This is a genomic window from Sporomusaceae bacterium (genome assembly GCA_031460455.1).
Classification (GTDB): Bacteria; Bacillota; Negativicutes; order Sporomusales; family UBA7701; genus Anaeroselena.
In genome coordinates this window covers 1-57,671 of sequence record JAVKTQ010000011.1, presented here as the reverse complement: position 1 = coordinate 57,671, position 57,671 = coordinate 1, and the positions used below count along the sequence as shown (strand labels likewise).

Sequence of the window (57,671 nt, the reverse complement as noted above, 5' to 3'; positions counted from 1 at the left end):
CGCCGCCGGCGAGCGGCCGCTCAAAATCGTCGGCAAAGTCGACCGCATCGACGCCGTCGGCGGCAAACTGGCGGTCATGGACTATAAACGCAAATACGCGCCCCGCTTCCGCGACCTCGCGGCCGGCACCGACCTGCAGGCAGCCCTCTATATCATGGCGGCCGAGCGGTTCCTGTGCCCCGAAGGCGGCGAAGTGGCCGGCGGGGGCTACTATTCGGTCGAGAACGCCAGGAAGGACGGCGGCATGTGGCGCGCCGAGCTTGCCGGCGACATCGGCCATCGCGCCGCCAAGGAGGCCGGCAACCTCACCGCCGCCGAATGGGCGGCCCTGCAGGCGGATATACGCCGCCTGGCGTGCGAATACGTCGCCGGCATCCGCAGCGGGGAATTTCCGGTGCGACCGGCGGCCGAGTGCCCGTCCTACTGCGCCGCCCGCGCCGTATGCCGCTACCGGCCCGATGACGGACGCCCGCAGGGAGGTGAAAGCGATGGCTGAATTCACCCTCGCCCAGAAGACCGCTATCGCCACCCTGGACGCCAACGTCGCCGTATCTGCCGGCGCAGGGGCCGGCAAAACCCGCGTCCTCGTCGAACGCTACCTCAACATCCTCGCCAGCGACAAGTCCGCTTGCGACGGGATACTGGCCATCACCTTCACCAACAAAGCGGCCAAGGAAATGAAGGAACGCATCCGCAAACGGGCCGCCGAGCTTGCCGCGACCGCCGAAGACGAAGAAGGCCGCAGGTGGCGGGCAGCGCTCGGCGAGCTTGAGTACGCCCCCATCGGCACCTTCCATAGTTTTTGTGCCCGCGTGCTGCGCGAAAATCCCGTCGAAGCGGCGCTCGACCCCAACTTCGCGGTCCTTGACGAAGCGGAGGCCGACCTCCTCACCGAAAAAGCGCTGGCGGAAGTATTCGCCGCCGGCCTGACCGACGGCGCCCCGTGGCTTGACAATCTCCTCCTCGCCTACGACAAGGCGCTGCTCACCACCGTCGTCCCCGACCTCTACGATAAAATCGCCGCCGCCGGCCTGCTCGACGCCAGCCTGCCCGAACGACTGGCCGAGCCCTACGGCCGGGCGGCCGCCGCCGCGGCGCGCCTCAAACGCGACCTCACCGCATTGTGCGGCGAGCTCATCGCCTACAAAGACAACCTCAAAAAGACGGGAGCCCAATACGCCCGCGTCGACAGGCTGGCCCGCGACTGGCCGCAGGTCGCCGCCGCCATCGCCGCCGCCGACGAAGACGCCGTCGCCGACGCCGTGCTGCGCGACTATCTCGACCCCCTCGACCGCCGTTCCGGGGACCGGGAGATCGTCGCCGCCGTCCGGGAGACGCACAGACGCCTGCGTCAGGTGCGCGGCGACCGGGCCGCCCTCGGCCTCATCCCCGACCTCTGCCGCCTGCTGGCCGAGCTCGACGCCGCGCTGGCCGCCCGCAAACGCGAGCAGCGGGTGCTCACATTCACCGACCTGGAAGTCCGCACCGCCCGCCTGTTGAGAGAGTTTCCGGCTGTCAGGCAAAGATACCGCAGCCGCATCCGCTACATCATGGTGGATGAATTTCAGGACACCAACGACCTGCAGCGCCAGATCGTCTACCTTCTGGCCGGCGGCGACGCCGAAAAACTGCGGGGCCGCAAACTGTTCGTCGTCGGCGACCCCAAACAATCCATCTACCGTTTCCGCGGCGCCGACGTGGCCGTCTTCGCCCGCGTCCGCGACGACATCGCGGCAAGCGGCGGCGAAATCATCGACCTCGACGTCAACTTCCGCTCCCTCGACAGCCTGCTGACCCTTTTCAACGAATGCTTTGCCACCGTCATGGGCACCGCCGAGGACGCCATTCCCTTCCAGCCCTTGGGGGCCTTCCGGCGCGACGACCAGGCGGACGGAATCTGTGCCGAGTTTATGGCCATCGCCGCGAGCGGGGAAGGGGAGGGCGGCGACCCGCGAGCAGCGGAAGCTGTGGCCGTCGCCCGGCGGATCGGCGCGATGGTGGCCGGTCGCGAACAGCTTATCGACAGAGACACTGCACCCAGGCCGGTAAATTACGGCGACATCGCCGTCCTCTTCCGCACCGTCACCGACCTCGACACCTACGCCGCCGCGCTGCAGACCGCCGGCATACCCTATTACGTGGTTGGCGGCCGGGGTTTCTATCACCGCCAGGAAATCATCGACATCCTCAACCTTCTGCAGGTGGTCGACAACCGCGGCAACGAAACGGCCCTCGCCGGAGCGCTGCGCTCGCCCCCCTTCCTGCTCTCCGACGCCGCCCTGCTGACGCTGAAAAAGGGCGGGTCGAGCCTGTGGGAGGGGCTGGAACGCCCCGCCGCCGTCGCCGGGCTGCCCGCAGAGCAGCGCCAGGCGGCGGCGAGGGCCTGGCGGGTGATCGCCGGCCTCCGCGACCTGCGCGGGTCGGTCGGCGTTTCCCGCCTCATCCGCCTCGCCCTCGACGAAACAGGCTATCTGAATTTTGTCCTCACCCAGTTCATGGGGCAGCAGAAATACGCCAACCTCCTCAAACTGTCGGCGGTGGCCGACGCCTTCGAAAGCAAAGGGGCCGCCACCCTCGGCGACTTCCTGCGCTATGTCGCCAAACTTGTCGCCGGCGAGGTCCGCGAAAGCGAAGCCCAGGTTGAGAGCGAGGGCGGCGACACCGTCAAGCTGATGACCATCCATAAGGCCAAAGGCCTGGAGTTTCCCGTCGTCTTCATCCCCGACCTTCACCGCCGCTTCCGCGACGAAACCGGGCCCGTCCTGTTCAGCGCCGGGCAGGGGATAGGGTTGAAAGTCCCCGGAGTCGGCGGCGAACTCGTCGCAACCTCAGTGCACGAAGCGGTCGCATCACGGGAGAAAAGGCTTTCCCTGCTCGAACTAAAGCGGGTGCTCTACGTCGCCCTCACCCGCGCCAAAGACTATCTCGTCCTGTCGGCCGCCGGCGGCAAGGTCACCACAGGCAAAGACTTCACCGCGCTCGGCACGTGGCTGGGCTGGCTGGGGAAGGTCTACAACTTCGGCGATCTCGCCGCCCTCCCCGAACGCCTGGCGGTCGACAAAGCCGCCATCCTGGTCTGCGCCGGACCTTCGCTGCCGCTGCCGCCGGCCTGCGCCGTACCGGACAGGGCTGCAGACAGTCATGTCGCCGCAGGCTGGCTCGAAGGGCTTGCCGGGCGCATCGCCCCCCTTCCGCCCGTGCATCCCGAGACCGTCTTCACCGTAAGCGCCTTCGGCAAATTCCGGCTCTGTCCCCGCGCCTTCTATTACAGCTTCGTCGCCGCCCTGCCCGAACCGACGGTTGAGGCTGCTTACCGCGCCGATCCCGCCAAGCCACCCGGCCGAATCATCGGCGACATCCTCCACCGCTCTTTGGAACTGGCCGACCCGCGCCTGCCGGCCGACGAATGGCTGGCCAGGGCGGCGGCGGAAAAAGCTCCCCCCCACTGGCGCCGGGCGGCGATGGCCGAAGTGCGGCCGCTGCTCGCCCGCTACACGGGCAGCGACCTTTTCCGGGAAACGGCCGCTTACCCCATAAAGCGTGAGTGGCAATTCGCCTTCCACCTCCCCGACCCCGACGGGCGGGAAACCTATGCCTTCGCCGGCCGCGTCGACTGCCTGCTGGACTACCGGGACGGCAGCTTCGGCATTGTCGACTACAAGACCGACAAAGTCACCGCCCGCGAGGCGGCAGGCAAAGCGGACGAATACGCTCTTCAGCTTGTGCTGTATGCCATGGCGGCCGAAGCGGCAGGGCAGGGGACGGCGAAAGACGCCCGGCTCCACTTCCTGCGGCCCGGCGTCACCGTAACCGTGCCTGTTGGCCAAGCGGCGCGGGCCGCGACCACGGCCGAACTAGTGGCGGTATGCCGCCGCGTTCGCGGCAGCGAACGCGAGGAAGACTATCCCGTCAGCACCGCCTGGTGCCCGCGCTGCGGCTACCGCGTGCTGTGCAGCGGCTACAGGCCCGAATAGGGCGGAGAAACAGTTAAACCCCGCCGATTTCCGGCGGGGTTTAACTGTTGGAAACATATTCCTGTTTATAACGATCCACTATTCAGTCGGCGTTTGCGGGCAAGCGGTGTTTTTGTCGTGGCATTTCTCGCAAGCGAGCCAGTTTTCGCAGCCGGGGCCGAGACAGAAGGCATTGCAGTCGTACATAATGAACACCCTCCTTTGTTTCTTGATTAAATTATAGCAACGAAAATTAACAAAATCAATAAAAAACAGCAAGTTAAATTAATAACTTACGAAATGTTACGCATGTAACTTAATAAAAATGAATAAGTTACGTTATTAACTTACTTAACTGCTGAAGTATGATATTATTTTAACACATGAAGAGCCAGTAAAAAGTGAAATTCGTACGGCTGACAATAAAATGGTAGGCATATCCTATACACGTGAATGAATAAAGATCCTTGAATTATCTGGAGTCATAACTGTTTGTGATTGTTTTACCGAACTTATAATGATTTCACATACAAAAAGGCGAGGGTTCGACCTCCCATCGCCTCCACCACCAATATCTCCTATTACAGAACTCTTTATAAATTCTAACGGCGACAGCGAAAAGTATTGCAAAATGTTAGCAAAAAAGGTAACTTAATGGTTGATACTTATTTATTTATGCAAAATCTTCCTGGGAGGGGGCGAGCCCCAAAACATGATCTCAACCAAATCGGGAAACTTGACGTACGGTCTTAACGACAGCGTTCCCTTTCGTTCACTCGTGCCGCTTGTTCTCCAGCAGGTTGCCTTGCTTTCGGTAGAACTGGCTTTCCCGGTGATTATCGTCAACTTGGCCGGCGGCTCGACCGAACAGGCCCAGAGCGTGGTCAGCCTGATGATGATTGCCATGGGTGTCGGGACAATATTACAAGCCTTGGGCAAAGGCCCCATCGGCTCGGGCTACTTTTGTGCCCACGAGACGGGAACTGCTTACTTTCCGGCGGCGATCATGGCGATAAAGGCGGGTGGGTTCCCCCTGCTATGCGGCATGACGGTGGTGGCCGGAGTGTTTCAGATGCTGCTCAGCCGGCTGGTAAAGAAGATGCGCATCCTGTTTCCGCCGGAAATTATCGGTCTCATTATTACCATGATGGCGTTCATGTATATCGGCTATAGCGTGCCGTACTTTTTTGGTTTGCATGAGTCGCCGGTCGAACGCCGGGATGATTATATCACTTCCGGCGTTACGCTGGTACTTGTTATTGCCATGTATATATGGGGAAATCAAAGGCTGCGCGAATATGCGCTGCTGATCGGCATAGCTGTGGGGTATGTCGTCTCCTTTCTGTCCGGCGGCTTAGACGGCAGCCATTTTAATAAAGTGTACGATGCGCCTTTGTTTGCCCTGCCGACGGTCAGTCACGGCGGCTGGTCTTTCGACGGCACTATACTGCTGGCCTTCTTGCTGGCCGCATTTTGTTCAAGTATCATTACAGTGGGCAATATAACGACAAGTCAAAAAATAAACGATAGCAACTGGAAACGGATGGACATGCCTTCTGTCGGCAACGGGCTTTTGGCGGAGGGGCTGAGTACAGTGACCAGTGGGCTGCTGGGCGCACTCCCCCAGACGACCAGTCCCGGCAGTGTGGGTCTTACGGTGGCGACCGGCGCGACAAGCCGTCACATCGCATATGGCCTTGGCGGTTTCTTTATTCTGCTGGCCTTTTTTCCGAAAGTGGCGGCTGCTTTTGCGATAATGCCCAAAGCGGTCATGGGCACGATAATTCTTGTCGAAATAGCCTTCATCCTTCCGGCCGGGATGCAGATCTGTGTATCAAGGATGCTTGATTACCGCCGGTTGTTTATGCTCGGCATTTCTTTCGCTTTCGGTTTTGCGATCGACATTGTTCCTCAGTTTACCTCGGTTTTTCCTGAAGTGCTCAGGCCCTTGTTTCAAACGCCGCTGGCTTTGGCTGCGGTTACCGCGATTGTTTTGCACCTCATATTCCGAGTGGGTATCGCTTCCCGGGAGTCGCTGGAACTTGATTTGAGCACGCCAACCGACAGCTATGCTATACTGAACAATTTCATGCAGGGGGCCGGCGGGGAATGGGGTGCCCGGACAGATGTTATAAGTCGGGCGACGGCGGCGATCAACGAGCTTATCGAAACCACCGTAGCTCACCGCTTTTGTACAGGTAAAATGAAGATCGACGCAGCTTTCGAGGAATTTAATCTTTCGGTCGATATATACTATGAGGGAACCGCCATGGACTTCCCGAAAGAAAAGCCCAATCAGCACGACATACTGCACGATGACTTGGCTGTGGCCAAGCTGTCAGGCTATCTTATCAATAATTATGCCGATAAGATAGCGGTCAAAAACGTCAATGAAACCTGTCATATCCACATGAATTTCGAACATTGATTGAAATGCGAACCCGCTTCCTTGCCTGGCGGCACGAAAGCGGGTTTGTTTTTGCCCGGTGGTCCTGGACGGGAGTAATCCGGAAGAAATACGGGTGAAAGGCCGCAGCCAGCCTGGCGGCCATGTTATAGTTACATTTTTCACATGTCCCTAAAAAAACATCCCGGCGGTTAAGCCGGGATATTTGCCTTGCCTTATTCGAGATTAAGCGTTTCTCCCGGCTTGACGACCAGCACCGGGGTGCCGAGACGTTTTTCCACATCCCGCTTGAATTCCTGCGGGTCCTGAGCGATAACCGGCCAGGTGTTATAATGCATCGGCACGACGAAGCGCGGTTTGAGCATGGCTACCGCCTCGACGGCGTCCGCCGGCCCCATGGTGAAATTGTCGCCGATCGGCAGCAGGGCGTAGTCGATCTTCTCCAACCGGCCGAGCAGGGCCATGTCGCCGAAGAGAGCGGTATCGCCGGCGTGGTACACCGTCGTGCCGCCCATATTGACCACAAAGCCACAGGCGTGCCCTCCCGGCACCCCTGCGCCATGGAACGCGAGGGTCAGGCGGACATAACCGAAGTCGAAGGCATGCTTGCCGCCGAGATGCATGGCGTGCGCCTTGCAGCCCTGCCCGCCGCACAATCCGGCCATTTCGGCGGTCGACACGACAGTGGCCCCCGTGCGCTTGGCGATCTTCACCGTATCGCCGAGGTGGTCGGCGTGACCGTGAGAGGGCAGGACGTACTGACAGTCGATATCGGCCGCCTGGGCGGCCGCGCAGGGGCTGTCGGTGAGAAACGGGTCGAAGATAAGCGACGTCCGGCCGTCGGAAAAAAGAAAACAGGAGTGGCCGAGATATTTGAGGGTCTTCATGACAATACCTCCTCATCAATAGTTTTTCCCGTCGGTACTGCAAATAATATCCAGTAATATTATTATTTGCTCCGGCGGAAAAAACCTCTCAAATTCGGGCAGGTTTTCCAATGTTTCGTTTTCCGTCTGAGCCGGGCAGGTTATCGGGCCGGGGCGGCGAATATTCTACCTACGGCCCTAGTCGGTGGGGGAAGACGAAAGGAGGCGTAGCAATGTACGATAGCCATGACCGTGCCATCCATTACCTCAGAGTCTCAGTCACCGACCGCTGTAATTTTCGCTGCGCCTATTGCCTGCCGCCACGGGGCGTAAAATGGCTGCCTCATGCCGAAATACTCACCTACGAGGAACTGCTGCGCCTTATCGGCGTTTTCAGCCGCGAAGGCATCAGCAAAGTACGGCTGACAGGGGGCGAGCCTCTGGTGCGCAAGGGTATAGTCGATTTCGTTGCCGCCGTCAAAAAACTGGGGACAATCGAGGACCTATCGCTGACGACCAATGGCAGCCTGCTGCCGCAGTATGCCGCCGCGCTGAAAGCCGCCGGTCTCGACCGGGTCAATATCAGCCTCGACACCATAGACCCGGCCGGCTTCGCGAAAGTCACCCACTGCGGCCGCGTCGAGGACACCCTCCAGGGAGTAAGGAGCGCCCTCGAGGCAGGCCTTACGCCCGTCAAACTCAACGTCGTGCTCACCGAAGCTTTGAGCCCCGCCGACCTGACTTTCTTCGTCGACCAGGTCCAACGCTACCCAATCGCCGTGCGCTTCATCGAGCGCATGCCGCTGGGCGGCCGGGGCGGGCTGGCGTCAGGTCCCGACATCGCCGCCGTAAAACGGCTGTTGGAAGAAACCGGGCACGGGCGGCTGGAACCGGCGGCCACTAAGGGCAACGGGCCGGCCCGCTACTGGCGGCTGCCCGAGTCGCGCGGAACCTTCGGTTTCATCACACCGATCTCCGAGCATTTCTGCAACGCCTGCAACCGCATCAGGCTGACTGCGGACGGCCGGCTGCGCCCCTGTCTGCTGAGCGACCGGGAAATCGATGTCAGGACACCGCTCAGAGCCGGCGCCAGCGACGCCGACCTGGCCGAGCTTTTCGCCGCCGCCATCAGTGACAAGCCCAAGGGGCATTCCCTCTGCCGCACCAGCGGCTATCCCGGCTTCGGACGTCGTATGTCGCAGATCGGCGGGTGAAATTACTGGCAATTATTGGAAATTATTTGGCAGGAGATTAACCGAACTGCCCGAATATTATACGTAACCTTGTAAAGACTGAACGCATACAGGGAAGGTGTTGGGCAAGTTTGGTTATCGAAGTGCGCTTATACGCGTCGCTCAGACGCTACCGGCCGGCGGGCTCAGATACCGGTATGGTGGCCGTCGACGTTCCTGACGGTATTTCATTGGGCGAACTTCTCTCCGAATTGGAGATCGATACCGACGAGATAAAACTGGCGGCAGTTAACGGCAACGACAGCAATCCGGCGCGGGTGCTGTTCGACGGCGACCGGGTCGAACTGTTCCCCCGCGATTTCGCCGCCAAGGCGTAAGCCGCCGCAGGAAGGAGCCAGGGAGTGGAACTAACTCATTTTAATCAATCCGGCCGGGCGCGCATGGTGGACGTTTCGGTTAAAAACGACACCCAGCGCGAAGCGGTTGCCGAAGGCCGGGTAACCATGCTGCCCGCCACGCTCGCTCTCATCAAGGCGGGGGGAGTCGGTAAAGGCGACGTCCTCGGAGTGGCCCAGGTAGCCGGAATAATGGCGGCCAAACAAACCTGGCAGCTTATCCCGATGTGTCATCCCCTGCTGCTGACCGGGGTCGACATCGGTTTCAGCATCGACGAAGCGGCCAGCGCTATCGATATCGTCGCCACGGTAAGGACCACCGGCAAAACCGGTGTGGAAATGGAGGCTTTAACGGCCGTATCCGTCGCCGCCCTGACCATTTACGACATGGCCAAGGCCGTCGACAAAGGCATGGTCGTCGAATACGTCCGCCTGGCCGCCAAATCGGGCGGCAAGAGCGGCAATTACGTGCGGAGCGATCGCGACTAGGAGGATAAAAGTGCCAGGAACAATCATCGCAGTATGCACAAGCGCCAGCAAAGGCGAGCGCAAGACCAACGTCGGCCGCGGCACACTGGTGCCGGGGCTGGGGCTGGAAGGCGACGCCCACGCCGGCTTCGCCCACCGCCAGATAAGCCTGCTGGCCATGGAAAGCATCGACAAAATGCGCCAGGCGGGGCTCGACGTCGGACCGGGCGACTTCGCCGAAAATATCACCACCCAGGGCATATCCCTCGTGTCGCTGCCGGTCGGCACCCGCCTGAAGATCGGCGACGCGCTCCTGGAAGTCAGCCAGATAGGCAAGGAATGCCATAACCGCTGCGCCATCTACTACCAGGCCGGCGACTGCGTAATGCCCAAAGAAGGCATCTTCGCGACCGTAGTTACCGGCGGGCCGGTAGCGGTCGGCAATACGCTTGAGGTGGTGACCGACAATGTTTAGCATCGGCATAATAACCGCCAGCGACAAGGGCTCCCGCGGCGAACGCGAGGACGTCAGCGGGCGGACCATAGCCACCATGCTGGCAGGCATCGGCGAAGTGCGCCATTATGTCGTCGTGCCCGACGAGCGCGAAGCACTCAGTAAGGAAATGGTCAATATGGCCGACACGCTCGCCGTCGACCTTATCCTGACCACCGGCGGCACCGGCCTCAGCCCGCGGGACGTCACCCCCGAGGCCACCCTCGCCGTGATCGACCGCCACGTGCCGGGCATCCCCGAAGCCATGCGGGCCAAATCGCTGGAAGTAACCTCCCGGGCCATGCTGTCGCGGGCGGTAGCCGGCGTCCGCGGTCGCACGCTCATCATCAACCTTCCCGGCAGCCCCAAAGGAGTCAAAGAATGCCTGGAAGTCGTCCTGCCCGCCCTGGAGCACGGGCTGGCGATCATGAAGGGCGAGGCCGGCGAATGCGGCGGACCGGCGACGGCAGGCAAGTAGCGCCGTAACCCATAAAATTAACTTGACATGGCCAAACTACTTTTGCTATAGTAACTATCAACAACACATTTAAATGCGATGAGCGGGAGAAGTAAGCCAGAAGCGTTTCCCAGAGAGCCGGGGGGTGGTGCGACCCGGCAAACGCACTGACCGAAATACACCCGCGAGCAGCAGGTTGAAAGCTTCATGCGAGTAGACCGGGCCGGAGCGCCACCGTTAACACAGGCTAGGGTATCGGACATTTGTCCCGTACCTGAACAGAGCGGCTTGCCACAAGCAAGCAGGGTGGTACCACGGGTATAATATCCCGTCCCTGATTTCAGGGGCGGGATTTATTTATTTTCCCAAGGGAGGCTGCCTACAAAGTCCATCTGCTGTGTCGCTCCTCCGACGTACTTCCAGTACGCCTCCGGTCGCGTCCTCGTCGCTCCTTGCATCTGGAGCTTTCTAGACAGCCTCGCACAGTCCAATAAAACTACAGGAGGGTTTATCATGATCATCGTAATGCAGCCTCATGCCAGCGAAACCGACATCAACCGTGTCGTCGAGAAAATAACCGGCCTAGGCCTCAAAGTCCACCTCTCGGAGGGACGATACCGCACCATCATCGGCGTCATCGGCGACAAGAAAATCATCAACGGTCTCCCGGTCGAAGTAATGCCGGGGGTCGAGAAAGTCGTCTCCGTGACCGAAAGCTACAAACTCGTCGGCCGCGAATTCAAGCACGAGGACAGCGTCATCGACGTCGGCGGCGTGCCGGTCGGCGGCGAGGGCCTCGTCGTCATGGCCGGGCCGTGCGCGGTCGAAAGCCGCGAGCAGCTCCTGGAATCGGCGCTGGCCGTCAAAGCGGGCGGGGCGCAGTTCCTGCGGGGCGGAGCCTACAAACCGCGGACCTCGCCCTACTCCTTCCAGGGCCTGGAGGAAAAGGGCCTGGAAATGCTGGCCGAGGCCCGCGAGAAAACCGGCCTGAAAATCGTCACCGAAGTCGTCGACATCCAATCGGTGCCGGTGGTGTGCACCTACGTCGATATACTACAGGTCGGCGCCCGCAACATGCAGAACTTCCAGCTCCTCAAAGCGGTGGGCAAAGCAGGCAAACCCGTCCTCCTCAAGCGCGGCATAGCGGCCACCATCAACGAATGGCTCAACGCCGCCGAATACATCATGAACGAGGGCAACTACAGCGTCATCATGTGCGAACGGGGCATCCGCACCTTCGAAGACTTCACCCGCAACACCCTCGACCTCAGCGCCGTAGCCGCCGTCAAAAGCGTCAGCCACCTGCCGGTGATCGTCGACCCCAGCCACGGCACCGGGGTGTGGAAGCTCGTCCGGCCGATGGCCAGGGCCGCGGTCGCCGCCGGCGCCGACGGGCTGATGATCGAGGTTCACCCCAACCCCGCCGAAGCCCTCTCCGACGGCAAACAGTCGCTCACCCCGGAAAACTTCGCCGGCCTGATGCGCGAAGTGGCGGGCATCGCCGGTGTCATGGGCCGGAGGATGGCATGAAAAACCCCCGGATAACCATCATCGGCGTCGGCCTCATCGGCGGGTCCCTCGGCCTCGCCCTCACAGCCGCCGGCCATGACGTCACCGGCGTCGACAGCGACCAGGGCAGCCTCGGCATCGCCGTCGAGCGCGGCTCGGTCGACCGCGGCACAACCGACCTCGCGGCCGGAGTAGCGGAGGCCGACATCGTCTTCCTCTGCACCCCCGTGCTGCAGATCCCCGCGCTCGTCGCCCGCATTGTTCCCCATCTCAAGGCAGGGGCCATCGTCACCGACGTCGGCAGCACAAAAAAGTACCTGGGCGAAAAAATAGCCCGCCTGCTACCCCAGGGCGTCCACTACGTCGGCGGACACCCCATGGCCGGACGGGAGAAAAGCGGCATCGCCGCCGCCGATAGCAAACTGTTCCGCGACAAACGCTACATCCTCACCCCCGGCGCTGCCACACCGGCGGCGGTGGTGGCGGCCGTAGCCGACCTCATCCGCAAAACCGGCGCCAGGGTGAGCGTCATGGACATCATCCACCATGACGACTGCGCCGCCGTCATCAGCCATGTGCCCCACATCGTCGCCGCCGGCCTCGTAAACCTTCTCGGCCGCTACCCCGGCGAGGAGGAAAACATCGGCGCGCTCGCGGGGGGCGGCTTCTGCGACACAACCCGTATCGCCTCCTCCGACGCCGACATGTGGGCCGACATCTGCCTCACAAACCCGGCTGCCATCACCGCCGGCCTCGAAGAGCTGCAGGCGCTGCTCGGCGACGTCGTCGCCGCCATCCGGCGCGGCGACCGCGCGGCGGTTCACGCCTTCTTCGCCGCCGCCAAAGCGCGGCGGGACAACATCATCGCGTCACTCTAGACCAATTGGCGTTGATGATCTGGGCGATGACCTTCTTTGCCTCGATATCGGGGTGAAGGCCGTCGACCGCGTAATAATCGGGCAACTCCCGCCCGGCGTCCGCCAGGTGGGGATCAAGATCGATATGATAGCGCTGCTGCCTGATAAAATTATTGACGGTGTCGAACTCCTGCCGCCAGTTCGACGCCGTTTCTTCGTTAAAAACCTTCTTGATCGCCTCAGGATTGATCGGCGGCAGAGTAACGAAAATCGGGCGAATGCCGCGCGCCTGGCATTTGGCGCGGATGGCGGCCAGATCCTCGATGACATTCTCGGCGGGCGTGCCGCCGCGCAGGCTGTTCGTGCCGCCCATGACCAGGAGGAACTTCGGGCGGAAAGGCAGCACGTCGCGTTCAAATCTCGCCGCCATCGTCTCCGAAGTGTCGCCGCTGCGCCCAAGATTGACGACCGGGAAATTGAGGTACGTCTGGAAGCTGTACTCCCAGTCGCCCGGCGAATAAGAAACCGCGCCGCCGCCGTGGGTGACGCTGTCCCCCAATGTGGCCGCGTAATTGCCCCGCCTGAGATCGACCACGAAACTGCGGACCTCGGAATAAACGCCCACCGGCCCGCCGGCGGCGTCCAGGCCCCGCACCCGCCAGTAATAAGTGCCGGGCGTGACGCGCGGCTCCTCGTCATAGCACGCGAACCCGGTCGCCTCCTTGCTCCACACGCGGTATACCGACGGCGCAATGCCGGCCGGCAGCTCGGGCAGATCGCTCAACACCTCCACCTCGTAACTCACCGCCCCGGCGATGGGGATCCAGGCATAGGCCGGGTAAAGCGGCGTAGGAAGACCATTGCGGTTGAAGACGGTCGTCAGCAGCGGCCGCAGCACCTGCTCCTTACCATGGTCAATGAACATCTCCTGGGCATCCGAGAACACCCCCAGCGGGTCGCCGTCGTAATCGAGAGCCCGCACCCGCCACCAGAGGCGGGTTATGTCATAGCGGGAAAAGTCGGCGTTAAAGCCGTTGGTAAACACCGCGCGGGAATGGGTGAAGCGGTGGCGGGACGGTTCGACGCCCCCCGGATTCTCCGGCGGCGCATCCAGAAACTCGATCTCATAATACACCGCCCCCGGCACCACCGTCCACGTCAGCATCGGCTTGTCCGCGGCCGGCGCGGCGGCGGGATAGGACGAAGTGGCGACAGGCTTGAGGCGCTTAAATTCGACATCCGACCGGCCTGTCAGCGCCGCCAGATCGAGCGGGTCGGAGAAGGCGCCCAGCGGGTGGCGGAAAAGACCGTGGGCCGACACCCGCCAGAACGTGCGGAAAGGATAATTATCGTTGATCGTAAAGCTGTTTCGCCATGTGCGGAAAGAAAAGATCCGTTCGCCGGGCGGCGCCGGAAACTGTCCCGACGGCGCCTGCAGCACCTCCACCTCGTAGTAGCCGAGATACGGCAGCCGTTGCCACGAGAGAACGTACTCGTTCGCGGCGAACGCCGCCTCCAACTTTGGCTTGTAACCGCCCAGAACCACGGCTGCGGCGGTCTCCGCCATGTATATCAAAACAAGTGCGATAACGATCGGCAGGAAAAAGCGCTTCATTGATTGCCTCACTTTGACAGATTTTCGACAGGTATTCGACGGTCTGGCACCGAACACTCTTGTATGCCTTAATCCGGGGAGATGATTGGTTGCTCGATCGTACGTTCTACAACCGCCCTTTTCTTTGTCTTGTTGCCGCCAACGGGTTCTTTTGGATGAGCGTCAACTTCTTTCTGCCGGTGCTACCAATATATTACCACAGTCTGGGTATGAACGACCACCAGATCGGACTTGCGGTCGGAGCGTTCTCCATCGGTTCGCTGATGTTCCGCCTGTTCGCCGGGCGGGCGGTCGACCGCTACGGCGGGGTGCCAGTGCTCACCGCCGGCGTCATCCTGTCCGTGCTCGCCATCGGCAGCTACCATCTCGCCGTAACCCTCGCCGCCGCTACCGCAGCCCGTTTTCTCCACGGCGTGGGCATCTCGGGCTACAGCTCCTCCGCGCTCACCACCGTCACCATGATGCACGAAAAACACCGCGCCACCGAAGCGGTCGCCTTTTACACCCTGTCCACCATGATCGGCATGGGCATCGCCGCCAGTTCCGCGACCTGGCTGTACGCAGCGGGCGGGATGCCGCTCGTCATCGGCGTCGGCGCGTTAACTACCGCGCTTTCCTTGTTATTATTCCCGCGGCGGGTCAAACCGCAAATCACCGCGGCTGACGGTCAGTCCCTGCCGCTCAAAAAGATCGTCGCCGCTCCCGCCGTCCTCATATCCACGATCAGCCTGGCGGCAGTCAACATGTGCTACGGCAGCATCATGACCTTCCTGCCCCTGCTCATGCTCAGCCGGGGGATAACCGAGTTCAACTCTTATTACGTGGCCTACTCGGTCGTCGTCATCCTGTCCCGCATTTGGATCGGCCGCCTTTGCGTCGTGCTGCGCCCCGACCGCCTGGTATTCTACGTCCTCGCCGTTCTCGGCCTCACAATGCTGACGGCCGGGCATTTCACCGGCTCCTGGGTAGCGGCGCTGTGCGGCGCCGGGATCGGCGTAGGTTATGGCCTGGCTTTCCCGGCCATGGCGACAATCATCGCCGCCAACGTTCAGCCGGCCAACCGGGGCACCGCCTTCGGTTTCTTCACAATGGCGGTCGACATGGGCTTAGGCTTCGGCGCCATCGGCATGGGGGCGGTAGCCGCCGCCTGGGGTTATCAGGCCGTCTTCGCCGCCGCCGGCATCTACACCCTCGCTTACGCCGCCCTCTATCAGCTGTGGCTGCGGGGGAAACTGACCGCGCCGGCGACATCCGCATAAAAAGGGCATAAAAGAGCCGGTTGGTTTTAACCAACCGGCTCTTTCGCTATGTGCATGTTCTAAAAATACAGGTCCCGTTTCCCCGCCGCGATTTCCTCAAGACGTTCGGCCGTTGCGGTCCGGATATTTTCCTGAGGGATATCGTCCAGCGACCGGCTTATCAGTTTTTCGCCCATGACGCGGGTTTGCTCGTCAGCGTAGTCGAGCAGATACTCCTTAAAGGTGAGGAGGGCGTTGGGCAGGCAGACATTTTGGATCTCGCCGCTCTTGGCCAGCGCCATGAAGCGGTCGCCCGTGCGGCCCTGACGGTAGCAGGCAGTGCAGTAGCTGGGCACGAAGCCCTTCCCGCACAACATGCGGATAATCTCGTTCGGCGACCGCTGGTCGCTCGGTTCGAACTGCTGGCCGCTGTTCGGGCTGCAGGCGACATGCTGCTGGTGCACCTGCTGGTAGCCGCCCACGCCGGTGCACGACCCGGCGCTGATCTGGGAAATACCGTACGTGATCAGCTCGTCGCGCAGCTCCGGATCCTCGCGGGTGGACAGGATCATGCCGGTGTAAGGCACCGCCAGGCGGATGATGGCGATAATCTTCTTGAAATCCTCGTCGCCCACCAGATAGGGGAAGCTGTCGAGATTCACGCTGCCGGCGGGGCGCAGGCGCGGCACCGAGATGGTATGGGGGCCCACGCCGCAGTCGCGGTCGAGGTGTTCGGCGTGGAGAAACATCGCCACCGTTTCGTACTTGAAATCGTACAGGCCGTACAGCACGCCGATGCCCACGTCGTCGATACCGGCCTTCATCGCCCGGTCCATCGCGGTCGTGTGCCAGTTGTAATCCCGTTTCGGGCCGCTGGGATGCAGCGCGGCATACGTCGGGCGGTGATAAGTCTCCTGAAAGAGGATATACGTGCCGATATTGGCCTCTTTCAGCTTGCGGTAATCCTCGACAGTCGTCGCGGCGATGTTCACGTTTACGCGGCGGATGCTGCCGTTGCCGTCCTTGATGCTGTAAATTTCCCTGATGACGTCGGTTACGTAATCTATCGGGCAGTTGACAGGGTCCTCGCCGGCCTCGACGGCCAGGCGCTTATGGCCGAGCGATTCGAGAACCTCAACCTCCTCCTTGACCTCCGGCAGCGTGAGGCGGCGGCGGAGCTGCTCCTTGTTGCCGGTCCGGTACCCGCAGTAGACGCAGTTGTTGATACAGTGGCTGGAAATATACAGCGGAGCGAAGAGGACGATGCGCTTGCCGTAAATCGCCTCCTTCACCGCCGCGGCGGCGGCAAACATCTCCCGCAGCAGTTCGGGGTCATTCACCTCGAGCAGTACCGCCACCTCGCCGGCGGAAAGTCCCTTGTATCCGCCGGCCTTCGCGATGATGCGCCGGACGCCGGCCGCGTCGCCCGCCTTCGTCTTGGCCTCGGACAGAAGCCTCTCGATAAGGGCGTCATCGATAAAGGCGTCGGAAGTGCGTTCTTTTTCATCGATCATGATATTTCTCCTCCTCTAAACTCTGGGTGGTGAGCGCCGACTTGACGGTCACGCCCGGCAGATTGCCGAGCTTGCCGGTCAGGGCGCCTACTTCGTCGGTCGTGCCTTCGATAATCAGGGCGATAACGCCCACATTCACCTCGGGTTTCGGTATGCCCATGCGGCCGATGACGATATGGCCGTAGTCCGAGATTACCGTATTAACTTTCTCCGCGACGTTTTTCGGCTCGTGGATGACAATGCCGATGACCCCGATGCGTTTCATCTTCTCCATTCCTCCCGCGACAAACTCGCAAAATAAAAAACCTTCTTCTGCCAAGGGCAAAAGAAGGCGGACGTTACCGGACGGTAAACATCGCCATCCTCGGCGCAGGCGCGCGGCCCTTGCTTGCAGACTCGACAGAGCATCGGTTCCTCCCCAGCCGGCCGGCGGCCCGCTGCGTCAGAAGCTATTTAATTTATTATACACCGTTTTCGACTAAGAAAGAATAGTGCGGTGACGAAAAAGAGCAAATTTATTCCCTTCCTTATAACATTGGGCCGCATTGGTGATAATAAGAGAGTTCGACACAAAGCCGCCGCAGCGCGGCGCGAAAGGAACGATGCCCTTTGCCGCCGACGGTCGGCATCCCCCGCGGACTCCTCTACCATTACTACGGCGACATCTGGAGCGCCTTCTTCCGCAGGCTTGGCGCCATACCGGCGGTATCGCCGGAAACGACCAGGGCCGTCATCGAAGCCGGCAACTGCATCGACGAAGTCTGCCTGCCGGTCAAGGCCTTCTTCGGCCACGCCCGCGCCCTTGCGGACAAAGTCGATCTCCTTTTCCTGCCACGGGTAGTCAGCGTCGCGGCCGGCCACTATTCCTGCCCGAAAATCATCGGCCTCCCCGACATCATGCGGGCCGCCTTCCCCGGCGGGCCGCCCCTCATCGCCCCGACCGTCGACCTGCGCACAGGTCGCGGCAGCCTGCTGCGGGCCATAACCGGCGTGGGCGGGACGCTCGGTCGCTCGCCCCTCTACAGCCTCTACGCCTGGCAGCGGGCCTGGCGGGAATGCCGTCGCCCATACACGGCCGCAGTAGGAGCGGCAGACCTCCCGCGCGTCGCCCTGGTGGGCCACCCTTATATTCTCCGCGACCGCCAGATCAGCATGGACGTCACCGGCAAACTTGCGGCCATGGGGGTTGACGTCCTCACCGCCGACCGCGTCGACCCGCGGGCCGCCGACCAGGCCGCAGCCGCGCTGCCCAAGAACATATTCTGGCACTACTGCCGTCGCCTGGCGGGAGCGGCCCTGGCCTTCCTGGGGGCCAGCCCGCCGCCCGCCGGCATGATCTTCCTTACCTCCTTCGCCTGCGGTCCCGACTCCCTCGTCGGCGAGCAACTGAGACGGCAGGCCGGACATCGCGGCGTCCCCTTCCTGCTCCTCGCCCTCGACGAACACACCGCCGAAGCCGGCCTTGTCACCAGGCTGGAAGCCTTCACCGATATGCTGCCCAGGAGGCGCCCATGATCGTCACCTTCCCCCACATGGGGACGCTGCACATCGTCCTCAAAGCCCTGCTGACGGCGCTGGGAGTCCGGGCGGCGCCGCCGCCCCCCGTCAGCAAAACGACGCTTGAAATCGGGGCCAGGTATTCCCCCGAAACAGCATGCCTGCCGTTTAAAACAACACTGGGCAACTTCATCCAGGCCCTCGGGGCGGGCGCCGACACCATCCTCACCTGCGGCGGCGAAGGCCCCTGCCGCCTCGGTTATTACGCCACCGTACAGCGCGATATCCTCCGCGACCTCGGCTATAAATTCGCCATGATCGTCATCGAACCCGACATCGCCAGCGTCTGGCAGGCACTGCGGCGGCTCACCCCCGGCGGCCTGCGGCCCGTCTGGCCCGCTTTCCGGCTGGCCGGAGCCAAATTACGAGCCCTTGACGCCATCGAACAGACTGCCTGCCGCGCCCGGCCGCGCGCCGCCGTCACCGCCGCCGTCGATGCCGCGCGTCTCAGCGCCCTGGCCGCCGTCGATGCCGCCGCCACACCGGCCGCCGCCGCCGGAGCCGCCGCCGCGCTGCTGCGGCGGCTGGAAACGCTGCCTGTCGGCGACGGACCGGAGCCCCTCAGAGTCGGCCTGGTGGGGGAAATCTACGTCATGCTCGAATGCGGCGTCAACGGCGACCTCGTCCGCCGTCTCGGGCAGATGGGGGTCGAAGTCCATCCGACCATGCTGCTCGGCGACTACGTCGGCGCCCATATCCTCAGAGACAGAGCCGCCCTCCGCCGGTCGGCGGCCGTCGTCGCCGCCGCGGCGCCCTTCCTCGGCCACTATGTCGGCGGCCACGGCATAAAAAGCGTCGGCCACACCGCCGCCATGGGGCAAACCGGGTTCGACGGCATAATCCACGTATTCCCGTTCACCTGCATGCCCGAAGTCATCGCCAAAAACATCCTGCCAGGGGTAAGCGAAAAAGCGGGCATCCCCGTGCTGTCGCTGGCCTTTGACGAGCAGACCGGCGAAGCGGGAACAGTGACGCGCCTCGAAGCCTTCGTCGATTTGCTGCGCTATCGTAGCAGAAAAGGCTTTCTCCAGGCAAGCAAGAACCCGGCCAAAAACTGTGAATGTGACCAATATCACTGTTGGCCGTCTTGTCCCCGGATATAATAGAAACAGACAACAACGGAAGAGGTGTGGATGATGGATAAAGTGAAGCGCAAAATAGTCAGAATCGACGAAGCCCTCTGCACAGGCTGCGGCAAATGCGTAACCCCCTGCGCCGAAGGCGCCATCGAAATAGTAGGCGGCAAGGCCAAGGTCCGCCGCGAACAGCTTTGCGACGGGGCCGGCTTTTGCCTGGGCGTCTGCCCGACCGGGGCCCTGACCCTCGAAGAACGGGAAACCGTCCCCTTCGACGAGCACGCCGTCCACGAACACAAAAAAACACTGGCCGACAAACCGGAATACAACGTCACCATGAAATGCCACCTCTGCGGCATCACCGAGCACGACCGGCCCCTGCTGCCCATCAAGTCGAAGGGCGAGAGCGATTGGGTGTGTGTAAAATGTATCCCCCGCCTAATCCACGGCTAGTCGGGACGTTGATAACCCCCCATCTGCTGCGTTGTTTCGCCGGGCGCTTGCTAGCGTACGACCCGAGTACGCGTCGCGGCGCGCCCGGCGAAGCCGCCTTGCATCTCGAGGGTTCTGAACGTCCCTCGGCTTTTAGGCAAGAAAGCGTCCCCCCCGCGGGGCGTTTTTGTTTTATAGGCCGGATATAGGATTTTTACCGCCCGCTATGGAACTATAACAACAAAGAGGTGAGCCTCATGGAAAAATTCGTCGTCGCCACCCCCACCGAGGGGTTCATCGACATCACCGCCCAGGTCGCCGCCATCGTCAGAGCCGGCGGCGTCGGCGAAGGGCTTTGCCACGTCTTTGTTCCCCACACCACCGCCGGCGTCACCATCAACGAGAACGCCGACCCCGACGTCGTCGCCGACATGCTCGCCGGCCTCGACAAGCTGGTGCCGTCGCTGCCCTACCGCCACGCCGAAGGCAACTCCCCGGCCCACATCAAAGCTTCCCTGCTGGGCGCGGCGGCCACCATGCCGATAACGGGCGGCGGACTCGTACTCGGCACCTGGCAGGCGATATACCTGGGTGAATTCGACGGCCCGCGCCGGCGGACGGTCTGCGTCACCCTCGTCGGCCGTTAGTCATGGCGGTCGTCGTATGCGCCGTCGAACTATTCATCCCCGCCGCCGGTTCGCTCAAAGCCAAGCGCCAGGTCGTGCGCAGCGTCGTCGGGCGCATCCGCTCCCGCTGCGGCGCCTCCGCGGCCGAGACCGGGCACCAGGACACCTGGCAGCGCGCGGCCGTCGAAATCGCCATCGCCGGCAGCAGCCGGGCCGTACTCGCCCGACAGGTCGAACTCGTCAGGCGGATCATCGACGATTGCGGCGAAGCCGAAGTCGTCGCCTTTAGCGTCGACTACCTGTGACCGTCCTGCGGACAACGGTTTCGCAGACAACCGCCGTTGCTGTATCGTTATACGGACAATCGTGTACATAATAATAGACAAGACCGCAGGCTTCTCCGCCAATGCGGTCCGCGCAGAGGTGACCCATGCACATCGTCCTCGTCGAACCGGAAATACCGGGCAACACCGGCAACATCGCCCGTCTGTGCGCCGCGACCGGCTGCGAACTGCACCTCGTGCGGCCGCTCGGCTTCTCCACCGACGACCGCTACCTCAAGAGAGCCGGCCTCGACTACTGGCATCTCGTCAAAGTCCACTACCACGACTCCTTCGCCGCCGTCGAGAAGCTGTACGACGGCCTGAACTTCCACTTCAACACCACCAAAGCCGACCGGTTCTACCACGAGGTCGCCTACACCCCCGCAGACGTGCTTGTTTTCGGTCGGGAAACGGCCGGACTGCCGGACACCATCCTTGGCCCCAACCGTTCCCGCTGCGTGCGCATCCCGATGCTGGCCGGCGCGAGATCGCTCAACCTTTCCAACGCCGTCGCCGTCGTCGTATACGAAGCTCTGCGCCAGAACGGCTTTCGGGATTTGCTTTGAAAAAACGACAAACTGGCATAATTTTTGCAGGAGTTGATTAAGAATGGCGCAAGCTCAATTCGGTCCGGCCGGAAACCCGGACGCATTCTACGCAGCGGGATACAAGGCCTCGGTCGAAATGCCGGCGTGGCTGGCCTCCATGGGTCTCGACGCTTACGAATACCAGTGCAGCCGCGGCGTCACCATCCGCGAGGAAACCGCCCGGGCCATCGGCGAGGCCGCCCTGCGGCACGGCGTAAAGCTCAGCGTTCACGCCCCTTACTACATCAACCTGGCCACCGAAGACCCGACCATCGCCGCCAACACCACCAGGCACATCCTCAAATCGCTCGAAGCCGCCCGCTGGCTGGGTGCCGACCGCGTCACCTTTCACATCGGCGGTCCGGGCAAGCAGCCCAGGCACCAGGCGATCGACCGTGCCACCGCGCTTTTCCTCGCCATCCTGGAGGAAGCCGACAAGCAAGGGCTGCTGGCAGGAATCTACCTCGCCCCGGAAACGATGGGCAAACAGAACCAGCTCGGCAACCTTGAGGAAGTGCTGGCTTTCTGCGCCTTGAGCGAATGGACAATCCCCACCATCGACTTCGGCCACCTTCACGCCGTCACCGGCGGCCGCTACACCACCCGCGCCGAATACGAGGCCGCCTTCGACCTCGTCGCCGAGAAACTGGGCGAACAGAAAGCCGCCGCCGTCCACATCCACTTCAGCCGCATCGAATTCACCAAAGCGGGCGAAAAACGTCATTGGACATTCGGCGACGACTACGGGCCGCCCCACGAGCCGCTCCTCGACGTCATCGCCGCCCGCGGCTACACGCCGCGGATCGTCTGCGAATCGGCCGGCACCCAGGCCGCCGACGCCAAGACCATGCAGGAATACTACCGGAATGCTTTGGCAAACCGCTAAGAAATTACATTAATAAATAAAAGGGGGAGAGATATTTGAGTGACAGAAACCCCGTCCTCGAACACTTCCTGCACGTCATGCCGGTGCTTGTCGACCTCCACGCCGGCGAAATCGGCGTAGCCATTACCGACCGGGAAAAGTACCTCTTTTACCGTCCGTCGCAGAAACTCGACCTTAAAATTCCGGAGGGGACTCCATTAAAGCCCGGAACCGCAATTGTCAAGGCTATGGAAGAAAAGCGCCGCGTAGTCGTACGGGGGGATAAGGCGACTTTCGGGTTGCCGTACATCGCAACAGCCTATCCGGTATCCGACGCCGACGGACGGGTGGTAGGCGGGGTGGTTGTCATCGAGCAGACCGACCGTCAGGACGCCCTAAAGGACATGGCCGGCAAACTGAGCGACAGCATCAGCGTCCTCGCCAGCACCACCGAAGAAATCTCCGCCCAGGCGGAAGAAATCGCCACCGTCAGCGCCAACCTCTCCCGGCTCTCCCAGGAATCGCAGCAGCGGGTCAAAGAAACCGACCAGGTTATCGGTCTCATCAAAACCATCGCCGGACAGACCAACCTGCTGGGTCTCAACGCCGCCATCGAGGCGGCCCGGGTGGGCGACGCCGGCCGGGGCTTCGGCGTCGTGGCCGAAGAAATCCGCAAACTCGCCATCGGCACCGCCGACTCCATCAAAAAAATCGAAGACATCGTCAAAGCCATCCAGACCGACAGCGACAGCACCTATGGCCAACTCAGCCAGGTCAACGACGTCATCGGCCAGATCGCGGGCGCCCTCGCCCATGTAGCCGGCGCGGTCCAGCAGGCCGGCAGCATGGCCCAGGAGCTTGATCACATGGCCGACAACCTCAGCCTCGACAAATAGTCGACCTTATCTGAGGCCCCATCTGCGGCGTTGCTCCTCAAAGCGCTTGCTTGCGTACGCCCGAAGTACGCGGCGCGGCGCGCTTCTCCGGTGCGCCTTGCATCTGGAACCTCATATAAAGTCTCCGGCTTATTGCCAAACGCCCCGCCGGCAGGCAGGGCGTTTCTTTCATTTTCCCATGACCGGCAGGAGTTGGCAGACATGTTATTGAATACACCTATGTCCCCGCGGTATGCCCCCTCGGCCGCGATGTATTAATCTGTGCCGGGGAGCATAAGATACATAGTATATGGGAGGAATATGCTTGAACCCGTACGACAAGGCGCACGAACTGGCCCGAACACTCAAAGCGTCTGACGAATACCGCGCTTTCCTGGTCGCCAAGGAAGCCCTCGCGGCCGACCCGGACGCCAAGAAAATGGTCCAGGATTTTCTCCGCAAAAAAATGGAACTCGAATACGAGGCGCTCGCCGGCAAGGAAGATGCGGCCAAGACCGAGGCGCTGCACAGGATGTACGAACTGCTTGCCATGAACGGCAAAGCGCGGGTATTTCTCGAAGCGTACTTCCGTTTTCAGCGCATCATGGCCGACATAAGCAAAATTATAGGCGACTCGGTCGCCGAAGGACTGGATTTGTTTGCAAAAGATTAAATTAAAGGACGACTTCTTCACACAACTGCAGAAAGTCATCGCCGCCCCCCGTCTTTTGCTCGACGAACCCCTGTCCAAGCATACCACCTTCCGCATCGGCGGCCCGGCCGACTATCTCGTCCTGCCCGCCTCCACCCGGGAAGTGGCGGCGGTGCTTGTTGTCGCCCGCGAATACGGCATGCCTGTAACCATCCTCGGCAACGGCTCCAACGTACTCGTCCGCGACAAAGGCATCCGCGGTCTGGTGCTGAAATTCGACGCCACGATGGGCAGCATCACCCATAGCGGCACGACAGTCAAAGCGGGCGCCGGGGCGTCCTTAGGCGACGTCGCCCGCTACGCCGCCGGCCAAGGGCTAACCGGGCTGGAATTTGCCGTCGGCATCCCGGGAAGCATCGGCGGCGCGGTCTTCATGAACGCCGGCGCCTACGAAGGCGAAATCGGCTGTGTCGTTGCGGCCGTCACCGCGGTATGCGCCGACGGGAGACTGCAGCGCTTCGGACACGCCGACATCCGCTTCGGCTACCGGGACAGCGTCTTCCAGCACAACGGCTGCATCATCTGCGAGGTCGAGCTAGCGCTCGCAGCCGGCGACGACGACGCAATCGACACGAAAATGAACGACTACACGAACCGCCGCGAAGCCAAACAGCCCATCGAAATGCCCAGCGCCGGCAGCACCTTCAAGCGTCCCCCCGGCTACTTCGCCGGCACCCTCATCGAGCAGGCCGGCCTCAAAGGCTTCAAAATCGGCGGCGCGCAGGTATCCGGGAAACATGCCGGCTTTATCGTCAACGCCGGGGGCGCCACCGCCGCCGACGTACTGGCCCTCATCAAAGAAGTGCAGCGCCAGGTCCAGGAGCGGTTTGGCGTGAGGCTGCAGCCAGAGGTCCGCATCTTCGGCGAAGAATAGGGGAGAGGGCAATTAAGCGGGGACATTCTCCGCTTTTTTTATTGGGCAGGAAATGATATACTAACGTGGAAGTAAAATGCGTTGGCAAATATTTGTATAATCTGGCGAAGGAGCGAAAAAACATGCGACTGACGTTTTTGGGAGCATCGGGAATGGTTACCGGTTCTTCATACCTCCTGGAAGCAGGCGAGAGCAAAATCCTGGTGGACTGCGGCATGTTCCAGGGCTCGAAAGCGACCGAAGCCCTCAACCGGCGGGCGTTCCGCTTCGAACCGGCCGCGATAGACGCCGTCCTCCTCACCCACGCCCACATCGACCATAGCGGCCTGCTGCCGAAACTGTGCAAAGCAGGCTACAAAGGAAAAATATACGCCACCGAAGCCACCGCTGACCTATGCCGCATCATGCTGCCGGACAGCGCCCACATCCAGGAATTCGAAGCCGAAATAGCAGGCCGCAAAGGCCGCCGCGCCGGCAAGCCCCCCCTCGAACCGCTCTACACCGTCGACGACGCTTACGCCTGCCTAAAAAATTTCGACCCCAAGCCCTACGGCCAAAAGCTTGACATCACGCCGGAAATAACCGTGTGCTTCAACGACGCCGGCCACATCCTCGGCTCATCGATCATCGAAATATGGGTCACCGAAAACGGCAAAACAGTCAAATTCGTTTTCTCCGGCGACCTCGGGCAGCCCGACCAGCCGCTCATAAAAGACCCGTCCGCCATCGAAGCCGCCGACTACATCGTCATGGAATCCACCTACGGCAACCGCAACCACGAGCAGTACGACAAAGGCGAGGCCCTGGCGGCGATAATAAACGAAACCGTGGCCCGCGGCGGCAACATCGTCATCCCCGCCTTCGCCGTCGGCCGCACCCAGACCATCGTCTACTACCTTTACAAACTGCTCAAAGCCGGTAAAATTCCCGACATTCCCGTCTTCATCGACAGCCCGTTGGCCATCTCGGCCACCGATATATTCACCCATCACCCGGAGGTTTTCGACGCCGAAGCCCACGAGATGCTGTACGGCAAAAACGACAACCTCAACAGGCTGTTGCGCCTCAAATTCACCCGGACGCCCGACGAATCCAAAGCCATCAACTTCCTCAAAGAGCCGGCCATCATCATCTCGGCCAGCGGCATGGCCGACGCCGGCCGCATCCTCCACCACCTCAAACACAACCTCTGGCGGCCGGAATCAAGCGTCATCCTCGTCGGCTACCAGGCCGAAGGCAGCCTTGGGAGGCGGCTCGTCGAAGGCGTCAAACGGGTAAAAATCATGGGCGAGGAAGTGGGCGTACGGGCGAAGATTCATAACCTTGACGGCTTCTCGGCCCACGCCGACCAGGAATACCTCGTCAAATGGCTGACGATGTTCAAGGAACCCCCGGCCAACATCTTCATCGTCCATGGCGAGCCCGAGCAGTCGAACGCCTTCGCCGGCGTCATAAAAACCCAACTCGGCTACCCCGCCTATGTGCCAAACTTCGGCGACGTCGCCGTCATCGACGGCCGCAGCTACAGCATCGAATTCAGCGGCCTGGTGCTCGTCGACCCGGCGGTCATCGAACTGCAGGAACTCATCGAACAGCTCGACAGCGAATTCATGGAACTGCGCAAGCGGCTGGAGGCGGCCGGCGCGGCAGGTCCCGCCAAGCTTTCCGCAATATTGCGCGGCGCCCAGAAAGTACGCAAATACGTTCGCAAAACACTTGACGAAGCCGGCGCAAACGGCAACGGCGAAAAATAACCGCATAATAGCATCCCGCTATGCAGGAGACTAAATAATACTCGCGGCATTTTACAAGCAACAGGCTACAGGAGGAAAAATTAATGCAACGCAACGACCTACGCAACATCGCCATCATCGCCCACGTCGACCACGGCAAAACAACGCTCGTCGACGCCATGCTCAAGCAGAGCGGCGTATTCCGCAGCAACGAACAAGTAATCGAACGCGTCATGGACTCCAACGAACTCGAGCGCGAGCGCGGCATCACCATCCTCGCCAAAAACACCGCCATCATCTACGGCGGGGTCAAGATCAACATCGTCGACACCCCCGGCCACGCCGACTTCGGCGGCGAAGTCGAACGGGTGCTCAACATGGTCGACTGCGTGCTGCTCCTCGTCGACGCCTTCGAGGGACCGATGCCCCAGACGAAATACGTCCTGCGCAAAGCGCTCGAACAGGACCTTCAGGCCATCGTCGTCATCAACAAGATCGACCGCCCCGACCAGCGGGTTGAAGACGTGCTCGACGAAGTCCTCGAACTCTTCATCGAGCTTGAAGCCGACGACAAGCAGCTCGACTTCCCCGTCGTCTACGCCACCGCCCGCGACGGCATCGCCAAACTCAGCATGGACGACGACAGCCAGGACCTCAAACCGCTGTTCGACCTGCTGATCTCCGCCGTTCCCGCCCCCCACGGCGACATTGACGGGCCGCTGCAGATCATGGTCACCACCCTCGACTACGACGACTACGTCGGCCGTATCGCCATCGGCCGCGTCATGCGGGGCCGGGTGCAGAGCGGCCAGACGGTCACCATCCTCAACGGCGAAACCGAAACGCGGGCCAAGCTAAGCCGCCTCTATGTCTACGAAGGCCTCAAGCGCACCGAAGTCAAAGACGCCGCCCTCGGCGACATCGTCGCCATCACCGGCCTCGACACCGTCAACATCGGCGAAACCATCGCCGACACCGAAAACCCCGAAGCCCTGCCGGCGATCAAGGTCGACGAACCGACACTCGCGATGATCTTCAGCGTCAACACCAGTCCGTTCGCCGGCAAAGAAGGACAATACGTCACCAGCCGTCATCTGCGCGAGCGGCTGTTCCGGGAAGTTGAAACCAACGTCAGCCTGCGGGTTGACGAAACCGGCAGCCCCGACTCCTTCGAAGTCGCCGGCCGCGGCGAGCTTCATCTGTCCATCCTCATCGAAACAATGCGCCGCGAAGGCTACGAATTTCAGGTCGGCAAACCCAGGGTCATCCTCAAGACCATCCACGGCCAGAAATGCGAGCCGCTGGAGCGACTCACCGTCGACGTACCCCCCGAGTACATGGGGACGGTCATGGAAGCCCTCGGCACCCGCCGGGCCGAGCTCATCAACATGGTCGAACTGGCCGGCTACCTCCGGCTGGAATTCGTCATCCCCGCCCGCGGCCTCATCGGCTTCCGCTCCGAATTCCTCACCAACACCAAAGGCTACGGCATCATGCACCACATCTTCCACGGCTACGCTCCCTACAAAGGCGACATATCCGGCCGCACCCGCGGCGCGCTCGTCGCCTTCGAGACCGGCGAAACCACCACCTACGGCATCCACAGCGTCCAGGACCGCGGCACGATGTTCGTCGTCCCCGGTCAGGCGATTTACGAAGGCATGGTCGTCGGCGAAAACGCACGGGAAATGGACATGGAAGTAAACCCCTGCAAGAAAAAGCACGTCACCAACATGCGCTCAAGCGCCGCGGACGAGGCGCTCAGGCTCGCCTCGCCCCGCATCCTCAGCCTGGAGCAGGCGCTGGAGTGGATCAACGACGACGAAGCCGTCGAAGTCACGCCCAAGAGCATCCGGCTGCGCAAATCCACCCTCGACCGGCAGCTCAGAGCCCGCGAGCGCAAAAACGCCAAGGAGGCGCAGGAAGGGGAGTAGGGATGTTTTCTCCCGAAGCCGTGGCCGTCCTTCAGGCCCGCTACCTTAAAGAGGGCGAAACTCCGGAGGACATGTTCCGGCGGGTGGCCGACCACGTCGCCGCCGCCGAAGCTCTTTACGGCCGCGACGCCGCCCGGGCGGCCGACGAATACCGGCGGCTGATGGCCGACCTCGTCTTCCTGCCAAACTCTCCGGCCCTCATCAACGCCGGCAAAGAGCGGGCCCAGCTCGCCGCCTGCTTCGTGCTGCCTGTCGAAGACTCGCTCACCAGCATCTTCGAAACCCTCAAAAACGCCGCCCTCATCCATCAGAGCGGCGGCGGCACCGGCTTCGCCTTCTCGCGCCTGCGGCAGGCCGGCGACAGGGTATCCACCACCGGCGGCGTCGCCAGCGGACCGGTATCCTTCATGCACATCTACGACATCGCCACCCAGGTCGTAAAACAAGGCGCAGCGCGGCGCGGCGCCAACATGGCCGTCCTCAGGGTCGACCACCCCGACATCGAACAATTCATCACCGCCAAACGCAGCCACGACGTCCTCAACAACTTCAACCTCTCGGTGGCGATAACCGACGACTTCATGCACGCTGTCGCCGAAGACCGCCCCTTCGCCCTCGTCAGCCCCCGCGACGGCAGCGTCGCGCGGACGGTCGCGGCCCGCGGCCTCTTCGCCCTGCTCGTGCGCATGGCGTGGGAAAGCGGCGAACCCGGCCTGTTCTTCCTCGACACCGTCAACCGGTTCAACCCCACCCCGGCCCTCGGCGGCTTCGAAGCCCCAAACCCCTGCTCAGAGCAGCCCCTCCTGCCTTACGAATCCTGTGTCCTCGGCTCGATAAACCTCACCAGGCTGGTCGCTGCCGGCGGCATCGACTTCGGCCGCCTGCGGGAAGCAGTCCGCATCGCCGTCCGCTTCCTCGACAACATCATCGACATCAACGACCATCCTCTGCCAGCCGTCGCCGAAGCCACCCGCCGCACCCGCAAAATCGGCCTTGGCATCATGGGGCTGGCCGAAGTATTCATAATGCTCGACATCCCTTACGCCAGCAAGGCGGCCACCGCCCTCACCGGGCAGCTACTCGAATTCATAACCCGCGAAGCGCGGCAGGCATCCGCCCTCCTCGGCGCCGAACGCGGCAGCTTCCCGGCCTTTGCCGCCAGCGTCTACCCCGGCCGCGGTTTTGCCGCCATGCGCAACGCCACCGTCACCACCATCGCCCCCACCGGTACCATCAGCATCATCGCCGGCTGCTCCAGCGGCATCGAGCCGCTCTTCGCCCTCGCCCTCTCCCGGCGCGTCCTTGAAGGGCGTGTGCTTACCAGCGTCAACCGCACCGTCGTCGACTACCTCAGTCAACGTAACCTGTATACGGAAGAAGTCGCCGAAGCCATCGCCGCCTGCGGCAGTGTCGCGGACACCGCCCTCCCCGGCCACGTCAAAGAAGTCCTCGCAACCGCCCCCGCCATCGACCCCTACTGGCATGTGGCCCATCTCGCCGCCGCCCAGGAGTTCACCGACAACGGCGTATCGAAAACCGTCAACATGCCCCACGAAGCCAGCGAAGCCGACGTCGCCGCCATCTTCCGGCAGGCTCACGCCGGCGGCTGCAAGGGCGTCACCGTCTACAGGGACGGGAGTAGGGCGGAGCAAGTTCTCACCGGCGGCACCCTCTGCGAAGACTGTGTGCTGTAATACTGTGAAAACTGCCTAAAAGTCCATCTGCGGCGTTAGTCCTCCGGTCGCTTGCTAGCGTACGCCGAGTACGCGTCGCTGCACGTCCTCGGACTGCCTTGCATCTGGAGCTTTTAGGCAGTTTTGTCCTGTCCATTTTCGTTTTTTCCTTAAGTTTTCCGCTTTTTTTGACGAAATTACTGACAAATGCCATTTTCATGCAGGAAATTGGCAATACACGTCGAAACTTTACCGGAAAATGGACTAGACAAATACTTATGTCAAGGAGGTGGGGAACTTGGCTTCGGGCCTCATCGATAAGCTGACCAACTTCCTCATGCCGGTCGAAGAAATACAGCCGGCGGAGGCACAACCGCCCGTGGCGGGCGACCGCCGCGCCCAGCTCAGAGTGCACAGCCCGGCGGCGCTGAAAGTATTCATCGCCAACCCGGCCGAATTCGACGATGTAAAACTGTGCGCCGACTATCTCAAAGCCAACGTTGCCGTCCTGATAAACTTCGAAGCTGTTGACGAAACCGTCAAACAGCGTATTGGCGATTTCCTCGACGGTTTGCTCGTCATCACCGGCGGCGCCAACCAGCGGGTGTCCGACACCGTCGTCATCTACGTGCCCGCCCATGTCGACATCAACAAAGAAATGTACGCCTACTCCATCCCTACCTACATCAAACGCAAAACCGAATAACATAACGGCGCGTTACCGTACGTTCGCCCGGGCATCGGCCCGGGCGAATATTTTGTCAGGTGCGAAAACGCCGGCGCGGTCAAAAATAAAATACAAAAATACAAGGGAATTCGCAATAAAGTTAGAAAAATACATCGACAACAAATTTGCAAGCACAATATACAAAGAACAGGAGCGAGATATTATGCCGAAACGTACCGATATACACAAGATCATGATAATCGGGTCCGGGCCGATCATCATCGGGCAGGCCTGCGAGTTCGACTACTCCGGCACCCAAGCCTGCAAAGCCCTGCGCAAACTGGGCTACGAGATCGTGCTCGTCAACTCCAATCCCGCCACCATCATGACCGACCCTGGCATCGCCGACATCACCTACATCGAGCCGCTCAACGTCAAACGCCTCACCGAAATCATCGCCATAGAACGGCCCGACGCCCTGCTGCCCAACCTCGGCGGCCAGTCCGGGCTCAATTTGAGCGCCGAGCTGGGCAGGGCAGGAGTGCTCGACAAGTACGGCGTCAAAGTGATCGGCGTCCAGCTCAGCGCCATCGAGCGGGGAGAGGACCGCATCGCCTTCAAGGAAACGATGAACCGGCTGGGCATCGAAATGCCCCGCAGCAAACCCGCCTACACCCTCGCCGAAGCTGAGGAGATTGCCCAGGGAATGGGCTTCCCGGTCGTCGTGCGCCCGGCCTACACCATGGGCGGCACCGGCGGCGGACTTGTCTACAACCTCGAAGAGCTGCGCGTCATCGTCGCCCGGGGCATCGCCGCCAGCATCATCGGCCAGGTGCTGATCGAGGAATCGGTCCTCGGCTGGGAAGAACTCGAACTCGAAGTCGTTAGAGACGCCAAAAACCAGATGATCACCGTCTGCTTCATCGAAAACATCGACGCCATGGGCGTCCATACCGGCGACTCCTTCTGCGCCGCCCCGATGCTCACCATCGCCCCCGAGCTGCAAAAGCGCCTCCAGGAATACTCCTACAAAATCGTCGAAGCCATCGAAGTCATCGGCGGCACCAACGTACAGTTCGCCCACGACCCCAAAACCGGGCGGGTGGTCGTCATCGAAATCAACCCCCGCACCTCCCGGTCTTCCGCCCTGGCCTCCAAGGCCACCGGCTTCCCGATCGCCCTCATCTCCACCATGCTGGCCGCCGGCCTCACCCTCGACGAAATCCCCTACTGGCGGGACGGCTCACTCGACAAATACACCCCGTCCGGCGACTACGTCGTCATCAAGTTCGCGCGCTGGGCCTTCGAGAAATTCCCCGGCTCCGAAGACAAACTGGGCACCCAGATGAAGGCCGTCGGCGAAGTCATGAGCATCGGCAAAAACTACAAAGAAGCGCTGCAGAAGGCGATCCGCTCCCTGGAAATCGGCCGCTACGGCCTCGGCTTCGCCAAAGATTTCCACCACCGGTCCCTCGAAGAACTTCTCGGACTGCTGCGCCACGCCACCAGCGAACGGCAGTTCATCATCTACGAAGCCCTGCGCAAAGGCGCCGACATCGACAGAATCCACGAACTCACCCACATCAAAGCGTGGTTCCTCCGGCAAATGAAGGAACTCGTCGACCTCGAGGAACAACTGCTGCGCCACAAAGGCGGGCAACTTCCCGACGAACTGCTCATCCGCGCCAAAAAAGACGGCTTTGCCGATCGCTACCTCGCCGGCCTGCTCAGCCTTTCCGAGGAAGCCGTCCGCAAACAGCGCCTGGGGCTTGGCCTCCGCGAAAGCTGGGAAGCCGTGCCGGTCAGCGGCGTCGAAGACGCGGCCTACTACTTCTCCACCTACAACGCTCCCGACCGGACGACCGCAAGCGACAAGCCCAAAATCATGGTGCTGGGCGGCGGCCCGAACCGCATCGGCCAGGGGATCGAATTCGACTACTGCTGCGTACACGCCGCATTTACCCTGCGCGACCTCGGCTTCGAAACCATCATCGTCAACTGCAACCCCGAAACCGTCTCCACCGACTACGACACCTCCGACAAACTCTACTTCGAACCCCTCACCGTCGAAGACGTGCTCAGCATCTACGAAAAGGAAAAACCCCTCGGGGCGGTCGTGCAGTTCGGCGGGCAGACCCCGCTCAACATCGCCGGCGAACTGGCCAAAGCGGGCGTCAACATCCTCGGCACCAGCCCGGAAACGATTGACCTCGCCGAAGACCGGGACCACTTCCGCAAAATGATGGAAAAACTGGCCATCCCCATGCCCGAATCGGGCATGGCCAGCACCGTCGACCAAGCCATGGCGATCGCCGGCCGGATCGGCTACCCGCTGATGGTCAGGCCCTCCTACGTGCTCGGCGGCCGCGGCATGGAAGTCGTCTACAACGCCGCCATGCTCAGCCGTTACATGGCCGGCGCCATCGGCGTCACCCCCGAGCGGCCCATCCTCATCGACAGGTTTCTCGAAAACGCCATCGAAACCGAAGCCGACGCCGTATGCGACGGCGACAAGACATACGTGCCCGCCATCATGGAGCACATCGAACTCGCCGGCGTCCACTCGGGCGACTCGGCCTGCGTCATCCCGCCCATCACCATCCCGCCCCGCCACCTGGAGACCATCCGCCGTTACACCTGCGCCGTGGCCGAAGAACTTGGCGTCTGCGGCCTCATGAACATGCAGTACGCCATCGCCGACGACAAAGTATACGTGCTCGAAGCCAACCCGCGCGCCTCGCGCACCGTGCCGCTCGTCTCCAAGGTCTGCGACATATCCATGGTCAGACTGGCCACGACGATCATGGTAGCGCCCCTCACCGGCAAGAAAATCGACCTCGGCGGCTACGAATCAAGGCCGATACCCCATTTCGGCGTCAAAGAAGCCGTCTTCCCCTTCAACATGTTCCCCGAAGTCGACCCCGTCCTCGGGCCGGAAATGCGCTCGACAGGCGAAGTGCTCGGTATCTCCGACTCCTTCGGCATGGCCTTCTACAAAGCCCAGGAAGCCACCCAGACCTCCCTGCCTGTCGAAGGAACGGCGCTCCTCAGCGTCACCGACCGCGACAAGCCCGAGCTGCTTGAGCTCGCCCGCGAAATCGCGCGGCTGGGCTTCAGGATAATGGCCACCGGCGGCACCTGCAGCTTTTTGCAGCAGAACGGCATCAACTGCGACAGAATCAAAAAGATTCAGGAAGGGCGGCCCAACATCCCCGACGCGATCACCAACGGTGAGATCCAGCTCGTCATCAACACCCCGATGGGCAGACAGGCAGTCGAAGACGACTCCTACATCCGCAAGGCGGCGATAAAACATAAAATCGCCTACATCACCACCCTGGCGGCGGCGAAAGCGGCGGTCAAAGGCATAGCGGCCTTCAAGGACGACGGCGGCAGAAGCGGCGTAAAATCACTCCAGAGCTACCACGCCAACCTGCGGAAATAGTTTGCGGCGCACACATAAGAGCGGTTCTAGCGAATCGCTCTTTTTTTTACGCCGAAATTCCCCATCCCTCGGCAATAATGATTCCCCGGAGATCCGTTAGGTCCATTTCACATCATGAACTATCATGCCAAAATAATGGAATATCGGCAGGAATTTAGCAACGGAAAGCGTAAAATAGCAATAAAATTCTAGTATGCGGCATATGGTTTCATAATATGAAACGGAGAAAGAAGCATGGAAAAGCACTTTTTAGAAGTCCAGGTTCTCCAGCGGGCCATGGATGTCCTTGAGGTCATCGGCACCTGCAACGAACCGGTCAGTCTGAAAAACATCACCGAAAAAGTCGGGCTGCCCAAATCAACGGTATACCGTATCCTCTCCAACCTCGAATCCCGCGGCTATGTTTGCTGCAGCAACGAAGGCGGCTACCGCCTGGGGCTCACCTTTCTCACCCTGGGCCAAAAAGCCGAAAGGGGCTTCGAACTCAAGCGCCTCGCCCGGCCGCACATGACAAAACTCAACCAGCTCACCAACGAATCGGTCCACCTCGGCATGCTGGCGAGGAACAAGGTCCTCTACCTCGACTCCATCGACAGCCCCCACACCATCCGTCTCGTCGCCCAGATCGGCGGCAACAACCTGCTGCACTGCACATCCCTCGGCAAAGCCCTGCTCATCGCCCACAGCGACGAAGAGATCAGGCAGATACTTGTCGAAGTCGGCATGGAACGGCGGACCCACTACACCCTCGTAACCCCCGAAGCCTTTCTCAAAGAAATGGAAGTCGTGCGCCGCGTAGGCTTTGGCTTCGACGACCGCGAGAGCGACAACGAATGCTTCTGCATCGGCGCGCCCATTTACAACCATCTCGGCCAGATTCTTGCCGCGATCAGCGTTTCCGGGCCGATATCCCGCGTCTCGCGGCGGACGGCGGAAACGATCGTCGCCCCGCGGCTCATCGAAGCCACCAAGAGCATCTCCCGCGCTCTGGGGCATGTATCCTGACCGAAAGACACTCTCATAATCTTAAAACTCGAAGGAGGCCATCACATGGAAATCAGGTACCCGGCCCATCCCCAGGATGCAAAACACTACACCACCGACCGTCTTCGCCAGGATTATCTCATCCAGAACCTCTTCAGCCCCGGCGAGACCAAAATGGTCTACAGCCACTTCGACCGGATCATCGCCGGCGGAGTCTGCCCCACCGCTCCCCTCGACCTCGAAGCCGGCAAGGAGATTGCCGCCGAATACTTCCTCCAGCGGCGGGAAATCGGCATCATCAACGTCGGCGCGTCAGGCAAAGTCGTTGTCGACGGCACAGAATACCCCCTGAAAAAAACCGACGGACTGTACATCGGCATGGGCGCGCAAAAAGTAACCTTCAGCAGCGACGATCCGGCCAACCCGGCCAAATTCTACTTCAACAGCACCCCGGCGCACAAAACCTACCCCACCGCCAAAATCCTCGTCGCCGACATCGTCCCCGCCGCTCTGGGCAGCATCAGCCAGTCCAACGAGCGGAAAATCTTCAAGTACATCGTTCCCGGCGGCGTCCAAAGCTGCCAGCTCGTCATGGGCATGACCGTCCTCGCCCCCGGCAACATGTGGAACTCCATGCCCTGCCACACCCACGAACGGCGCATGGAAGTATACTTCTACTTCGATCTTGCTCCCGAATCCGTCGTTTTCCACCTCATGGGCGAGCCGGAAGAAACGCGCCACATCGTCATCCGCAACGAAGAAGCGGTAATATCGCCTAGCTGGTCGATCCACTCCGGCGTCGGCACAGGCAGCTACACCTTCATCTGGGGGATGGCCGGCGAGAACCAGAAATTCGACGACATGGACCATGTGGCCATGGCGCGTTTGAAGTAAAAAAATCTTACGGGGAGAAAACTGGGGGGTGTTACAACCGCCATACAAAAAAACAGCAGCGTCAAAATCGAACCTAGAGGAGGGTAAGAAATGACAGAAGAGAAAAAATACGTTTTTACAATCAAGGATATTACGCCGGTACCGCTGACAGACAAAGTCAACACCCGCTTTCTCCTCGGCGACAACGTTCTCCTCAGCTTTATCGAACAGCCGCCCGGAGCGGAATTCCCCATCCATGCCCACGACTGCGAACAGATCCTCATCATCCTCGAAGGCACCGAAGAGCACATCGTCGATGGCCGGACCATCCACATGAAAGCCGGCGACGTCTGCGTCCACCCCGCCAACGTACCCCACGGAGGCCGTACCCCGACCGGCTTCAAAGGCATCGACATCTTCTCCCCGCCCCGTCAGGACTATGTAGAAAGAATCAAGCAATATCAGAAAAAATAACCGCAGCCAGGCTGACGGTACGGAGCAAAAAGGTAAACTTCACTGCGAACTAAATTATGGTAAAGAGGGATGCTTGTGAAAAAGACGCTCAGTATTTTCCTTGCCCTCATCCTCCTGGCCGGCGTCGTCGCCATGGCCGGATGCGGCGGCAAAAGCGAGCCCGCCAAGCAGGAAGTCAAAGCCATTACCATGAAGTTCGGCCACTACGCTCCGGCCGGTCACCCCGGTCACGCAGCTGCCAAGATGTTCGCCGAAAACGTCGAAAAACGGACCAACGGCGCCATCAAAATCTCCGTCTTCCCCGACAACCAGCTCGGCTCCCCACCCGAAATGCTCGAACAGAACATCATGGGCGCCATCGACATGAGCCTGCCCACCCAGGGCGCGCTCGACAAATACTCCAAGAAATTCGCCGTCGTCATGCTGCCCTTCGTCTTCAAAGACGCCAACCACGCTTACAAGGTCCTCGACGGCCCCTTCATGCAGTGGGCGGCCCCCGACCTCGAAAAACAGGGGCTCATCTTCCTCGCCAACTGGGAGTGGGGCTTCCGCAACCTCACCAACAACATCCGGCCCATCAACTCTCCGGATGACGTCAAAGGCCTGAAGATCAGGACGCCGCCGGAAGTCCAGCTCCAGGCGGCCATGGAAGCGCTTGGCGGCAACGTCACCAAGATCGCCTTCCCCGAACTGTTCATGGCCCTCAAACAGGGTGTCGTCGACGCCCAGGAGAACCCCCTGTCGATCATCTTCCACAACAAATACTACGAAGCTCAGAAACACCTGGCCCTCACCAACCACGTCTACAACTCCATGGTTCATGTCATGAGCAAAAAGACCTGGGACAAACTGACGCCGGACCAGCAGAAAATTATCAAAGAAGAGAGCAAAAAAGCCGGCGATTTCATGAGGGCCGAAGTCCAGAAAGAAGAAGCCAACCTCGTCAAACAACTTGAAGAAAAAGGCATGAAAGTCACAAAACCCAACGTCGCCGACTTCAAAGCCAAAATGCAGCCCGCCTATGACAAAATCGGCGCGTATGCCGGCAAAGACAACGTCGACGCCTTCATAAAGATGGCTGACTCCACCAAGTAATCCGCCCCTTCCAAGGAAACCCGGCCGGCCGGGCCACGGCTAGCCGAGTTTGGCCGCCGGGTTTCCTTTTCCCCTCCCAGTGCGCGCGGAGCAGTCACTCTTTACTAAGGAGTTGGGTCTGAGCATGCTTGCTCTGATAATTTTCTGCGTCCTCGTCTTATTCATGTTCATCGGCGTCCCGGTGGCTACCGCCATGGGCGTCACCTCGATGATCTTCTTCACCATCCTTGACAGCTTCCACAACCTCACCATGGTCGCCCAGCGCATGTACTCGGCCACCACCGGCTTCACCCTCCTGGCCATCCCCTTCTTCATCGCCGCCGGCAACCTCATGAACACCGGCGGCGTCACCACCCGCATCTTCCGCTTCGCCGGCTCGCTCGTCGGCCACGTCTGGGGCGGCCTCGGCCAGGTGGTCATTGTCGCCGCCGTCATCATGTCCGGCATGTGCGGCGCCGCTGTCGCCGAAGCGGCCGGCCTCGGCATGCTCGCCATGAAAGCCATGCCCGAGCGGGGCTTCGACCGCCGCTTCACCGCCGCCATCACCGGCGCGGCCGCCACCATCGGCCCCGTCATCCCCCCCAGCATCCCCTTTGTCATCTACGGCAGCATCACCGGCGTCTCCATCGGCCAGCTCTTCCTCGCCGGTTTCCTGCCAGGCTTCATGATGGCCGCCGCCATGGGCGTATCCGTCTACTTCATCTCCAAACACCGCGGCTATCCCCGGCAGGACCCTGCTCCCCTAAAGGAAATCCTCGTCAGCTTCAAAGAAGCCTTTCTCGCCCTCATGTGCCCGGTCATCATCATCGGCGGCATCGTCAGCGGCGTCTTCACCCCCACCGAAGCCTCGGTCGTCGCCTGCGTCTACGCCCTTTTCCTCGGGCTAGCAGTTTACAAGGAAATCAAAATAAGCGACCTGCCCCGCATCGGCTGGGAAACCACCATGTTCACCATCCGCATCATGTTCATCATCTCCGTGGCCGGCTTCTTCGGCTGGCTCCTGATCCACCAGACCGTGCCCCAGCAGGTCATCACCGAACTCACCGCCCTCGGCACCAGCGCCAACGTCTTCATGGCCATCACCATCGTCGTCCTCCTCATCCTCGGCTGCTTCATGGAAGGCATCGCCATCATCGTCATCACCGTCCCCGTCTTCATGCCGATCGTTTACCAATACGGCATCGATCCCATCCAGTTCGGCGTCGTCAACATCCTCTGCTCCATGGTCGGCCTCCTCACGCCGCCTGTCGGCATGTGCCTCTACACCATGGCCACCATCAGCAACGTCGGCATCTGGGACCTAAGCCGGGAGCTTTCGCCCTACTTGATCGGCATCGCCTGTGTCACCATCATCTGCGCGTATTCGCCGGACCTCGTCCTGTGGATACCAAACATGTTCAAATAGGAGGGGATGACAGTGGAAGCGTTGAAAAATATTGATAAAGTGTTCGGCTATATCCTGCGCTGGGGCAGCGTAGCCATGCTCGGCGCCATCTTCCTCCTCCTCGTCGCCAACGTCTTTATCCGCTTCGTACCCATCACCTCCTTCGGCTGGTTCGACGAAGTCATCGAAATGCTCATCGCCTGGTTCGTCTTCCTCGGCGCCGCCGCCCTCTGGCGGGAAAACGAGCACTTCGTCGTCGCCTTCCTGCCCGACTACCTCAAAGGCAAACTCGCCGGCCAACTGCTCGACATCATCATCAACCTCATCAGCATCTCCTTCATTGCCGCCTTCACCTACTACTCCCTCAACCTCACCATGAGGGCCGAAGACTGGACGCCGATCATCAACATGCCGAAAAAACTGCTCTACGCCAGCATGCCGTTCTCCGGGGCGCTCATGATAATCTACAGCATCCGCAACATCGTCCAGAGCGGCTGCCGCCTTGCGCAGAAAACGCAATAGCATCAGCAAAACGTCAGGGGTGATGTAAAATGAAAGAACTAAGATTCCACGGCCAGGCCATCGTCACCGGCCGCGGCGCAGTCGAATGCCTGAAAGACCTGCCCATCGGGCGGGCTTTCATCGTGACCGGCGGCAATTCCGTGGTCAAAAACGGCATGCTCGCCAAAATCCAGGGCCTGCTGGCGGCCAAAGGCTGCCAGACGCTCGTCTATAGCGGCGTGCCCAAAAACCCGCCCGTCGAAACCGTCGTCGAAGGCATCGCCCGCATGCGGGAATTTGCCCCCGACACCGTCATCGGCCTCGGCGGCGGCTCGGCCATCGACGCCTGCAAAGTCATGAGCGTCTTCTACGAACACCCCGGCCTCGACGTCGCTGCCGCCTTCCGGCAGGCCATCCCCCAGAAACGGGAAAAAATCAGGCTCATCGCCATCCCCGGCACCTCGGGGACAGCCAGCGAAGTAACCTGCTTCGCCGTCCTCACCTACCGCGGCGAAGACCTCAAAGTCGGCGGTAAATCGCCGGCCTTCGTGCCCGACTACGCCATCCTCGACGTCGACATGACCCTGTCGATGCCGAAAAGCGTTGCCGCCGAAACCGGCATGGACGCCATGGCCCACGCCGTCGAATGCTACACAAACCCCAACCTCGACGACTTCACCGAAGCCATGGCCGCCGGCGCGATCGAAGGCCTCTTCCGCCACCTCCCCGCCAGCGTCACCGCCGGCGACCACGTCGCCCGCGAAAAAGTCCACAACTACCAATGCCTGGCCGGCTGCGCCTTCGCCAACGTCGGCACCGGCCTCGACCACGGCATCGCCCACGCCTTCGGCGGCAAATACGACCTCGGCCACGGCCTCGTCATCGCCGTCGCCCTTCCCTATGTCCTCGAGTTCAACACCCGCGACGCCCAAGTGCGCGAAAAACTCGCCCGCCTCGCCAAGCGGATCGACCGCGACGACTTCGTCGCCGCCATCCGCGAACTAAACGCCCGGCTCGGCATCCCCGCGTCCTTCAAAGCCCTGGGCATCAGCGAAGCCGACTTTGCCGCCGACTTTGCCCTCCTCGTCGAAAACTCACTCAAAGGCTCGACCAAAGTAAACCCCGTACCCGTATCGGCGGAAGACATGCAGGTTATTCTACGCTCCATCTACGAAGGCCGGAGCATTCAATAACAAAAAACGCAATACTAATGGAGGCGATCAAATGATTCTCGAACAATTCTCCCTTGCCGGCAAGGTAGCCATCGTAACCGGAGCCAGCCGCGGCCTCGGCGCCGGAATGGCCATAGGGCTCGCGGAAGCCGGCGCCGACCTCGTCGTCGTCGCCAGCAGCGCCCGCATCCACGAAACCGCGGCCAAAATCACGGCCCTCGGCCGCAAATGCGTAGCCGTCCAGACCGACCTCACCGACGTCAAAACCGTCCCCGCCGTCATCGACGCGGCCCTCAAAAACTTCGGCAAAATCGACATCCTCATCAACTGCGCCGGCATCATTCGCCGCGCCCCGGCCATCGAATTCTCCGAAAAAGACTGGGACGACGTCATGAACGTCAACCTCAAAACAATGTTCTTCATGTGCCAGGCGGCGGCCAAGGAAATGATGAAACAGGGCAAGGGAAAAATCGTCAACATCGCCTCCCTGCTGTCCTTCCAGGGCGGCATCATCGTCCCCTCCTACACCGCCAGCAAATCGGGCGTCGCCGGCATGACCAAGGCGCTCGCCAACGAATGGGCCGCCCACGGCATCAACGTCAACGCCATCGCCCCCGGCTACATGGCCACCGAAATGACCGAAGCCCTCCAAAAGAACGCCGAGCGTGCGCCCGCCATCCTCGCCCGCATCCCGCAGGGCCGCTGGGGAACGCCCGACGACATGAAAGGCGCCGCCGTCTACCTCTCCTCCGCCGCATCCGACTACCTCCAGGGCCATATCCTGGTCGTCGACGGCGGCTGGATGGGCCGCTAATACCAAAGTCCGCGGAAAAAAAGTCGCGTTCCCGCCCCCGCTAAGACGGACCGGGAACAGGGAGGCAATTCAGTGAAAGCAGCAATCCTTTACGGACCCCATGACCTTAAACTAGTCGAGACATCCATGCCAGCCGTCACCGCCGACGGCGTCCTCATCCGCGTAAAGGCGATGGGCATCTGCGGCTCCGACCTCCACGCCTACCACGGCAAACTCGCCACCGTCGTCTATCCGCGCGTCATCGGCCACGAAGTCGTCGGCGAAGTCGTCGAAACCGGCAGCGCCGTCAGCAAAGTCAAAGCCGGCGACCACGTCGTCATGGACCCGGTCGTCAGTTGCGGCCGCTGCCCGGCCTGCCGTTCGGGACGGGGCAACGTCTGCCGGGACGTAAAATGCATGGGTGTCGCCGCCGAAGGCGGTTGCGCCGAATACATCGTCCTGCCCGAAGGCAACGTCCAAAAGATTCCCGCCGATATCCCCTGGGACGAGGCGGCGCTCATCGAGCCCTACACCATCGGCGCCCAGGTAACCAGCCGCGGCGAAGTGGCCGCCGGCGACACCGTCCTCATCATGGGCGCCGGCCCCATCGGCCTCGTCGCCCTCCAGGCAGCCAAGCGCCGCCGCGCCAAAGTCATCATCACCGACGTATCCGAAGGGCGGCTTGAGCTCGCTCGCCGGCTCGACGCCGACGTAACCGTCAACCCGCAGAAACAGGACCTCGCCGTCGCCGTCAGCCAATTCACCGACGGCTACGGCGTCAACGTCGCCGTCGACGCCGTCGGCCTGCCCGAGCTTTTCGCCCAGGCGGTCGAACACACCGCGCCGACCGGCCGCGTAGTCATCCTCGGCTTCAACCCGTCGCCTTCCCAGGTGCCGGAGCTGCCGATCACCCGCAAAGAGCTCGACATCCGCGGCTCCCGCATGCACGCCGGTAAATTCCCCGAAGTAATCGGCTGGTTCGCCAACAAGGAAGTCAAAACCACGCCCCTCATTTCCCACCGCTTCCCGTTCGCCAACATCAACGACGCCTTCAAAACCCTCGAAGACGAACCCGACAAAACCTGCAAAATAATCATCACCTTCTGAGGTGAGGGCCGGCGGATTACCCGCCGGCTTGAGCCTTGCCCCGACACCACCGCTAAGGAGGAACGACAATGCTTTCAAGACAAGCAGTAGTGCAGAAAATCGCCGCCGCAGGCCTCGTCGCCGTCGTCCGGGCCGAAAGCTCCGAGCAGGCCGCCAAAATTGCCGACGCCTGCATCCAGGGCGGCGTAGCGGCCATCGAAATCACCTTCACCGTTCCCGGCGCCGCCGACACAATCAAAGACCTTTGCCGCACCTACAAATCCGGCGAAATCATCATCGGCGCCGGCACCGTCCTCGACCCCGAAACCGCCCGCATCGCCATCCTCGCCGGTGCCCAGTACGTCGTCGCCCCCAGCATCAACTTCGACACCATCAAACTCTGCAACCGTTACCAGATACCCATCATGCCCGGCTGCGGCACCATCAAGGAAATCGTCGAAGCCATGGAAGCCGGCGCCGACGTCATCAAAGTATTCCCCGGCGAAACCCTCGGCCCCACCTTCGTCAAAGCCGTCAAAGGCCCGCTGCCCCAGGCGCCCCTCATGCCCACCGGCGGCGTCAGCCTCGACAACGTCGCCGAATGGATCAAAGCCGGCTGCGTAGCAGTAGGAGTCGGCGGCAACCTCACCGCCGGCGCCAAGAAAGGCGACTGGCAATCCATCACCGCCATCGCCCAAGAATTTGTCGCCAAAATCCGCGCCGCCCGCGGCCAATAGGAAGGAGAGCACAAACAATGAAAGCAGTAACCTTCGGAGAAATCATGCTACGGCTCGCCCCCCCCGGCTACCTGCGCTTCGAACAGGCCAACGCCTTCGAAGTCGTCTACGGCGGCGGCGAAGCCAACGTAGCCGTATCCCTGGCCAACTTCGGCATCCCCGCCAGCTTTGTCACCAAAGTGCCCGACAACCCCATCGGCCAGGCGGCTGTCAACGAAATGCGCCGCTACGGCGTCGACACCGCCTACATGCTCAAGGGCGGCGAGCGCCTCGGCATCTACTTCCTTGAGAAAGGCGCCTCACAGCGGCCCTCCAAAGTCGTCTACGACCGCAAACTCTCCGCCATCTCCCAGGCCAAAAAAGAAGACTTCGACTGGCCGGCCATCTTCAAAGGCGCCGACTGGTTCCACTTCACCGGCATCACCCCCGCCCTCGGCGACAGCGTCGCCGACGCCGTCCTCGCCGCCTGCCAGGCCGCCAAAGCCGCCGGGCTCACCGTCAGCTGCGACCTCAACTTCCGCAAAAACCTCTGGACGAGCGAAAAAGCCGGCAAAGTCATGGCCCAATTCATGCCCTATGTCGACGTCTGCATCGCCAACGAAGAAGACGCCGAAAAAGTCTTCGGCATCAAAGCCCCCGACACCGACATCGTCGGCGGCAGCCTCAGCCACGACGGCTACAAAGCGGTCGCCGAAGAACTCAAAAAACGCTTCGGCTTCAAAGCCGTCGCCATCACCCTCCGGGGCAGCATCTCCGCCTCCGACAACAACTGGGCGGCCATGCTCCACAAAGACGGCGAATACCACTTCTCCCGCACCTACCCCATCCACATCGTCGACCGCGTCGGCGGCGGCGACTCCTTCGCCGGCGGCCTCATCTACGCCATGATGAGCGGCTTCGCCAACAAAGACGCCCTCGAATTCGCCGTCGCCGCCTCCTGCCTCAAACACTCCATCGAAGGCGACCATAACCACGTCACCGTCGCCGAAGTCAAAACCCTCGCCGGCGGCGACGCCTCCGGCCGCGTCCAGCGCTAAGTGTAAGCCAGGTCAGCCTGAAGGCACCCTGAAAAGGGTGCCTTTTATATTACCTGTCCCATTAACATCCGCCTGCGGACCTACGATATTATGTAATAAAGGTACTTTAGTCCCGTTGTCCTAGCCTTCGCGGTATGGTACCCTTAAAATAAGGGGAGGTGTCCTTCATGCTGTGGCTTACCAAACACCATCTGCTCTCGGAAGTTCAGCCGGGAATGATCCTAGCGAGGCCGGTCGTGTCGGACGACATGAGCATCCTGCTCAACGAAAACACCGTCCTGACCGAATCCATGCTCGTCCTGCTCAAAACCTGGCACATCCAGTCCCTGTACATCAAGGAAATCATCCGCGAAGGCGGCAATAACGTCTATGGCTTCGTCTCCGAACGGGAAGCCTTCGCAAAAAAATACACCGACATCATCCGCACCCTCAAGGACGCCTTCGAAAAAACCCGCTACTTCAAAGAAGTGCCCCTGGGGCAGATCCAGGAACTCGCCGACCAGACCATCGAATCGCTCGTCGACGCCTCCGGCGTCATCAGTCACCTTGCCAGCGTCCGGTCCACAGACGACTACACCTTCCGCCACTCCCTCAACGTCGGCGTCATCGCCGGGCTTTTAGGCAAATGGCTCAAAGTCAGGGGCAAAGTCCTGCGCGAAATCGTCCTCGCCGGGCTGCTTCACGACATCGGCAAAACGCAGATACCCCTGCAGATACTCAACAAGCCCGGCCAGCTGTCTGCCGAAGAAATGGCCGTCATCAAAGAACACCCGACCCGCGGCTACAAACTCATCGAAGACACCGACCGCATCCCCCAGTCGGTCAAGCTCTGCGTCCTCCAGCACCACGAGCGCCTCGACGGCAGCGGCTACCCGGCCGCCCTCAAAGACAGAGACATCGCCGACTACGCGCGGATAATCGCCGTCGCCGACATGTACGACGCCATGACCTCCCAGCGCGTCTACCGCGGCGCCCTCACCCCGTTCAGCGTCGTCGCCGAAGTCTTCGGCGAAATGTTCGCCAGGCTCGACCCGGCCGTTGCCCTGCCCTTCGTCAGCCATGTGCGCGAATCCCTAATCGGCTTCCTTGTCCGCCTCTCCGACGGCACGGAAGCCAGAGTCGTATACCTCGACAAAGAACGGCCCGCCCAGCCGGTCGTAAAGCTCGCCGGCGGCGACTATGTCGATTTGGAGAAAAGGAAGGATCTTACCATCATCGAAGTCATCGCCAGCTAGAATACTCGGCCGCTGATAATGCCCCGTCTGCGGCGTTGCTCCTCGGCTGCCATCCTCAGCGTACGTACATGTACGCTTCCGGTGTCATCCTCCGGTGCGCCTTGCATCCGGAGCATTCTGAGCGGCCTCTGACTTTATACAAAAGAACTAAAGGCGACGTAAGTCGCCTTTTTTATCTTCTATAAATTGGGTGGGAGAGGGGGGAGGAGGATTATCCATTCCAGGGGCGAAAGAAGTGGTAAACCGACCGAAGGAGACACGCCATGAGCGCCGGCAAACCCTACCTGAATCTCCAGACCAAGATCGCCCTCCTCGTCTGCGGCGTCGTCGCCCTGGCGCTGCTGGTCACCAACACCCTTATCACCCGCCACATCGCCGCCACCGTCGAAACCAGCATCGGCGAAAACGCCGCCGACATCGCCCGCATCATGGCCAGATCGCCCCAGGTCATAGCCAGCCTCGCAGGCGGGTCGGAAGCGCCCGACCTGCAGGCGTTCGCCAGCGGCATCCGCAAAGCCACCAACGTCGAATTCATCGTCGTCATGGACATGGCCGGCATCCGCAAAACCCACCCCAACCCGGCGATAATCGGCCGGCACTTTGTCGGCGGCGACGAAGTCGCCGTGCTCAGAGAAGGCCGCGAATACACCTCCGTCGCCCAGGGCACCCTCGGCCTGTCGCTGCGCGCCTTCACCCCCGTCCTCGCCGCCGACGGCCGCCAGGTCGGCGCCGTCGCCGTTGGCATCCTCCTGCACGACGTCGAACGGGAAATCGCCCGCGCCCGCTCCATCATCTACCTTGCCGTCGGTGTCGGCCTGCTCGTCGGCGTAGCCGGCGCGCTCGCCCTTGCCGCCAACATCAAAAAAACCATGTTCGGCCTTGAGCCCTTCGCCATCGCCCGCCTTGTCGAGGAGCGCAACGCCACCCTCCAGTCGGTCCGCGAAGGCATCATCGCCGTCGACAAAGACGCCCGCATCACCGTCGTCAACGACGAAGCGATGCGTATCCTGCGCAAGGCCGGCCTCGCCGGCGACTTCATCGGCCAAAAGGTCACCGAAAAAATCGCCAACACCAGGCTGCAGGAAGTGCTGGAAAGCGGCCGGGTCGAACTCGACCAGGTGCAGAACATCAACGGCGTCGAAATCCTCACCAACCGCATGCCCATAAGGGTCGACGGGGAAGTCGTCGGCGCCCTCGCCACCTTCCGCGACAAAACGGACATCCGCCTGCTCGCCGAACAGCTCACCGGCATTCGCACCTACGCCGAAGCCCTCCGCGCCCAGACCCACGAATTCATGAACAAACTCCACGTCATCCTCGGCATGGTCAAAATGGAATGCTACGACCAGCTCGCCGCCTACATCAACAGCATCGCCCAGGCCCGCCAGACCGAAGCCGGGTTCGTCACCGGCCAAATCCGCGACCCGGTGCTGGCCGGCTTCCTGCTCGGTAAACTCAGCCGGGCCCGGGAACTGGGGGTCGAACTCGTCCTTGCCCCCTCAGGCAGCCTGCCCCCGCCCGCCGACCCGGAAACCGTCCACGAGCTCATCACCATCGTCGGCAACCTCATCGACAACGCCCTGGACGCTGTCGCCGACGCTCCCCGCAAACGGGTAACCCTCGACTTCGCCGTGGGCGGCGGTGAGCTCACCATCGCCGTTGCCGACAGCGGTCCGGGAATCGACCCCGCCAGCGGCGAAGCAATCTTCGCCAAAGGATTTTCCACAAAAGCCGACGACCGCGGGCTGGGGCTATACCTCGTAAAATGCAGCCTCGACCGCCTCGGCGGGCGCGTCGGTTTCGCCGCCGGCGACGACGGGGGCGCCCGCTTCACAGTAACGATACCCTACACACACGCGGAGGGAACGGCATGATCAAAGTCCTCATCGTCGAAGACGACCCCATGGTAGCCGAATTCAACAAACGCTACCTCGCCAGGACCGAAGGGTTCGAGCTGGCCGCCGTCGCCGCCTCGGGCGACGAAGCCCTGGCCGTCCTCGCCCGCGAAAACGTCGACCTCGTCCTCCTCGACATCTTTATGCCCGGTAAAACCGGGCTTGAGCTCCTGAGCGACATCCGCCGCGCCGGCGACGGGGTCGACGTCATCCTCGTCACCGCCGCCGCCGACCGGGGCAGCATCCAGAAAGCCCTCCAATACGGCGCCGTCGACTACCTCATCAAACCGTTCGAATTCGAGCGGCTCAACGCCTCGCTGACCGCCTACCGCGACAGGGTGCGGCTCATGCGGCAAAATGCCGTCCTCAGCCAGGCCGACCTCGACCGCCGCATCCTCCACAAAGACCTGCCGTCCCAGACCGAACTCCCCAAGGGGCTCGACCGCAACACCCTGCGCCGCGTCTGGACCCAGATCGCCGCCACCGGCGCCGCCGCCTTCTCCACCGAAGACATGGCCCGCACCGTCGGCATCTCGCGGGTATCGATGCGCAAATACCTCGACTTCCTCACCCGGCAAAGCGTGCTCGAAGTCGACGCCGTATACGGCGCCATCGGCCGGCCGGTCTATAAATACCGCTGCGTCAACGCCGACGAGGCCCTGGTCGCCAGATACTGGTGACGCGCCCCGCTTACATTAGTTACAAAACGATTGCTTTAATTGCATAAATGTTTACAAACTAACCTAACATAGCGAAAACCGGGGCCGGAAAGGTATCATGGAAATGATGAACGGGCTGGCAGCGTGCGAGCCTATCCCGACCGGCATCATTTCATACATCCGGAGCGCGCGCGGCAGCCCGAAGAAAAAGAAACAGGAGGGACAGCATGAACAAAGACCTCATTCGGGCCTTAGTGACAGTCGCCGTCGGCGCGGCCATCTGGTTCGCCCCGGTGCCTGCGGGAGTCAAGCCGCAGGCGTGGCACCTCTTCGCCATCTTCGTGTCCACCATCCTCGGTTTCATCCTCCAGCCGCTGCCGATGGGCTCGATTGCCATCATCAGTCTTACATTTTCCGCCCTCGCCGGCATACTCAAACCGGCCGAAGTGCTGAGCGGCTTCGCCAACGGCACTATCTGGCTCATCGTCGCCGCCTTCCTCTTCGCCCGCGGCTTCATCAAATCCGGCCTCGGCCGCCGCATCGCCTACAAATTCATGAGCGTGCTCGGCGGTAGCACTCTGTCGCTCGGCTACTCCCTCGTCGCCAGCGACCTCGTCATCAGCATGGCCACTCCGTCCAACACCGCCCGCGCCGGCGGCATCCTCTTCCCCATCGCCCGTAGCCTGAGCTCCGCTTTCGGTTCCGAGCCGGGCGACAGCCCCCGCCGCTTCGGCGCCTACATGATGCAGACCGTCTATCAGGGCAACGTCGTCACCTCCGCCATGTTCATGACCGCCATGGCCGGCAACCCGCTGTGCGTCGAACTGGCGCGCAAAACCCTCAACATCAACATCACCTGGATCGACTGGGCGGTGGCCGCCATCGTGCCCGGCATCATCTCGCTCATCGTCGTTCCCTACATCCTCTACATCATCTATCCGCCCGAAGTCAGGAAAACGCCGGAAGCCAAAGAAATCGCCGCCGCCGAGCTTGCCAAAATGGGCCCCATGTCCACCGCGGAAAAGATCGTCGCCGCCGCCTTCGTCCTCGCCCTGGCCCTGTGGGTCGCCGCCGGCCTCAAGAAAGTGCTGCCCTGGGTGCCGGTAGTCGACGCCACCATCGTCGCCCTGCTCGCCGTATCCATAATGCTTGTCACCAAAGTCCTCGACTGGAAAGACGTCCTCGATGAAAAAGGCGCCTGGGACACCCTCATCTGGATGGGCACCATCGTCGGCCTGGCCGGTTTCCTCGCCAAGCTCGGCTTCATCCCCTGGTTCGCCAAATACGTCAGCGCCAACATCGCCGGCATCGCCTGGGTGCCCGCCCTGGCCATCCTCCTCGCCGTTTACATGTACGCCCACTACGGCTTCGCCAGCCTCACCGCCCACATCACCGCCATGTACGCCGCCTTCACCGCCGTGGCCGTGGCCGCCGGCGCGCCCCCCATGCTCGCCGCGCTCGCCTTCGCCTTCCTCTCCAACCTCTGCATGTCCCTCACCCACTACGCCGCCGGCCCGTCGCCGATCTTCTTCAACGCCGGCTACCTCGACCAAGGCGCCTGGTGGCGGCTCGGCTTCATCGTCTCGGTCATCAACCTCGTCATCTGGGTCGGCCTCGGCTCGATGTGGTGGAAAATCCTCGGATTGTGGTAAAATATCCTTAAAGGAAATAGACAAGGGGGAGAACAATGGACATCCGGGAAGAAGCGCTCAAAGTCCGTAAGGAGCACCAGGGCATCTTGGGAGTCGCGGCCAAAGTGCCGCTCAAAAACCGGCAAGACCTCAGCATCCTTTACACTCCGGGGGTTGCCGAACCCTGTAAAGACATCAAAGCAAACAAAGACCTCTCCTTCGAAATCACCTGCCGCGGCAACATGGTCGCCGTCGTCAGCGACGGCACGCGCGTCCTCGGCCTCGGCGACATCGGCCCCGAAGCCGGCCTGCCGGTAATGGAAGGCAAATCCGTCCTCTTCAAAGTCTTCGGCGACGTCGATGCCGTTCCCATCTGCCTCGACACCAAAGACCCGGCGAAAATCATCGAAACCGTCAAACTCCTTCAGCCCAGCTTCGCGGGCATCAACCTCGAAGACCTCTCCTCCCCGAAATGCTACGACATCGAAGACACCCTTAAAAAAGAAATGGACATCCCCGTCTTCCACGACGACCAGCACGGCACCGCCATCGCCGCCCTCTCCGCTCTCATCGGCGCCCTCCGGTTCGTCAAAAAAGACATCAAAACAGCGCGGATAATCGTCAACGGCGCGGGCGCGGCCGGCACCGCCATCGGTCGCCAGCTCGTCAACGCCGGGGCCGCCAACCTCGTCATGGTGGACTTGGCCGGCGCCCTCTACGACGGCATGCCCGGCCTCAACCGCGTCCAGGCCGAACTGGCCAAAAACACCAACAAAGACAAGCAACAAGGCAACCTCGTCGACTTCGCCAAAGGCGCCGACGTCCTCATCGGCGTCTCCGGGCCAAACCTGTTCACCAAAGAAATCGTCGCCAGCATGGGCAAAGACGCCATCGTCTTCGGCATGGCCAACCCCGTCCCCGAAACCACCTACGCCGACGCCAAAGCCGCCGGCGCTAGGGTGGCGGGCACCGGCCGCTCGGACGCCCCCAACCAGGTCAACAACGTCACCGTCTTCCCCGGCATCTTCCGGGGAGCGATGGACGTCAGGGCGCGCCAGATCAACGAAGAGATGAAGCTAGCGGCAGCCTACGCCATCGCCGACCTGCTGCCGGAAAAAGACCTCAGGGAAGACTTCGTCGTCGTCGACGCCTTCGACCCGCGCGTCGCCCCGGCAGTCGCGGCCGCTGTCGCCAAAACCGCCATCGAAACCGGCGTCGCAAGGATTAATGTAGATCCCGAAGAAATCCGTAAACGCACCGCCGCCCGTATCGGTCGGTAAGCACATATTTAAAGGCCGGAGTCGAAGACTCCGGCCTTTGCCATCTCATAAATCCGGCAAAAACTCCTGCGCCTGAACCTTGCGGAACTCCAATCCGGCGAAATGCAGCCGCTCCTCGCCCGGCACCCCGGCCGCCGTCATCGTCTCCATCATCCGCCGTCCCAGGCCATACAGCACGGCTTCATTATCCGCCACCGGCAGGAGCACGAAGCGACCGCTTTCCCCCTCGGCGGCCAGCTCCACCGTCAGGAACCCGTCCTCGACGAACACGCGGAAAGCGTCGAGTTTCAGCTGAAGGTTCTGGTCGCCGACTAGCTCATACCCGCCCGCGTACCGCAGCCAGGAAGAGGGGATAGGGGAGGGGGCGCAGCGCATACCTGCCGTCGACACCTTCGCTCCGTCGCGGAGGAAAACGACCTCCTCGCCGTTCACCGTCCGGAAAGCCACAGCCATATCCTTGCCGAACAGCGACAGCGGCACAGGCGCCACTCCGCCAAGCAGCAGCTCCGGCGTCTGCCAGCCGTCCTCGCCGGGCGTCAGGCGGAAACGCCACCCCCGCACCGCCAGTTCCGGGCGCGCGCCGGGCTTCACCTTCGCCAGCCCCGCCACCGTCCCGTAAAAGCCGCCCGGCGCGGCCGCCGGCGTCCCCGGCGGCGGGGGCGCCTTGACAGCCGTTCCGTCCGCCGGTGTAAGCCCTGTTTTCACCGCGATGGCCGCCTTCATCAGGCCGACGACCGCGTCCTTCGACCGCGCCCCCGCCGAATTGGTCATAACCACCACCCCCAGCTTATGGTCGGGAGCGGTCAGCACATGGCAGCGGAACAGAAACGTCTCCCCGCCGTGGCCGGCTATCTTGCCGGCGTAGGCGAGCTCCGGGTACTCGAGGAAAAACTCCAGACCGATGCGGAAAGTGCCGTCAAGCGGCGAAGCCGGCTGTTCGCGCAGCAGCTCCCGCACCGCCGCCGGCGACAGGATGCGTTGTCCGCCGCTTTCACCCTCATTGAAAAGCATCGCCAGGAAGCGGCCAAGATCGGCCACGCTCGTATACAGGCCGCCTGCGGGCACGTCGCGGATGCCGACATCCGCCCGTTCCCGCCCGTCCTTATCGTAACCCTTCGCCAGGCGGCTCATCACCGCCGGCCGCGGGGCAAAGGACGAATGAGTCATACCCAGCGGCGCCAGCAGCCGCCGGTCGAGATAACCGGCGTACGCCTCGCCCGCCGCCCGCTCCACGGCCACGCCCGCCAGGCACGAACCGGCATTCGAATAAGCCGCGATATAGCCCGGCGGGTAAGCGGCGTACTCCTCCTTCAGCAAAGCGACAATCGCCGTAAAAGGCGGCGGATCGTCGCCCCACATGCCGCCCACGATATCGCTCGGCAGCCCCGCATGGTGGGTCAGCAGATGGCGGAGCGTCACCGGCGGCGCGGCCGGGAACCGCGACCGCAGTGAAAAATCGGGCAGATATGCGGCCACAGGCTTGTCCAGGTCCAGCTTCCCCTCGTCGCACAGCTGCATCGCCGCCGCTGCGTTCAGCAGCTTCGAAACCGAACCGGCGCGGTACACCGTAGCGGGTGTGGCCGGAACGCCCCCCGCGGCATCCGCCCACCCGAACCCCCGCGCCCAAACGATACGATCTCCGTCCACCACCGCCGCGCTCACCCCCACCAGCTTATACCGCTCCATCTCGCGGCCGATCAGCGCGGCGGCATACGCGTCGAAAGCCTGCCAGTCGCCGGGGAAGCTCTGCTGCGGCGCGGCCGGCGAACAGGCGGCCAGCAGCAGCAGTCCGGCGAGCAATACAAGGGAATAGCGTCTCACAGGCGTTTCCCCCCTTGTCCCAAGGTGGCTCATCATGTTGCCGGAGAAATTCGCCGCCATCGCCGCCAACCCCTGCCGGCCGCGCGGGACCCCGCTGGCAAAATATACATAAAGCAGACAGCATATTTCTGTGGCCATTCGCAGGAATCGTTTCGCCGTATGTAGAAAAAGTAGCCACCAAACAACATTGGCTTCAAGCACCACCACAGCGACATCCAAGCTTACCTGTCCCGGCGGCGCTCTAGCAGGAGCCTGCCGCACAAGGGCGGGCTGTCCGGCTTGCCTGTTACGCCCGGCAGCACCAAGGGGCCGTCTTGTGTTTGCATCATGGGAAGGGGAGATTATTCAATGACTACTGACGGCACTGCCAACAAAGGCCGCCGCACGGCGGCGGAAATCCTCGACATGTTCGCCGAAATCGCTCCATACCTCAACGACGCCGTCGCCGGCGACATCGGCGTATCGGTCATCAAGGACGGTGTATACATCGCCTACGTCCCGGCCGAATCGCTCAACCTCGGCAACAAGGTCGGCGACCCCGTCAAGGGCAAAGTCAGCCAGAGATGCCTTGAAACCGGCGAAACCATCACCGATATCGTATCGCGGGAAAAATCCGCCTACGGGGTGCCCTACGCCGCCTGCGCCATCGCCATCAAAGACGGCGACAAAGTTGTCGGCTGCGTCACCACCACCCAGACCGTCGACAAGCAGGAGAAGATCCAGGCGGCCGCCAGCGACCTGGCCTCATCCGCCGAAGAACTCACCGCCGGCATGCAGCAGCTCGCCGCCGGCGCCCAGACCGTCGCCGCCGCCAGCCACGACCTCGGCAAGCTCGGTCAGCAGCTCGCCGTCGCTGCCAAACAGACCGACGACATCGTCGCCTTCATCAAAAACATCGCTGACCAGACCAACCTCCTCGGCCTCAACGCCGCCATCGAGGCCGCCCGTGTAGGCGAACTGGGCCGCGGCTTCGGGGTGGTTGCCGAGGAAGTCCGCAAACTCGCCACCGCCAGCTCGGAATCGGTAAAAGAAATCACCACCGCGCTCAAGACCATCCAGAACTCGGTCAACTCCCTCGCCGGCAAAAGCGGCACCATCGACGCCAACATCAATAACCAGACACTCTCCATCCAGGAAATGGCCAAAGCCAGCCAGGCGCTTGCCGTCCTCGCCACCGAACTCACCCACGTAGCCGCCTCGCTGTACGAAAACCGCTAACCATAATCAGCAGCCAAAAAAGGCAACCCGCCGGCGGGTTGCCTTGTCGTTTATCGGGACTATCTCGTCCGCAGCGCGTTATAAGAAACCGTGGACGCATGGGCGATGAAATTGCTGGCGTACCTCTCCGGCCGGCGGGCGGCGATCTCGTCGAGGAGGCGGCGCCACCCTCCTGCCCGTCCCCGGAGGAAAAAAGCCGCCGAGGACGAATAATACCAACAACACACCGGCCCGGTCCGGCCGAACGGCACGCCGCATCTGCAAGTGTGGCTGGCAGGCCCGAAAAATATATCGATCGGGGTGGCCGCGAATGCTTGAATACCTGCTTTCGATAACCAGGCACCTCTTCCAGGAAATCACCGTACTCCTCTTCCTCGTCTTCCTCCTCGCCAGAACCAAAGGCTTCAAAAAATACATGCTCAACCACGAAGCGTCGCCGCGCGACAAACTGCTGCTCACGCTCGTCTTCGGCGCGCTCTCCATCCTCGGCACCTATACCGGCATGCCTGTCGACGGAGCCATCGCCAACACCCGGGCGGTCGGCGCCGTAGTCGGCGGCCTCATCGGCGGTCCGTTCGTCGGCGCCGGAGCCGGGCTCATGGCAGGCGTGCACCGCCTCTTCTTCGGCGGGGCCACCGTCTACGCCAGCGCCGCCTCCACCATCATCGAAGGCTTCATCGCCGGCCTGCTGGCATCCAAGATCAACCTGCGCAAAGAACGGTGGCGTTACGCCCTCTTCCTCACCGCCGCCCTTGAAGTGTTCCACATGGCGCTCCTGCTCCTCTCTCCCTCGCCGGAGCAGGCGCTCGAAATCGTCAAAGCCATCGGCGCGCCGATGATAATCATCAACTCCATCGGCGTCGCCGCCTTCCTCGCCGTCATCGACACCCTGTCGCGCGAACGGGAGAAAGTCGAAGGCGCTGCGGCCCAACTGACGCTGGAGATCGCCAACAAAACCCTCACCTACATGCGCAAAGGTCTCAACCCCGCCTCAGCCGCGCAGACGATACGGATAATCGCCGCCAGCGTCGAAAACCTGGCGGCTGTCGCCATCACCTCCCGCGACCGCATCCTCGCTTTCGAAGGCATGGGCAAAGACCATCACCGGCCCGGATCGGACAGCGGCATCATCACCACCAGCACCCGTCAGGTGATGAAAACCGGCCAATACCTGGTCGTCCAGCAGAAAGCCGGCATCGGCTGCGTCGACCCCGACTGCCCGCTCGCTTCCAAAGTCGTCGTGCCCCTCACCTACCGCGGCGAAGTCGCCGGCGCGCTCGTCCTCTACAAAGCCGCCGAAAACGGCATATCACCCTTCGAGGTCGAGCTGGCCATCGGCCTCGGCCAGCTCGTCTCCACCCAGATCGAAGCCAGCGGCGGCGAGCTCGAGGCCCAGCTCCGCACACGGGCCGAGATCAAGGCCCTCCAGGCCCAGATAAACCCCCATTTCCTCTTCAACGCCATCAACACCATCGTCTACTACTGCCGCAAACAGCCGGAGACAGCCCGCGAACTGCTGCTCCACCTCGGGCAATTCTACCGCAACAACATCAGCGGCCTCGAAGAACTCGTCGACCTGGAAACGGAAATCCGCCACGTCGACTCCTACGTCCACATCGAAATGGCCCGTTTCCACGGCAAACTCAAAGTCGTCTACGACATCCCGCCCGGCTGCAGCTGCCTGCTGCCGCCCCTCATCCTCCAGCCCCTCGTCGAAAACGCCATCCGCCACGGCATCTACCCCAAGAAAAGAGGCGGCGCCGTCAAAGTATCGGCCCGGATGACGGCCGGCACAACCGTCCTCACCGTCGAAGACGACGGTGTCGGCATGGACCCCGCCGTCGCCGCCAAGGCGCTCGAAAACGACCCCGGCAGGAAAACCATCGGCCTCGGCAACGTGAACGCCCGGCTCAAGAGCCTCTACGGCGAAAACTCCGGCATCAGAATAGAAAGCGCCCCCGACCGGGGCACCCGCGTCACCATCACCATTCCCGGCGAGAGGACTGAACGAGATGCGACTCAAAGCCCTGATAGTTGACGACGAATTCCCCGCCCGCGAAGAACTGGCCTGCATGCTTGAAGAATCCGGCGCGGTTGAAGTAATCGGCGCCTTGGAGGACGGGGAAGAAGCCCTGGAATTCCTGCGTGAGCGGCCGGTCGACGTCGTCTTCCTCGACATCCAGATGCCGACCATGGACGGGCTTGCCGCCGCCAGGGAAATCATGGCCCTCGCCGACCGCCCGCGGGTCGTCTTCACCACCGGCTTCAGCGAACACGCCGTCAAAGCGTTCGAACTCGAAGCCAGCGACTACCTCGTCAAGCCCTATTCCAAAGAAAGACTCGAAAAGGCGATCCGCAAGATCCAGGACCACTACGGCGGCGAGGAAAAAACCGCCGGCCTCCCGCCCGTGGGCACGGAAACCGGCGGCAAACTGCCCGTGTGGGCCAATGGCCGCCTCATCCTGCTGAGCACCGCCGACATCTTCTTCGCCAAGGCCGCCGGCAAAAGGAACACCCTCATCGTCGCCCGCAAAGGCGAGTTCGCCACCAGCACCACCCTGCGCGAACTTGAAGCCAAGCTGAGCAAAGCCAACTTCATCCGCACCCACAAAAGCTACCTCGTCAACGTCGAACGCATCGAAGAAGTCGTCCCCTGGTTCAACAACACCTACCTGCTGGTTCTCCAGGACTGCCCCGTCCGCGACATCCCGGTGGCCCGCCACTACGTCCGCGACTTCAACCTGCGCCTGCGCCTTTAGCCGCCGCCGAAAACCCACACTCTCAGGCCAATAATTTGGTATCTTAGTCCAACAGGTAAGACAAGCGGCAAAAAAGCAGCATATAATTAAAAAGTGGCAATAATATAAACAGAAATCCCATCCGCATATTTTCGCAGGGAGGGATGACCAGTGGGGAGAGAGACAAGGAACAAAATCCTATTTTCCGCTTACGCCAGACTGCCTGAAGGAACCTGCGGGGCCGAAGTGGTCAAAACCATCGGCATCGTCGTCGTCGTCGACATAAACGACGGCGGCCGCATCATCGACGCCGAATGCACGCTGCCCACCGGCGTCGCCCGCAAACTCATCGCCGAACTCCTCATCGGCCGGTCGCTGGCCGCCAACCCGGAACAACTCGTTTCCCAAATCGCCGCCGTTTTCCAGGACAGCAGCCTGCGGGCCGTCATTGCGGCCGTCCGCACATTGTACAACCGTTACGCCAGCCACATCCAGGCGGCAGAGGCGCGTCCCGCCATCACGATGCTGCCGGAGCGGCGCTTCGAAGGCCCGGACGCCACCGCCGCAAGCTAGTAGTAAGTCACCAAAATCACTACATATCTCATCAAGGGGGAGAATACATGAAACCGCTTAAAGACATCGTCGTCCTCGATCTCACGCGTGTCCTCGCCGGCCCCTACTGCGGCATGGTTCTGGCCGACTACGGCTGCAACG

General features: G+C 61.6%; 52 protein-coding genes and 1 other annotated feature (1 of these 53 running past the window's edge). Of the genes, 47 read left to right on the top strand and 5 right to left on the bottom strand.

Features of this window, described 5'->3' with window-relative positions; translation table 11 throughout:
• The 3 genes from RIN56_15140 to RIN56_15130 all read left to right on the top strand — a co-directional run.
• A protein-coding gene (locus tag RIN56_15140; GenBank protein ID MDR7868131.1) for a PD-(D/E)XK nuclease family protein crosses the window boundary here: on the top strand, positions 1 to 496 show its 3' end. The gene continues 2,648 nt to the left of window position 1, outside the view; only the last 496 of its 3,144 coding nucleotides appear in the window; the start codon falls outside the window, past its left edge; its stop codon occupies positions 494 to 496.
• Positions 489 to 3,974 (top strand): UvrD-helicase domain-containing protein, encoded by a 3,486-nt coding sequence (locus RIN56_15135; protein ID MDR7868130.1) that lies wholly within the window; start codon positions 489 to 491, stop codon positions 3,972 to 3,974. The genes RIN56_15140 and RIN56_15135 overlap by 8 nt, the downstream gene beginning before the upstream one ends.
• 691 nt (positions 3,975 to 4,665) lie before the next feature.
• Positions 4,666 to 6,381, top strand: a complete 1,716-nt coding sequence (locus tag RIN56_15130; protein MDR7868129.1) for a solute carrier family 23 protein — start codon at positions 4,666 to 4,668, stop codon at positions 6,379 to 6,381.
• 194 nt (positions 6,382 to 6,575) lie between these two features.
• On the opposite strand, the gene RIN56_15125 is transcribed toward RIN56_15130, so the two are convergent.
• Positions 6,576 to 7,247 carry a metal-dependent hydrolase gene (locus RIN56_15125; protein ID MDR7868128.1) on the bottom strand — a complete coding sequence of 224 codons (672 nt, stop codon included), beginning with the start codon at positions 7,245 to 7,247 and terminating at the stop codon, positions 6,576 to 6,578.
• Between the two features lie 212 nt (positions 7,248 to 7,459).
• Between RIN56_15125 and moaA the strand changes: the two genes are divergently transcribed.
• The 7 genes from moaA (at position 7,460) to RIN56_15090 (ending at position 12,619) form a co-directional block, all read left to right on the top strand.
• Positions 7,460 to 8,440 (top strand): GTP 3',8-cyclase MoaA, encoded by a 981-nt coding sequence (gene moaA, locus RIN56_15120; protein MDR7868127.1) that lies wholly within the window; start codon positions 7,460 to 7,462, stop codon positions 8,438 to 8,440.
• Between the two features lie 110 nt (positions 8,441 to 8,550).
• Positions 8,551 to 8,796 carry a MoaD/ThiS family protein gene (locus RIN56_15115; GenBank protein MDR7868126.1) on the top strand — a complete coding sequence of 82 codons (246 nt, stop codon included), beginning with the start codon at positions 8,551 to 8,553 and terminating at the stop codon, positions 8,794 to 8,796.
• 24 nt (positions 8,797 to 8,820) lie between these two features.
• Entirely contained in the window at positions 8,821 to 9,303 is a 483-nt protein-coding gene (gene moaC, locus RIN56_15110) for a cyclic pyranopterin monophosphate synthase MoaC (GenBank protein ID MDR7868125.1), read from the top strand.
• Positions 9,304 to 9,313: 10 nt separating this feature from the next.
• Positions 9,314 to 9,757 (top strand): MOSC domain-containing protein, encoded by a 444-nt coding sequence (locus RIN56_15105; protein ID MDR7868124.1) that lies wholly within the window; start codon positions 9,314 to 9,316, stop codon positions 9,755 to 9,757.
• Positions 9,750 to 10,253: a MogA/MoaB family molybdenum cofactor biosynthesis protein gene (locus tag RIN56_15100; protein MDR7868123.1), complete on the top strand. Its 504-nt coding sequence runs from the start codon at positions 9,750 to 9,752 to the stop codon at positions 10,251 to 10,253. Before RIN56_15105 ends, RIN56_15100 begins: the two co-directional genes overlap by 8 nt.
• Before the next feature lie 69 nt (positions 10,254 to 10,322).
• Positions 10,323 to 10,571 (top strand) — a binding site (T-box leader).
• Positions 10,572 to 10,745: 174 nt separating this feature from the next.
• Positions 10,746 to 11,762, top strand: a complete 1,017-nt coding sequence (gene aroF / locus RIN56_15095) for a 3-deoxy-7-phosphoheptulonate synthase (GenBank protein ID MDR7868122.1) — start codon at positions 10,746 to 10,748, stop codon at positions 11,760 to 11,762.
• Entirely contained in the window at positions 11,759 to 12,619 is an 861-nt protein-coding gene (locus tag RIN56_15090) for a prephenate dehydrogenase/arogenate dehydrogenase family protein (GenBank protein ID MDR7868121.1), read from the top strand. Before aroF ends, RIN56_15090 begins: the two co-directional genes overlap by 4 nt.
• On the opposite strand, the gene RIN56_15085 is transcribed toward RIN56_15090, so the two are convergent.
• Positions 12,603 to 14,213, bottom strand: a complete 1,611-nt coding sequence (locus RIN56_15085; protein MDR7868120.1) for a GDSL-type esterase/lipase family protein — start codon at positions 14,211 to 14,213, stop codon at positions 12,603 to 12,605. The genes RIN56_15090 and RIN56_15085 overlap by 17 nt on opposite strands.
• Positions 14,214 to 14,302: 89 nt before the next feature.
• Between RIN56_15085 and RIN56_15080 the strand changes: the two genes are divergently transcribed.
• Entirely contained in the window at positions 14,303 to 15,472 is a 1,170-nt protein-coding gene (locus RIN56_15080) for an MFS transporter (GenBank protein ID MDR7868119.1), read from the top strand.
• A gap of 59 nt (positions 15,473 to 15,531) precedes the next feature.
• On the opposite strand, the gene hydG is transcribed toward RIN56_15080, so the two are convergent.
• Together hydG and RIN56_15070 are read right to left on the bottom strand one after the other, a co-directional pair.
• A complete protein-coding gene (hydG, locus tag RIN56_15075) occupies positions 15,532 to 16,965 on the bottom strand; it encodes a [FeFe] hydrogenase H-cluster radical SAM maturase HydG (GenBank protein MDR7868118.1) in 1,434 nt (477 codons plus the stop codon).
• Positions 16,955 to 17,230: an iron-only hydrogenase system regulator gene (locus RIN56_15070; GenBank protein MDR7868117.1), complete on the bottom strand. Its 276-nt coding sequence runs from the start codon at positions 17,228 to 17,230 to the stop codon at positions 16,955 to 16,957. Before RIN56_15070 ends, hydG begins: the two co-directional genes overlap by 11 nt.
• A gap of 344 nt (positions 17,231 to 17,574) precedes the next feature.
• On the opposite strand from RIN56_15070, the gene RIN56_15065 reads away from it, so the two are divergent.
• From RIN56_15065 to RIN56_14915, 31 genes are all read left to right on the top strand, one after another.
• A complete protein-coding gene (locus RIN56_15065; GenBank protein ID MDR7868116.1) occupies positions 17,575 to 18,480 on the top strand; it encodes an acyl-CoA dehydratase activase-related protein in 906 nt (301 codons plus the stop codon).
• Positions 18,477 to 19,625, top strand: coding sequence for a hypothetical protein (locus RIN56_15060; GenBank protein ID MDR7868115.1), 1,149 nt, complete (start codon positions 18,477 to 18,479; stop codon positions 19,623 to 19,625). The genes RIN56_15065 and RIN56_15060 overlap by 4 nt, the downstream gene beginning before the upstream one ends.
• 33 nt (positions 19,626 to 19,658) lie before the next feature.
• Positions 19,659 to 20,051 (top strand): 4Fe-4S dicluster-binding protein, encoded by a 393-nt coding sequence (locus RIN56_15055; protein MDR7868114.1) that lies wholly within the window; start codon positions 19,659 to 19,661, stop codon positions 20,049 to 20,051.
• A 236-nt stretch (positions 20,052 to 20,287) separates the two neighbouring features.
• Positions 20,288 to 20,677, top strand: a complete 390-nt coding sequence (locus tag RIN56_15050) for a secondary thiamine-phosphate synthase enzyme YjbQ (protein ID MDR7868113.1) — start codon at positions 20,288 to 20,290, stop codon at positions 20,675 to 20,677.
• 2 nt (positions 20,678 to 20,679) lie between these two features.
• A complete protein-coding gene (locus tag RIN56_15045) occupies positions 20,680 to 20,961 on the top strand; it encodes a DUF503 domain-containing protein (GenBank protein ID MDR7868112.1) in 282 nt (93 codons plus the stop codon).
• Between the two features lie 125 nt (positions 20,962 to 21,086).
• Positions 21,087 to 21,545, top strand: a complete 459-nt coding sequence (locus RIN56_15040; protein ID MDR7868111.1) for a tRNA (cytidine(34)-2'-O)-methyltransferase — start codon at positions 21,087 to 21,089, stop codon at positions 21,543 to 21,545.
• 43 nt (positions 21,546 to 21,588) lie between these two features.
• A complete protein-coding gene (locus RIN56_15035) occupies positions 21,589 to 22,452 on the top strand; it encodes a TIM barrel protein (GenBank protein MDR7868110.1) in 864 nt (287 codons plus the stop codon).
• 35 nt (positions 22,453 to 22,487) lie between these two features.
• Entirely contained in the window at positions 22,488 to 23,327 is an 840-nt protein-coding gene (locus RIN56_15030; GenBank protein ID MDR7868109.1) for a methyl-accepting chemotaxis protein, read from the top strand.
• A 304-nt stretch (positions 23,328 to 23,631) separates the two neighbouring features.
• Entirely contained in the window at positions 23,632 to 23,979 is a 348-nt protein-coding gene (locus tag RIN56_15025; protein MDR7868108.1) for a YlbF family regulator, read from the top strand.
• The gene (gene murB, locus RIN56_15020; protein MDR7868107.1) at positions 23,966 to 24,892 is read left to right on the top strand and encodes a UDP-N-acetylmuramate dehydrogenase; all 927 of its coding nucleotides are present in this window, start codon (positions 23,966 to 23,968) and stop codon (positions 24,890 to 24,892) included. The genes RIN56_15025 and murB overlap by 14 nt, the downstream gene beginning before the upstream one ends.
• A 122-nt stretch (positions 24,893 to 25,014) precedes the next feature.
• Entirely contained in the window at positions 25,015 to 26,646 is a 1,632-nt protein-coding gene (locus RIN56_15015) for an MBL fold metallo-hydrolase (protein ID MDR7868106.1), read from the top strand.
• 83 nt (positions 26,647 to 26,729) lie between these two features.
• A complete protein-coding gene (gene typA, locus RIN56_15010) occupies positions 26,730 to 28,559 on the top strand; it encodes a translational GTPase TypA (protein ID MDR7868105.1) in 1,830 nt (609 codons plus the stop codon).
• 2 nt (positions 28,560 to 28,561) lie between these two features.
• On the top strand, positions 28,562 to 30,253 hold the full coding sequence (locus RIN56_15005; protein MDR7868104.1) for an adenosylcobalamin-dependent ribonucleoside-diphosphate reductase: 1,692 nt from the start codon (positions 28,562 to 28,564) through the stop codon (positions 30,251 to 30,253).
• Between the two features lie 277 nt (positions 30,254 to 30,530).
• The gene (gene sepF, locus RIN56_15000) at positions 30,531 to 30,938 is read left to right on the top strand and encodes a cell division protein SepF (GenBank protein ID MDR7868103.1); all 408 of its coding nucleotides are present in this window, start codon (positions 30,531 to 30,533) and stop codon (positions 30,936 to 30,938) included.
• A 184-nt stretch (positions 30,939 to 31,122) separates the two neighbouring features.
• On the top strand, positions 31,123 to 34,344 hold the full coding sequence (carB, locus tag RIN56_14995; protein MDR7868102.1) for a carbamoyl-phosphate synthase large subunit: 3,222 nt from the start codon (positions 31,123 to 31,125) through the stop codon (positions 34,342 to 34,344).
• A gap of 234 nt (positions 34,345 to 34,578) precedes the next feature.
• Entirely contained in the window at positions 34,579 to 35,349 is a 771-nt protein-coding gene (locus RIN56_14990) for an IclR family transcriptional regulator (protein ID MDR7868101.1), read from the top strand.
• Positions 35,350 to 35,394: 45 nt separating this feature from the next.
• Entirely contained in the window at positions 35,395 to 36,222 is an 828-nt protein-coding gene (kduI, locus tag RIN56_14985; GenBank protein ID MDR7868100.1) for a 5-dehydro-4-deoxy-D-glucuronate isomerase, read from the top strand.
• A gap of 90 nt (positions 36,223 to 36,312) precedes the next feature.
• Entirely contained in the window at positions 36,313 to 36,675 is a 363-nt protein-coding gene (locus tag RIN56_14980) for a cupin domain-containing protein (protein ID MDR7868099.1), read from the top strand.
• Positions 36,676 to 36,750: 75 nt separating this feature from the next.
• Positions 36,751 to 37,770 (top strand): TRAP transporter substrate-binding protein, encoded by a 1,020-nt coding sequence (locus tag RIN56_14975; GenBank protein MDR7868098.1) that lies wholly within the window; start codon positions 36,751 to 36,753, stop codon positions 37,768 to 37,770.
• 124 nt (positions 37,771 to 37,894) lie between these two features.
• Complete coding sequence (locus tag RIN56_14970) at positions 37,895 to 39,175, top strand: TRAP transporter large permease (protein MDR7868097.1); 1,281 nt, start codon at positions 37,895 to 37,897, stop codon at positions 39,173 to 39,175.
• Positions 39,176 to 39,187: 12 nt separating this feature from the next.
• Positions 39,188 to 39,676, top strand: coding sequence for a TRAP transporter small permease (locus RIN56_14965; GenBank protein ID MDR7868096.1), 489 nt, complete (start codon positions 39,188 to 39,190; stop codon positions 39,674 to 39,676).
• Between the two features lie 29 nt (positions 39,677 to 39,705).
• On the top strand, positions 39,706 to 40,848 hold the full coding sequence (locus tag RIN56_14960) for an iron-containing alcohol dehydrogenase (GenBank protein ID MDR7868095.1): 1,143 nt from the start codon (positions 39,706 to 39,708) through the stop codon (positions 40,846 to 40,848).
• A gap of 31 nt (positions 40,849 to 40,879) precedes the next feature.
• On the top strand, positions 40,880 to 41,641 hold the full coding sequence (kduD, locus tag RIN56_14955; protein ID MDR7868094.1) for a 2-dehydro-3-deoxy-D-gluconate 5-dehydrogenase KduD: 762 nt from the start codon (positions 40,880 to 40,882) through the stop codon (positions 41,639 to 41,641).
• A 72-nt stretch (positions 41,642 to 41,713) separates the two neighbouring features.
• Positions 41,714 to 42,727 (top strand): zinc-binding alcohol dehydrogenase family protein, encoded by a 1,014-nt coding sequence (locus tag RIN56_14950; protein ID MDR7868093.1) that lies wholly within the window; start codon positions 41,714 to 41,716, stop codon positions 42,725 to 42,727.
• Between the two features lie 68 nt (positions 42,728 to 42,795).
• Entirely contained in the window at positions 42,796 to 43,443 is a 648-nt protein-coding gene (locus RIN56_14945; protein ID MDR7868092.1) for a bifunctional 2-keto-4-hydroxyglutarate aldolase/2-keto-3-deoxy-6-phosphogluconate aldolase, read from the top strand.
• 17 nt (positions 43,444 to 43,460) lie between these two features.
• On the top strand, positions 43,461 to 44,480 hold the full coding sequence (locus RIN56_14940; GenBank protein MDR7868091.1) for a sugar kinase: 1,020 nt from the start codon (positions 43,461 to 43,463) through the stop codon (positions 44,478 to 44,480).
• 167 nt (positions 44,481 to 44,647) lie between these two features.
• The gene (locus RIN56_14935; GenBank protein MDR7868090.1) at positions 44,648 to 45,715 is read left to right on the top strand and encodes an HD-GYP domain-containing protein; all 1,068 of its coding nucleotides are present in this window, start codon (positions 44,648 to 44,650) and stop codon (positions 45,713 to 45,715) included.
• Positions 45,716 to 45,978: 263 nt separating this feature from the next.
• Positions 45,979 to 47,589: a DcuS/MalK family sensor histidine kinase gene (dcuS, locus tag RIN56_14930; GenBank protein ID MDR7868089.1), complete on the top strand. Its 1,611-nt coding sequence runs from the start codon at positions 45,979 to 45,981 to the stop codon at positions 47,587 to 47,589.
• On the top strand, positions 47,586 to 48,290 hold the full coding sequence (locus tag RIN56_14925; protein MDR7868088.1) for a response regulator: 705 nt from the start codon (positions 47,586 to 47,588) through the stop codon (positions 48,288 to 48,290). Before dcuS ends, RIN56_14925 begins: the two co-directional genes overlap by 4 nt.
• A gap of 206 nt (positions 48,291 to 48,496) precedes the next feature.
• On the top strand, positions 48,497 to 49,921 hold the full coding sequence (locus RIN56_14920; GenBank protein ID MDR7868087.1) for an anion permease: 1,425 nt from the start codon (positions 48,497 to 48,499) through the stop codon (positions 49,919 to 49,921).
• Between the two features lie 35 nt (positions 49,922 to 49,956).
• Positions 49,957 to 51,180, top strand: coding sequence for an NADP-dependent malic enzyme (locus RIN56_14915; GenBank protein MDR7868086.1), 1,224 nt, complete (start codon positions 49,957 to 49,959; stop codon positions 51,178 to 51,180).
• Between the two features lie 45 nt (positions 51,181 to 51,225).
• Here RIN56_14915 and RIN56_14910 read toward each other — a convergent pair whose 3' ends face one another.
• A complete protein-coding gene (locus tag RIN56_14910) occupies positions 51,226 to 53,001 on the bottom strand; it encodes a serine hydrolase domain-containing protein (GenBank protein ID MDR7868085.1) in 1,776 nt (591 codons plus the stop codon).
• Between the two features lie 348 nt (positions 53,002 to 53,349).
• On the opposite strand from RIN56_14910, the gene RIN56_14905 reads away from it, so the two are divergent.
• From RIN56_14905 to RIN56_14885, 5 genes are all read left to right on the top strand, one after another.
• Entirely contained in the window at positions 53,350 to 54,219 is an 870-nt protein-coding gene (locus RIN56_14905; protein MDR7868084.1) for a methyl-accepting chemotaxis protein, read from the top strand.
• A gap of 310 nt (positions 54,220 to 54,529) precedes the next feature.
• Positions 54,530 to 56,257: a LytS/YhcK type 5TM receptor domain-containing protein gene (locus RIN56_14900; protein MDR7868083.1), complete on the top strand. Its 1,728-nt coding sequence runs from the start codon at positions 54,530 to 54,532 to the stop codon at positions 56,255 to 56,257.
• The gene (locus tag RIN56_14895) at positions 56,232 to 56,978 is read left to right on the top strand and encodes a LytTR family DNA-binding domain-containing protein (protein ID MDR7868082.1); all 747 of its coding nucleotides are present in this window, start codon (positions 56,232 to 56,234) and stop codon (positions 56,976 to 56,978) included. The genes RIN56_14900 and RIN56_14895 overlap by 26 nt, the downstream gene beginning before the upstream one ends.
• A 150-nt stretch (positions 56,979 to 57,128) precedes the next feature.
• Positions 57,129 to 57,530, top strand: a complete 402-nt coding sequence (locus tag RIN56_14890; GenBank protein ID MDR7868081.1) for a DUF3870 domain-containing protein — start codon at positions 57,129 to 57,131, stop codon at positions 57,528 to 57,530.
• A 47-nt stretch (positions 57,531 to 57,577) separates the two neighbouring features.
• Positions 57,578 to 57,671: CoA transferase (locus RIN56_14885; GenBank protein MDR7868080.1), on the top strand; the 94-nt coding region annotated here is incomplete at its 3' end.

Bases quoted from the DNA above. Each gene is read 5' to 3' on its own strand.
- RIN56_15135 (MDR7868130.1), top strand. From the start codon at position 489: ATGGCTGAATTCACCCTCGCCCAGAAGACCGCTATCGCCACCCTGGAC.
- RIN56_15130 (MDR7868129.1), top strand. From the start codon at position 4,666: ATGATCTCAACCAAATCGGGAAACTTGACGTACGGTCTTAACGACAGC.
- RIN56_15125 (MDR7868128.1), bottom strand. From the start codon at position 7,247: ATGAAGACCCTCAAATATCTCGGCCACTCCTGTTTTCTTTTTTCCGAC.
- moaA (MDR7868127.1), top strand. From the start codon at position 7,460: ATGTACGATAGCCATGACCGTGCCATCCATTACCTCAGAGTCTCAGTC.
- RIN56_15100 (MDR7868123.1), top strand. From the start codon at position 9,750: ATGTTTAGCATCGGCATAATAACCGCCAGCGACAAGGGCTCCCGCGGC.
- aroF (MDR7868122.1), top strand. From the start codon at position 10,746: ATGATCATCGTAATGCAGCCTCATGCCAGCGAAACCGACATCAACCGT.
- RIN56_15090 (MDR7868121.1), top strand. From the start codon at position 11,759: ATGAAAAACCCCCGGATAACCATCATCGGCGTCGGCCTCATCGGCGGG.
- RIN56_15085 (MDR7868120.1), bottom strand. From the start codon at position 14,213: ATGAAGCGCTTTTTCCTGCCGATCGTTATCGCACTTGTTTTGATATAC.
- hydG (MDR7868118.1), bottom strand. From the start codon at position 16,965: ATGATCGATGAAAAAGAACGCACTTCCGACGCCTTTATCGATGACGCC.
- RIN56_15070 (MDR7868117.1), bottom strand. From the start codon at position 17,230: ATGAAACGCATCGGGGTCATCGGCATTGTCATCCACGAGCCGAAAAAC.
- RIN56_15060 (MDR7868115.1), top strand. From the start codon at position 18,477: ATGATCGTCACCTTCCCCCACATGGGGACGCTGCACATCGTCCTCAAA.
- RIN56_15055 (MDR7868114.1), top strand. From the start codon at position 19,659: ATGGATAAAGTGAAGCGCAAAATAGTCAGAATCGACGAAGCCCTCTGC.
- RIN56_15050 (MDR7868113.1), top strand. From the start codon at position 20,288: ATGGAAAAATTCGTCGTCGCCACCCCCACCGAGGGGTTCATCGACATC.
- RIN56_15045 (MDR7868112.1), top strand. From the start codon at position 20,680: ATGGCGGTCGTCGTATGCGCCGTCGAACTATTCATCCCCGCCGCCGGT.
- RIN56_15040 (MDR7868111.1), top strand. From the start codon at position 21,087: ATGCACATCGTCCTCGTCGAACCGGAAATACCGGGCAACACCGGCAAC.
- RIN56_15035 (MDR7868110.1), top strand. From the start codon at position 21,589: ATGGCGCAAGCTCAATTCGGTCCGGCCGGAAACCCGGACGCATTCTAC.
- RIN56_15015 (MDR7868106.1), top strand. From the start codon at position 25,015: ATGCGACTGACGTTTTTGGGAGCATCGGGAATGGTTACCGGTTCTTCA.
- typA (MDR7868105.1), top strand. From the start codon at position 26,730: ATGCAACGCAACGACCTACGCAACATCGCCATCATCGCCCACGTCGAC.
- RIN56_15005 (MDR7868104.1), top strand. From the start codon at position 28,562: ATGTTTTCTCCCGAAGCCGTGGCCGTCCTTCAGGCCCGCTACCTTAAA.
- carB (MDR7868102.1), top strand. From the start codon at position 31,123: ATGCCGAAACGTACCGATATACACAAGATCATGATAATCGGGTCCGGG.
- RIN56_14990 (MDR7868101.1), top strand. From the start codon at position 34,579: ATGGAAAAGCACTTTTTAGAAGTCCAGGTTCTCCAGCGGGCCATGGAT.
- kduI (MDR7868100.1), top strand. From the start codon at position 35,395: ATGGAAATCAGGTACCCGGCCCATCCCCAGGATGCAAAACACTACACC.
- RIN56_14980 (MDR7868099.1), top strand. From the start codon at position 36,313: ATGACAGAAGAGAAAAAATACGTTTTTACAATCAAGGATATTACGCCG.
- RIN56_14970 (MDR7868097.1), top strand. From the start codon at position 37,895: ATGCTTGCTCTGATAATTTTCTGCGTCCTCGTCTTATTCATGTTCATC.
- RIN56_14960 (MDR7868095.1), top strand. From the start codon at position 39,706: ATGAAAGAACTAAGATTCCACGGCCAGGCCATCGTCACCGGCCGCGGC.
- kduD (MDR7868094.1), top strand. From the start codon at position 40,880: ATGATTCTCGAACAATTCTCCCTTGCCGGCAAGGTAGCCATCGTAACC.
- RIN56_14945 (MDR7868092.1), top strand. From the start codon at position 42,796: ATGCTTTCAAGACAAGCAGTAGTGCAGAAAATCGCCGCCGCAGGCCTC.
- RIN56_14940 (MDR7868091.1), top strand. From the start codon at position 43,461: ATGAAAGCAGTAACCTTCGGAGAAATCATGCTACGGCTCGCCCCCCCC.
- RIN56_14935 (MDR7868090.1), top strand. From the start codon at position 44,648: ATGCTGTGGCTTACCAAACACCATCTGCTCTCGGAAGTTCAGCCGGGA.
- dcuS (MDR7868089.1), top strand. From the start codon at position 45,979: ATGAGCGCCGGCAAACCCTACCTGAATCTCCAGACCAAGATCGCCCTC.
- RIN56_14925 (MDR7868088.1), top strand. From the start codon at position 47,586: ATGATCAAAGTCCTCATCGTCGAAGACGACCCCATGGTAGCCGAATTC.
- RIN56_14920 (MDR7868087.1), top strand. From the start codon at position 48,497: ATGAACAAAGACCTCATTCGGGCCTTAGTGACAGTCGCCGTCGGCGCG.
- RIN56_14915 (MDR7868086.1), top strand. From the start codon at position 49,957: ATGGACATCCGGGAAGAAGCGCTCAAAGTCCGTAAGGAGCACCAGGGC.
- RIN56_14905 (MDR7868084.1), top strand. From the start codon at position 53,350: ATGACTACTGACGGCACTGCCAACAAAGGCCGCCGCACGGCGGCGGAA.
- RIN56_14900 (MDR7868083.1), top strand. From the start codon at position 54,530: ATGCTTGAATACCTGCTTTCGATAACCAGGCACCTCTTCCAGGAAATC.
- RIN56_14895 (MDR7868082.1), top strand. From the start codon at position 56,232: ATGCGACTCAAAGCCCTGATAGTTGACGACGAATTCCCCGCCCGCGAA.